Raw genomic sequence first — 53,515 nt, 5'->3', positions numbered from 1 at the left:
CGGCTGGTGCCGGGCCCAGCGCTCGATCTGGGCGCGGTCGGTCGTGGACTGGGTCTGCCAGGCGAACGACACCGGGTGCCGGGCCGGGGTGGGACAGCCCACGCGGTCGCAGGAGCACCGGTAGCCGGGGGCGGGGTGGGCGGCGGGCGCGAGCGGCAGGCCCGCCGCGGCGGCGGCCACCAGCAGGTCCTCACGGCCGCCGGGGTCGGCGGTCTCCTTCGCACGGCGTCCGAGCAGCCACTGGGAGAGTTTGCCCTGCCGACCGGACCGGCCGCCGAACGTCGCGCTCATCTATCCCCTCGGTTTGGTGGTCGCCAGGTGAGTGGTCGCCTCGCCGGCGTGCGGACAGCATGCCTTATCGTCCCATCTTCACGCGCTTCGGGGGTCCGCGATGCCGTGCAGGGCGTAGTCGACGAGGGTGTCCGTGTAGTCGTACGAGATCGGCCCGGTGCGCTGGAGCCAGCGCTGGGCGAGCGGCGAGACGAAGAGTTCCAGGGCGATCCGCGGGTCGATGCCGGCCCGCACCGCCCCGCTGCGCTGCGCCGAGCGGAGCCGGTCGACGTACAGCTGGAGCTGGGGTTCCAGGAGCCGGGTCACATAGGTGCGGCCGACCTGATCGTCCAGCAGGCCCTCGGCGGCCAGCGCCCGCGCCGGTGCCTCGAAGCGCGGGTCGCGGAGCGTGTCCACGGTGGCCCGGAGCACCGCCTTGAGGTCGGCGGCGAGATCACCGGTGTCCGGGATGGCGTACGGCTGCTGCCCCGCCTCCCGGGCGGTCTGCTCGCCGAGGGCGAGGAACGCCTCCAGCAGCACGTCCGCCTTGGACGACCACCAGCGGTAGATGGTCTGCTTGCCGACGCCGGCGCGCGCGGCGATGCCCTCGACCGTGGTCCTCGGGTAGCCGATCTCGCCGACCAGGGCGAGGGCGGCGGCGTGGATCGCCCGCCGGGACTTCTCGCTGCGGCGGCTGGTGTCGGGGGCGGGCTTCCTCTCCATGGCTCGAAGCTAACAAGCTACGCTTCGGCGTCCTCGGGCGGCCAGGCGTCGCCCCAGTCGGCGTCCCGGGCCGCCTTGTACAGATCGCCGTGGCGCTTGGTGACCGTGGTACGGCTCAGCCGCTCGTCCGCCTCGCACAGGTCGAGCAGCACCTGGCCCTTGCGGATCTGCGGGCGCCGGACGATCCGGGCGGGGGCCGGGGTGACGGGCAGCCGGGTCGCGGCGACGTAGGAGAACTTCTCGTCCTCGTGGCCGAGGGAGCCGCCCTTGACCTGGCGGTGCAGCGAGGAGCGGCCGACCCGGGCGGAGAAGTGGCACCAGTCCTGGCCGGACACGATCGGGCAGGCGGCGCTGTGCGGGCAGGGCGCGGCGATGTGGAATCCGGCGCGGACGAGCCGGTCGCGGGCCTCGATGACCCGGGCGTATCCGGCGGGGGTGCCGGCCTCCACGATCACCACGGCCCGGGCGGCGGCCGCGGCGGCGTCCACCAGGGCGGCCCGGTCGGCCTCGGCGAGTTCGTTGAGGACGTACGAGACGGTGACGAGGTCGGTGCTGTCGAGGGTGAGCGCCGAGCCGATCCGGGCGCGCTGCCAGCGGGCGCCGGCCAGGGCGGGGTTGGCGGCGGCCAGCTCCCGGCCGAGGGCGAGGGCGGGCTCGGCCCAGTCCAGCACGGTGATGCTGCGCCCGCCGGGCCAGGTGTCCGCGACGGCCCAGGTGGCGGCGCCGGTGCCGCCGCCCACGTCGACATGGCCGGCCGGGGTCCAGCCGGGCACGGCGTCGGCGAGGGCGGCGAGGGCCGAGCGGGCCGCCTCGAAGGTGGCCGGCATGCGGTAGGCCGCGTAGGCGGCGACGTCGGCGCGGTCACGCAGGATCGGGGCGTGGGTGGGGGTGTCGCCGCGGTAGTGGGCGATCAGTCGTTCCACGGCTCCGGCGGCCTGGGTGGGGGGCAGCTCGGCGAGCAGCTCCGCCAGTGCGCTGCGGAGGGTGTCGTTCACCCGGTGATTGTATGGCCGGGACGCAGCCGCCCCCGCCCGCCGCCCGGTCAGATCACCGCCCGGGCCAGCAGCGTGCCCAGGGTCGCCCGGGGCCGGCTGTCCGGTGGGCGGCGCCTCGGGTGGACCGTGTTGGCCAGCAGGACCAGGAAGGTGTCGGTGGCCGGGTCGAGGACCAGCGAGGTGCCGGTGAAGCCGGTGTGGCCGGCCGCGCCCCGGCCCGCCAGCTCTCCCATGAACCAGGGCTGGTCCACGGCGAAGCCCAGCCCGGGCGGGGTGAGCAGCAGCTCGGTGAAATCCGGGCCGAGGATGCGCGCGGTGCCGTAGGAGCCGCCCGCGAGCAGGGTCCGGCACAGGATCGCGAGGTCGCCCGCGGTGGAGAAGAGCCCGGCGTGCCCGGCGACCCCGCCCAGCGCCCAGGCGTTCTCGTCGTGCACCACGCCCCGCAGCATGCCCCGGTCGGCCTTGGCCCAGGGCCGCCGCTGGTCCTCGGTGGCCGCGGCGCCGGGGCAGGGCCCGAAGCGGGTCGCGGTCATGCCGAGCGGGCGGGTGATGCCGTCCCGGACCAGGAGGTCGAGGGTGCGGCCGGTGATCCGCTCCAGCACGAACTGGAGCAGCAGCATGTTGAGGTCGGAGTAGAGCGGGGTGCCGGGCGGCCCGGTGGGGGCCTCGGCGCGCAGCAGGTCGAGGCGGGCTGCGATGTCCGGGCAGTCGTACAGCGGGAGTTCGGGGCGCAGTCCGGAGGTGTGGGTGAGCAGCTGCCGCACGGTGATGCCGTGCTCGGCGGCCGCGCGGAAGTCGGGCAGATAGGCGCCGACCCGGGCGTCGATGCCGAGGGTGCCGCGTTCGATCTGCTGGACGGCGGCCACGGCGGTGCAGAGCTTGGTGAGGGAGGCCAGGTCGAAGGGGGTGCCGAGGGTCATCGGCACCCGGGCGGCGGGCGGGAGTTCGACAGCGTTGTCGGCGGCCGCGTCGTAGCCGGCGTAGCGGACGGCCCAGCCGGCGGCCTCGGCCACGGCGATCACCGGGCCGCGTCCGGCCAGCAGCACGGCGCCGGCCGCCCAGGGGCGGTCTCCGGCGGTGAGGGCGTGCAGCTCGTCGGTCATGTGCCGCAGGTGCGTGGGGTCGAGGCCGGCCCGCTCCGGGGTGTCGACGCGCAGTCGCGGTGCGCTCAGTTCCGGTCTCCCTCCGGCCCCACCTGTGTCGTCGGTGTCTTCCAGGGACGGCACATTGCCATGAAGCAGACCGTGGCGGCCAGTGCCGCCGTCAGTTGTACGACGGCCATGGGGACGGCGGTGCGCTCCCCGGCGATCCCGACCAGCGGGGAGGCGACCGCGCCGACCAGGAAGGAGGAGGTGCCGAGCAGGGCGGAGGCGGAGCCGGCGGCGCGCCGGGTGCGCAGCAGGGCGAGGGACTGGGTGTTGGGCAGGGTGATGCCCATCGCGGACATGAGGACGAAGAGGGCGGCGGCGACCGGGGCCAGGCCGGGCGTGCCGAGGACGCCGGTGGACATCAGCAGCAGGGCGGTGGCGGCGAGGACGATCACGGCCAGTCCGGTCGCGAGCACCTTGTCCAGGCGGACCCGGCCCACCAGCACCTTGCCGTTGATCTGCCCGGCGACGACGAGACCGACGGAGTTGAGGCCGAACAGCAGGCTGAAGGTCTGCGGGGAGGCGCCGTAGATCTCCTGGATCACGAACGGGGACGCCGATATGTAGGCGAACAGCGCGGCGAAGGCGAAGCCGCCGGCCAGCATGTAGCCGGTGAAGGGCAGGTCGGTGAGGAGGCCGCGCATGGCGCGCAGGGCCTCGGGCACCCCGCCGTCGTGCCGGTCGGCGGGCGGCAGGGTCTCGGGCAGCCGCAGCCAGACCAGTGCGGCGAGTCCGGCGCCGACCACGGTGAGGACGACGAACACGCCCCGCCAGTCGGTCACCCGGAGGATCTGTCCGCCGACCAGCGGGGCCACGATCGGGGCGGTCCCGGAGATCAGCATCAGGGTGGAGAAGAAGCGGGCCATGGCGACACCGTCGTACAGGTCGCGTACGACGGCCCGGGCGATGACGATCCCGGCGGCGCCCGCGAGGCCCTGGGCCAGCCGGAAGGCGACCAGGGTCTCGACGTTCGGGGCGACGGCGCACAGGGCGGTGGCGAGGAGGTAGACGGCGAGGCCGGTGAGGAGCGGGCGGCGGCGGCCCCAGCGGTCGCTCATGGGGCCGACGACCAGCTGTCCCAGGGCCATGCCCAGCAGGCAGGCGGTGAGCGTGAGCTGGACGGTGGCGGCGGGGGCGTGCAGGGACCGGGTGACCTCGGGCAGCGCCGGCAGATACATGTCCATGGCCAGCGGGGGTGTGGCGGTGAGGCCGCCGAGCACGAAGGTGACGAGCAGACCGGTGCGGCGCGCGGCGGCCGGCGGCGGGGTGGAGGCGGGGGTGGTGGTGTCGTGTTCCGTCTCCGGCGGCGGTGCCGCCGCGTGCTCGGACATCTGTCCCTCCCTGGTGGTGACCGGCCCCCATGCTCTCAGCTCGCACAGACTGCCGAGGCACACATGAGCGAGTGCGGCGGTGGGGGCGATGGCGGGCGGCTAACCGTATGGCGGACAGCGGATTCCGCATGACGGACCTGCCGCCTAGGCTGCGGAGCCATGACTGAGAGGCAATCGAAGATCGCGGTGGTGACCGGCGCGGGCTCCGGCATCGGGCGGGCCGTCGCCGTCGAGCTGCTGCGCGCCGGCTGGTCGGTGGCGCTGGCGGGCCGCCGCACCGGGACCCTTCAGGAGACGGCGGCGCTGGTGCCGGAGGGTGCCGCGCTCGCCGTGCGCACCGACGTGTCACGGCCCGAGGAGGTGGAGGCGCTGTTCGCGGCGGTGGTGGACCGGTTCGGGCGGGTGGACCTGCTGTTCAACAACGCGGGCACGTTCGGGCCCGGCGGGGTGCCGGTCGAGGACCTGCCGTACGACGCCTGGCGGCACGTGGTGGACACCAACCTCAACGGGGCGTTCCTGTGCGCACAGGCGGCGTACCGACGGATGAAGGAGCAGGATCCGCAGGGCGGCCGGATCATCAACAACGGCTCCATCTCGGCGCACACGCCCCGCCCGCACTCGGTGGCCTACACCGCGACCAAGCACGCGCTGACCGGGCTGACCAAGTCGCTGTCGCTGGACGGGCGGCCGTACGGGATCGCGGTCGGGCAGATCGACATCGGCAACGCGGCGACGGACATGACGGCCCGGATGCAGACGGGGGCGCTCCAGGCGAACGGGGTGGTAGCCCCGGAACCGGTGATGGATGTGGCCGATGTGGCGCGTACCGTCCGGCACATGGCCGAATTGCCGCTGGAGGCGAACGTGCAGTTCGCGACCGTCCTGGCGACGGCCATGCCGTACATCGGGCGGGGCTGAGGGGCCCTTCCGCCCGCACACAAGCGGAATTTGATAATCCGCACTATTGCGGCCGATCGAGGGCGTATGCTCAACTCTCCTCCACCAGAGCTTCACACTTGAGGCACCGGAGTTCCGCAAGCCATACCGAGGGGGGCGCGGCAGCCGTTCCACCGGCCGGAGTTGGGGGTGGGCCTCGCGATCGACGCGAGGCACGCACCGGTGGGTGGAACGGCTGCCGCACACATACGGCGGGGCGCTGCCGCACACATACGGCGAGCCACCGCCGCAGACACACGGCGGGGCACTGCCGCAAGCACGCGGCGGGGACACATGGCGCCGCTCAGCGGCGATGCCTGCCTCCGGCCTCCCCCGCTTCCCCCGCCTCCCCCGCCTCGCCGAACTCTCCCGCCGCTCCCCGCTCCCCGGCCACCGGGCTCCGCCGTACCGCGGCCCGCGCCTGCGCTCGGGCCTGTGCCCTGGCCTCCGCCCTGCGCACCGCGCGCCTGCGCAGCGCCCACACGCCGCCCCCCAGCAGCGCCAAGGTCCCCGCCGCACCCTCGGCGAGATGCCACGGCGAGTCCTTGCCGTCGGCCGGGTCCTGAGCGCCGGCGGCCGCACCGGAGGACGTGCGGGCGACGCCACCGGGGCCCGCGGCCGCGCCGCCCTCGCTCAGCGGATCGACCAGCATGCCCACGGCCCGCGCCGAACTGCCCTGCGCGAAGCCCCAGTCGAGCAGCGCGGCGGTCTGCTCGTAGACGGCGTTGCTGCCGGTCGCGGGGTGCATCACGGTCACCAGCAGGGTGCGCCCGCCGCGCGTGGCGGCGCCGGTGAAGGTGTTGCCCGCGTGACTGGTGTAGCCGTTCTTCACGCCGATGAGCCCGTCGTACGTCTTCAGGCCCCACGCCCCGGTCAGCAGGCGGTCGGTGTTCTGGATCTGGAAGGTCTTCCGGCCGCCCGCCGGGAAGTCGGCGGTGCGGGTGGAGCAGTAGCCCCGGAAGTCGGCGTCCTTCAGACCGTGCCGGGCGAACAGGGTGAGGTCGTACGCGGAGGACAGCTGGCCCGGGTGGTCGAAGCCGTCGGGGCTGACCACATGGGTGTCCAGGGCCTGGAGGTCCTCGGCCTTGGCCTGCATCTCGGCGACCGTCCGGGGCACACCGCCGTTCATGTGGGCGAGCACATGCACGGCGTCGTTGCCGGAGCGCAGGAACACCCCCTGCCACAGCTGCTCGACGGTGTAGGTGATGCCGGGCTTGATGCCGACCAGGCTGGAGCCGGCCGGGATGTCCGCGAGGTCGCTGTCCTTGACGGTGTACCGCTCGGTGCGGTCGAACTTCTTCAGCACGGTGTCCGCGAACAGCATCTTCAGCGTGGACGCGGGCGCGAGCCGCCGGTGCGCGTTGCACGAGGCGAGCACCTCACCGGTCTCCTGGTCGGCGACGAGCCAGGAGCGGGCGGTGAGTTTCGCGGGCAGTCCGGTGGCACCGTTCACCTGGACGCCGGGACGGGCCAGCCGCTCACCTCCGACGACCCTGGTGGCGGCGGAGGCTTCGGTGGCAGCGGAGAGGGGAAGGGCGGCGGCCGTCAGTCCGAGGACGGCACGCCGGCTGAGCCGGGAACATTCGCGCACTCCGGGACCGTACACCGCGCAGAGCTGGGGATTCCGGTACGCCGGGGCGGGAGGGAGCGGAATGTGCCGCCTTATGAAAATCGTACGAGCGGCTGGCTTTCCGAGCCCTTGTACATCTCTTACCGAGGGCGGCTTCTTATCCGCGGGCGGCTCGGAGCTGCTCGCTCAGGCCTGGCCGGTCTCGAACCGGAGGATCGATCCGTCGCCGTCGACGGTGAAGTGCCACCGGGTGCGCATCTCGCCCCAGGTGTCGTTGCGGTAGCCCGCGACCAGGGTCCGGCCGCCGTCGGACTCCCTCTCGACGTCCAGGTGGCCGTGGGAGGAGAAGATCTCCTGGTCGATCCACTCGGCGAGGTCGCGGTCGGTGCCGTCGTCGGACATGGTCGCGTCCGGGGCGAGGAGCTCCAGGAAGGCCTCGCGGTCATGGGAGTTGACGGCGGTGACGAAGGCGCGGACGGCCGGGTCGCTGAGTCGGGAGGGCTGAATCGTCATGGCGTCAGGCTCACACCGCTCCCTGGGCCCCGCCACCCGAACGCCCTCCAGGACGGGCCGCCCGGCGCCCCGGATGCGACGGTGGGAGGACAACAACCCCCCGTCCCCCTTGTCTGCCCGGGAGCCGCCATGACCTGTTACGACCGACGCGATCTGGGCCTGCTGCTGCTCCGGCTGGGGACCGGCGGGGTGCTGGTCGCCCACGGCGCGCAGAAGCTGTTCGGGTGGTTCGGCGGGCACGGCCTGGAGGGAACCGGCCAGTTCATGGAGTCCGTCGGCTACAAACCCGGCAAGGCGAGCGCCATGGCGGCGGGCCTCGCGGAGGCGGGCGGCGGCACGCTGCTCGCCCTGGGCCTGGCGACCCCGGCGGCGGGCGCGGCGGCGGCCGGCGCGATGACCGGCGCGGGGGCGGTGCACGCGCCCAACGGCTTCTTCGCCCAGGAGGGTGGCTACGAGCACGCGGCGACCGTGGGTCTCGCGGCGGCCGGTCTCGCGATCACCGGCCCCGGCCGCCTCTCCCTGGACCACGCCTTCGGCCACGTCTTCGACCGGGGCTGGATGGTCCCGGCGGCCCTCGGCGTGACCGCGGCGGCGACGGCCGTGGTGGTGGGCCTGCGCAACCAGCGGGTGCGGGCGCGGACGGAGGGCGAGCAGGAGCCGCTGTTCGAGGAGTAGGGATTCCAGGTGGTGGAGGGTGTTCCGGACCACCTGGTCACCCCCGCCGTGACCGGCCGCCTGCTGCACCGCCCGCCGCCCCGGCGTGGGGTGACGCACCTGACGGCGTGGGGAAGGACGTACCGTTCCCGACCCGCAGCCGGGGAGCCCGGGAGCCCGGGAGTCCTACTTGATCTTGTATTCGCAGCCCTTGGCCACCTTGCCCCCGTTGTTGTCGGCGACCTGCTTGCCGTCGACCTTGATCACGCAGCCACCCATCGTGAGGGTGCCGTCCGCGGCCTGGACCGAGCCGGGCACGACCGACACCAGGTAACCGACCTTCTGCTCCGCGTCGGTGAGCGTGACCTTCTCCGTCTTGGTCCAGGGCAGCTGGTGCTTCTCGAAGCCGCTGCTCGCCGCGTGGTACATGACCTGGGTGGTGCCGGTGCCGGTCACCTCCATCGTCACCTCGTGCACCGCACCGTCGGCACCGGCCGTCGGGGTGGCGGACTGCGACACGGCCACCTTGCCGTGGCCGCTGTCCGCGCCCTTGCCCTGGTCCGTGCCCTTCCCGCCGCCGCCACCGCCGCAGCCCGTCAGCAGCGCCGCCGCCGCGACGCCCACGATGGCACCCTGAAGCGTCCTGAACATGAGTCCCCGTTCCTGGTCCTGATACGAACCCCAAGATCCAATCACGACCCGCACAGGGACCCGCCCCGCCCCTCAGACCGCGGCCGGCTTCCACACCCTGACCGAGAGATCGATATAGGGAGCGTAGTTGTCCGGCGTATAGACCTTGACGACCTTGGCCGCGACCACGCGCCCTTCCTCGGTCACCGAGCAGAGCGTGGCCCCCTCGACGAGTCCCTCCTCTTTCGCATTGCCGTAATGATCCATACGGCTGCTGGTCCAGGGAGCAGACCCCGTCGCGTCCAGACACGAATCCGCCGTGGCGTCGACGCCGGGTTTGAGAATCCCGAACTGGCGCTCGTTCATCACGCTGAGAGCACCCTCGTCCGAGTTCATATAGGAAAGATCGAACTTGGTTTTGTCGCCCTCGGACATCACACCGAATGCGTCGTCGCTGATCGCCCGCGCCCAGCTGCGCGCGTCGAAGTCCACATAGAGCGGGGTCTCGGGCCGGTTCAGCCGGAGAGCACCGGTCCGCTCGACGGTGTAGACGGGGCTGGCGGACGGGCTCGACGACGGTTCGGGCCGGCCGGAGGAAGACTGGTCCTGAGCGGGCTGCACCGGGCTCGACGCCCCGCCCTTCTGCCCCGCGTCGCCGCCGTGCACCACCGCACTCTTCGACGGCGTGGGGCCCGTGCCCGCGTTCGCGTCCTGCGCGCCTCCCTGGAACGGCTTGAGGACGATCAACGCGGAAACCGCGCTGACCACGACGATTCCCGCGACGATAAAGATGATCGTTTTCGAGCCGCTGTCCCTGGCCGCCGCCGGCCCTTCGTACTCGCCTTCCAGCAGCCCTCTGCGCCACTTGAAGCGATGCCCCTGACCGGTCTCGGATTCCTCGCGATTCGATTGCTGCTCCATGGCTCCCGCCCCGTCCGCCTCATAGTCGCGCTGAGAGGCGGCAGCCTAGCGGAACAACGGACCGCGCATTGACCACCATTGACGCTGAGTAATATCTCAGGCCAATAATTCATTTTCCTTGCGGTATACAAGGCTTGCCATCGGCAGGTCAGACCGGCAGGTTCCAAGAGCGGCCATCGGGTGTTCCGAGCCACACGCGTTGGGTACCGTCCGAGTCCACGGTCAGGCCGAGGTCCGTGTGCGGGGGTGAGCCCGCGTCCTGCCAGACAGTGAGAGCGTCTTCCACCTGATCCCAGAGGCGAAGAGGGCCGTGCTGGTGCACGGTCCAGCCGCCTCCGGCCGGTTCGGTCCACGCCTGTGACCCGGTGGCGACGTCCACGAGGATCACGCCCGTGCCGGTGGTCATGAGTTCGGCCGACGGTGCGGCGAGCTGGGCGAGGAACTGCCCGGTCCAGTCTTCCAGGAGTGCAGGGTTCACCCGAGTGCGGCGGGTGCGGCCGGGATGCTGCTGGAAGGTGGGTCGGGGTGGGCGTTCGTGGGGGCGGGCGAGCATGTAGCTGATCCGGTCGGGGTGGAAGCGGCCGGTGGCGGTGCCGTCGTCCTGGACGGTGAGGCGGACGAGTCCGGAGGCGAGCATCCATCCGCTGATGGTGGTGGTGATGGTTCCACCGGCGCGTACTTGGGACAGCCAGGCCGGTGGGATGTGGCGGACGGCGCAGGTGGCCACGATGTGGTCGTATTCGGCGTCGTCCTTGTGCCCGGCGAGGCCGTCGCCGGTGATCAGGGTGGGGTGATATCCGGCAGCGTGGATGTGGTCGGCCGCCGCGACGGCCAGGCCCGGGTCGTACTCGATGGAGTACACGTTGTTGTCGCCGAGGCGGCTGCACAGGATGGCGGTGGAATAGCCGGTGCCGGTGCCGATCTCCAGCACCTTGTGACCCTCGCTGATCCCGGCGACGTCGAGCATGCGCACGATCAGGGAGGGCAGCGTGCTGGACGAGGTGGGGCGGCCGGTGACGGGCCCGGTGGCGTCGACGGCGGTGGTGCCTTCGACCTGGGTGACCCAGGTGGTGTCCTGGTAGACGAGCCCCAGCCACTCGCCGGGATCGGTCCGGTCGCGGTGCACGGGGGTCCACCGGCGGCCGTCGAACTGGAACAGGCCGTCGCTCACGAAGAGCTCGCGGGGCACCGTTTCGAGGGCTGTGCGCCACGCCGGGTCGCCCACCGGGACAGCGGCGGCAAGTTGGCGACGCAGATCTGCGGGGTCGGTCATGCAGGGGCTCCATGGTGTAGGCGGTCGGCGATGGCGTGCTTGATGGGAGCAGTGATGTGGTCGGGGAACCAGGCCCACTGACCGTTGGGGTTGCACTCGTACCAGTGCCAGACGCCGTCACGGTCGAGACCGAAGTCAAAGGCGCCGAAGCTGAGTCCGAAAGCGTCGAGGTAGGCGCGCACTCCTCTGACGATGACCGGGGGAACGGGCAGGGGGCTGTAGGTGAGCCGGTCGTAATGGCGTCGCCAGTCCACGCCAGGTGAGCCGTCGATACGGACGGCGGTGAGGTGGTCGCCGACGGCGGTGAGGCGGATGTCGGCGGACTTGCTGACGCGATGCTGAAACAGGTGTGCCGTGTGCCGTAGACGGCTGTCGATCTGGCATGGGGTGACGTCCTCGATCCACACGGTCAGCGCGCGGCCGGTGTCATCGGCGTACTCGGTTTCCCTGAGCGGCTTGTAGAGGACCGGCCCGTGTTCGGCGACGAAGGTGCGGGCGCGGTCGGGGTCGTTGGTGATGAGCGTGGGTGGCACAGTGAAGCCGCAGGCGGCGGCCGTGGCCAGTTGTGCCGGCTTGTACTCGGCGTCCCGGTTGCGCCATGGGTGGTTCAGGTAGTGCGCCCCGGGGAGAGCGGCGAGAATGCCGCCGAGCCCGTAGCGGGCTTCCTCGACGGCCCATCGGCCGGTCTGCTCATCCATGGCGAGGTCGGCGGTGTAGGGGGTGGGCCGCCGCCAGTACACCGAGCGGACGTTCCCCAGGTCGACGCTCCGGGACGCGGTGGCGAGAGTGCCGCCGGTCCCGATTCCGGCGAAGGTGCCGGACAGGGTCACCTCGCGGGGGAAGTCGCCGGGGTCCAGGCGGACCACAGGCACGCGACGCCGGTTCAGTTCGGTGATCACTTCATCCGCAGTCGCGTCGTCCAGGCGCGTGACGACGAGGACGGGCGGCCCACCCACAGCCATCAGTCAGAGTCCCCGTTCTGGTCGCTGCCCTGGTCCGGGGTGCCGTCCAGGCTGGTCTTCGTGCTCGTCTCCTGCGACGTCTCCGACCGCTTGTGCTTGGCCTCCGCCGTCAGCGGTGCGCCGTCGGGGCCGACCCACGCGGGGACCTGCGTGTGCGGGTCGAGGACGGGCCGGGCGGCGGGAAGGACGGCCGCAGTCGGGTAGGGCCGCATGCGTCCGAGTCCCCAGGGCTTGACCTGGGCCAGTGACGCCAAGGGCTGTTGCATGAGTTTCCTCTTCTCTCAGGTAATCCAACAGGCAGCGGTCGCCGCCCGGGCTTTCAGGACGGGCTGTGCGGGCGGTCTGATGTGGCGAGAGGTGCTGGGTGCGGCCCCTTGTCGGGAACGGAGTAGGCAGTCGGGGCAGACTCCGTGTGGACTTCGTCCAAGACCATGGACACCACCAGCCCGAGCCCGACGGCGACAGCTCCCAGGAGCACGGTGCCGGCGGTTACCCCGTCGGCTTGCAGCATGCGGTGTCGGCCGGTCATTGGTCGCCGACCTTGATCGCGATCTCAGCCCAGACGCGCTTGCCCCAGGGAAGGAGATCGGTTCCCCAGCGGTCGGAGAGGGCGTCGACCAGGAGGAGGCCACGGCCCCCGGTGGCGTCCGGACCAACGATGCGCAGCTCGGGCATGCGGCGGGACGTGTCGACCACGGCTACGCGGAGCCGGCCGGGGCGCGGCTGCTCGGCGATCACCCGAAAGCTGTGAGAGTGACCGTGGCGGACTGCATTGGTGACGATTTCGGAGATCAGGATCGTGCCGGTCTCTGCGGCGTCCTGGTCCATGCCCCACTCCGCGCACGCCTCCCGGACTATCCGACGCGCCACTGGAACACTGGCGGCCTCGCTCGCGAGGGTGGCGCTCTGGCGCGGGTACTGCCCTGGACTCACTCGCTCGTTGGTCATGGTCGTCGTCACGCCTTGGTCTGGGCGGCTGGAGGGAAGCCCCGCCCGCGTGCCTCGGGGAGAAGCCTGGGGACGGGGCCGCGCCGAGGTGCGTTCACGGGTGCGTCTCCCGGCAGCTGACAGCCAGTCAACGCGTGAAGAACGGGATCGGGAGACTCCAGAAGGTGACTCCAACACGGAGTCAGGCGAGCTGCGTTGGCCTTAGCATCGACTCCATTCGCCACTCTGGGGAGTTGCAGATGGACCGTCTGTCACCGGACCCGCGTGCGGTCGTCGCCGGTCTGCTCGGGGATGAGCGCCTGCTCCATGCGTGCGCCGAGCGGGACATGGGCGCGGTGTTCCGGATGGTCAATGCGCGCGGGGTCAGTACGCGGCGCATCGCTGCGGCCGTCGACATCACGCAGGGGCGGTTGTACGACTACATGAACGGCAAGAGCCGGGTGGAGAAGCTGACCCTGTTCGAGCAGATCGCCGACGCCTTCCACATCCCCGGCCATCTCCTGGGGCTGGCTCGACGCTCGTGGGAGCCGGCGCCGGCGACCGCCGAGCACGAGCGGATGGACCAGCCGCCGCCGAACGGTGACGACCTGGTGGCGATGGATCATTTCCGCAGCGCTGACCGGCAGACCGGCGGCGGCAGGTTGTACGGTGCTGTCGTCCGGCACCTGTCGGACCGGGTGGCGCCCCGGCTGGTCGACATCAGCAGCGGTCCTCAGGTGTTCGCCGCCGCAGCCGCGTTGACCGAGATGGCGGGCTGGATGGCTCACGACTCCGGTCATGACGACCGCGCGGCCCAGCACTTCGCCCGCGCTCTGCATCTGGCCCGCACCTCTGGTGACCTCCCGTTGGCCGCACACGTCGCAGCGAGCAGCAGCCACCTCGCCCTTGAGACCGGGGACGCGGCCGGGGCTGTCGGCTGGGCGCGGACCGGGCTCGACCTGGCCAGACAAGGGCCTCGGATTCCCGCGCTGACGGCACGGCTGCACACCATGCAAGCGCGTGCGCTGGCGGTCGCGGCTCAGCGCACCCCGGCCGCCCACGCGCTGGAGGCCGCGCACCGTGACCTGGAGGCCTCACCCACTGCTGATCACCCCTGGCTGAGCCCGTTCGACGCCGCCGCGCTGGCCAGCGAGTCAGCCCTGATCATGCGTGACCTGGAGCAGTACGACGAGGCGCTGTCGCACGCCGAACAAGCCGTTGCGCTGCGCGAGGCGGGGCGGGCGCGGTCGCTGGCTCTCAGCCGGATCAGCCTGGTGGACATCCACGTGCGCCGGAGTGACCTGGACTCCGCGGTGAGCGTCGGCCACGACCTGCTCGGTACGAGCCCGACCCTCGGATCGGTCCGGGTGGTGCAGCAGCTCGACGGGCTACGACGGCTGCTGGAGCCGCACCGGGGGTACCGGTCGGTCCGGGAGTACCTGGCGCGGTTCGATGATGCACGCCGCGCCAGAATGCTTCTGCTGGCCGATCTGATCCCGCCGTCCCCGGGAGGCACCACCGCATGAGGCCCACAGCACCCGATCCCGCCGACACCGACGCGTGGAACGCGTACCTCGCGGAGGGCAACGCCAAGCAGGCCCGCAAGCGCGTGGCGGCCGATGTGCTGCTGCGGGACCCGTCCGGCCGTGTGCTCCTGGTGAATCCCACGTACAAACCGGGCTGGGATCTGCCCGGCGGGATGGCAGAGGCCAACGAGCCGCCGGAGGACACCGTGCGCCGCGAGCTGATGGAGGAACTCGGCCTACGCGTCACGTTGCTCGGACTGCTGGTGGTGGACTGGGTGGCCCCGCACGGCCCCTGGGATGATCAGCTCGCGTTCATCTTCGACGGCGGCACCCTGGACGAGGAGCAGGCCGACCGGCTACGGCCACGAGACGACGAGCTGTCCGAAGCCGCCTTCGTCACGACCACCGAAGCCACCGATCGCCTCCGGGACCGCATCCTGCGCCGGTTCGAGCACGCCCTGAAGGCACTGGACGCGGGACGGCCGCTGTACCTCCGCGACGGCGCACCCCTCATGTGATCATGGCTCCGTACGCAGCCGCGCGGTTCCGTTCGAACCGGTGCGGACCGGGTTCCAGCGAGGCCCGGCAATACGCGAAAGAGAGCCCCTGACCTGCGTTCTCGCTGGTCGGAAGCCTTGAGGGGCAGACGAGTCGGGCTGTACGCCGGGTTCTGTTCTCCAGGGTCCTCGCGGGCCCTGGAGCGACGGCCATCCATCTAGGACCGACGTTGCCGTCGGCCTCGTGCGGTCTACCCGCGGACTCGGGCGGGCAGCCCTCGATCGTCCGCGCAGAGACACCGGGGTGTCTCCTCTTGACCTTGCTCCGGGTGGGGTTTACCTAGCTGCCCAGGTCACCCTGGGCACTGGTGGTCTCTTACACCACCGTTTCACCCTTACCGAGGACCGAGGTCCCCGGCGGTCTGCTTTCTGTGGCACTGTCCCGCGGGTCACCCCGGGTGGCCGTTAGCCACCACCCTGCCCTGTGGAGCCCGGACGTTCCTCGGGAAGCCCCCTAGGGGGACTCCACGCGGCCGCCCGCCCGGCTCGTCTGCCGTGCCGACCATGGTACCGGGCGGGAGCCGCGGCGCGGACCGGCGGCCGTCGCGAGGACCGAGCCCGCCAGGATCAGGGCGAACGCGGCCAGCACGGTGAGGGTCAGCGGCTCGTGCAGCAGCAGGGCACCCGCCGCCACCGCCACCGCCGGGTTCACATAGGTGATGACCGTCGCCCGGCTCGGGCCCGCCTCCTTGATCAGTTCCAGGAAGGCGACGAAGGCCACCGCCGTGCAGATCACGCCCAGGCCGGCCAGCGCCGCCAGGACGGACGGCGAGGGCAGGGAGGAGGGCCGGGTGAGGACCGCGGCGGGGGCGTAGACCAGGGCCGCCAGGGTCAGGCAGGCGGCCGTCAGATGCAGGGACGGGACGTTCTTCAGACTGCGCGCGGCTATCAGGGGGGCGGTCGCGTAGCCCAGGACCGTCAGCAGCACCTCGGCCAGGGAGAGCGTGTCGCCCCCGGTCAGGTGCGGGACGGTCAGGACCGTCACGCCCGCGAGGCCCAGGGCCAGGCCGGTGAGCCGCCGGGTTCCCAGGCGCTCCGCCTCGCCGAAGAACCGGCCCAGCAGCACACCGACGATCGGTACGCCCGCGATCAGCAGGCCGGCCGTGGAGCTGGACAGGTGCCGCTCCGCGTCGGTGAGGGTGAACCAGGGGCCCATGATCTCCAGGACCGCGAAGGCCAGCAGGGGGCGCCAGTGGGTGCGGACGGTGCCGGCGAGCCCGCCCTGGCGGAGGGCGAAGGGCAGCAGCAGGACCGCGCCGAGGGCGCAGCGCGTGAACACCACCACGGGCGGGGACACCGCGTCCACCGCCACCTTGATCATCAGATAGGGGATGCCCCAGACCACTCCCATCAGGGAGAACAGAAACCAGCCACGTGCAGTCATGGGACGAGTTTCGGCCGCCACCTCACCCCGCGTCTTGAACGCTGTTGCGGTACGCCGCCGGGGTCGCCCCGAGCACCCGGCGGAACCAGCGGGTCAGATGCGCCTGGTCGGCGAAGCCCACCAGCCCCGCCACCTCGGCCGGGCGCAGGCCCGCAGCCAGCAGCCCGCGGGCCCGGTTCACCCGGTACTGGGCCAGCCAGGCGTAGGGGGGTATCCCCATCGTCGTACGGAAGGCGCGCAGCAGCTGGTAGCGGGAGACGCCCAGGTCGGCGGCGAGCAGGGCGAGGGAGGGCGGGTCGGTGAGTTCGTCGGCCAGCCGGTCGCGGACGGTGCGGGCCAGGCCGGCCGCGCCGGGGACGCGGTCCAGGACCGGCCGGGCCGTGGAGTGGCGCTGGGCCAGGGCCGTCAGCAGCCAGGGCAGGCGGGACTCGGCCTCCAGCGGGTCGGGGCAGATGCTCAGGTCCGTGTGGGCGAGGCGGAGGGCGGCGACCAGTTCGGGGTCGTGCACGAGCGGTTCGCGGAAGTGCGGGAGGCCGCCGAGGGTGCCGTCGGACAGCAGCGACGGGTCGGCGTACAGGGCCCGGTACGCGTAGCCCTCGCCGGCGTTCCCCGGGCCGCCGGTGTGTGTCTCGTCCGGCTCCAGGACCACGATCGTGCCGGGCCCGGTGCGGATGTGGCCGCCCCGGTAGTCGATCACCTCGGAGCCGCCGACGCACACCCCGACGGTGTACTCGTCATGGGAGTGCGGGGCGTAGACATGGCGACGGAAACTGGCGGTCAGCAGGTCCAGCGGGGGCCCGCACCGGCCCAGCCGCGCCCGTGTCCACAACGCCTTCTCCACCATCGTGCCCCGCCCCCCGTTGCCGTACCGCGTGCGAAGGGTGCAACGCCTGCGGGGCCGTCCTGCTTCCATGCCGGGGGCCGCGCGGCCGGGGGCCACTCCGGCCCGGCGCCCCCGCGGTGACCGCCCGTACGATGAACTCCCTTACCAGGGAGGCGAGATGACGACACTGCGGCGGCTGTGCGGGCACGAGATGCGGCTCTACGCGAGCCTGGTGCTGTGGCTGGCCCGGCGCACCCAGGGCACCGCCGCCGGGCGGGCCTTCGGGTACGCGCGCGGGCAGGGTGCGACGATGGCGGGGCTCGCCTTCGTGTGCGTCGTCGAGGCGGTCGGCGTCGCGGTGATGCTGCGCGACTGGCCCGCCGCGCACGACGTCGTGCTGGTGCTGGACGTCTACACCGTGCTGCTCGTGGCCGGGGTGTACGCGGCCTGTGCGGTCCGCCCGCACGTGCTGACCGGGGAGGCGCTGCGGGTGCGGTACGGCGTCCATGTCGACCTGCGGATCCCGCTGGCCGCGATCACCGCCGTACGCCGTGAGACGCGGACCACCCACCGGCCGGACGACGACGCGCTCGACCTCGCCGTCGGGTCGCAGACGTCGGTGACGCTGGAGCTGGCCGAGCCGGTGCGCCATCTGTCGTTCCTCGGGCGGCGCCGGGACGTGCGTGTGGTGCGGCTGCACGCCGACGACCCCGGTGCCCTGGTCCAGGCGCTCACACGGGCGTGAACAGCACCTTCGCCGTGCCCGGGTCGGCCCGGACGAGCCGGACGCGCAGGCGCTCGCCGAGCGGCAGCCGTCCGCCCTCGACCCGGCCGACGACGGCGGGGGCCGCCAGCTGCACGGTCCCGGCCGTGGGGTGGGCCTCCTCCACGTCCACCACCAAGCCCTCGAACACCTCCCCGACCCGGTCCCGGAGCAGGGCCGCCTCCACGAGGTCGACGCACTCCCGCTCGACCGTGCCCGCGCGGCGCGCCCCCTCGGCCATCCGCCCGGGCAGCGCGTCCAGCGCGGCGAGCACCCAGTCGGGCGCGGGCCGGCCGGCGCCGGCGGCCAGGCAGATCTCGGCGGCGTAGCGGTCGGCGAGCCGACGCAGCGGGGCCGTGCAGTGGGTGTACGGGGCGGCGACGGCGGCGTGCGTGGTGATCGCGGGCAGGGCGCCGTCCCGGAAGACGGTGTAGCCGGCGCCCCGCAGCAGGGTCGTGCACTCCTGGAGGAAGGCCGCGTGGTGCGGGGCGTGCGGGTTGAGGGAGCGGATCAGGGCCGCGTACGACACATGGTGCGGCCAGTCGATGTGCAGGGCGACGGCGGTACGGCGGAGCCGGGCCACCGCGCCGTCCGGGGCGGCCGGGAGGGTGCGCAGGATGCCGGTGCCGTGGGTGAGCATCAGCTCGGCGGCGGCCATGCCGGTGAGCAGCGAGAGCTGGGCGTTCCAGGCCTCGGCGGGCAGGGGGGCGCGGTAGCGCAGGAGGTAGCTGTGGTCCTGCTCGGCGATCTCCTGTTCGGGCACGTTGAGCGAGATGCCGCCGCGCGCCACCTCCAGCCGTTCCCGGGCCTCGCCGATCTCCCTGAGCAGGGCGACCGGCTCCTCCGCCGTCCCTGCGTCGATGGCCCGCTGGACGCCCGCGTAGTCGAGCCGGGCGCGGCTGCGGACCAGCGCCCGGCGCACGTCGACCGCGCCGGTCCGGCCCTCGGCGTCCAGGTCGAGGGTCCACAGCACGGCCGGCCTGACCTGGTCCGGCAGCAGGCTGGCCGCGCCCTCGCCGACGACGGCCGGGTGCAGGGGGATCTCCTCGTCGGGGAAGTAGAGAGTGTTCACCCGGCGGTGCGCCTCGGCGTCCAGCGGCCCGCCGGGTACGACGAAGGCGGCGACGTCGGCGATGGCGTACCGGACCCGGTAGCCGGCGCCCTGCCGGGACAGGTGCATCGCCTGGTCGAGGTCGGTGGCGCCGGGCGGGTCGACGGTGAAGAAGGGGACGTCCGTCACGTCGTACGGCAGCGGGGCGGGGTTCTTCGCGGCGCGCTCGGCCTCCTCGCGGACCTCGGACGGGAAGTCGGACGGCACGCCGAGTTCGGTGCGCAGCGCGGCGAGGGCGGCCCGCAGCGGGGCCTCGGGCGCGCCGGTCACCCGGATCATGCGGCGGGTCATGCCCCGAGCCTAGGCCGGGGGCCGGGGGGCGGCACGCCGTACGCTGGCGCGGAGGTCTATCTGAAGGAGTACGTGGTGCTGGTCCTGCTGCCGCCGTCGGAAGGCAAGGCGAACTCGGGCGAGGGCGTCCCGCTGGAGCTCTCGTCGCTGGCCCTGCCGGGGCTGACCGATGCGCGGGAGGCCGTGCTGGGCGAGCTGGTCGAGCTGTGTGCCGCCGACGAGGAGAAGGCGCGCGAGGTGCTAGGGCTGAGCGAGGGGCTGCGCGGCGAGGTCGCGAAGAACGCCGGGCTGCGCACGGCCGGGGCCCGTCCCGCCGGGGAGATCTACACCGGTGTGCTCTACGACGCCCTCGGCCTGGCCACGCTGGACGCGGCCGCCCTGCGGCGCGCGGCCGAGTGGCTGCTCGTCTTCTCGGGGCTGTGGGGCGCCGTGCGGGTGACCGACCGGATCCCGTCCTACCGCTGCTCGATGGGGGTGAAGCTGCCGGGTCTCGGGGCGCTGGCGGCGCACTGGCGGACCCCGATGGCCGAGGTGCTGCCCGCCGCGGCCGGCGACGGACTGGTGCTGGACCTGCGCTCCTCCGCCTACACGGCCGCGTGGAAGCCGAAGGGCGAGGTCGCGGGGCGTACGGCGACGGTACGGGTGCTGCACGCGCCGACCCGGAAGGTCGTCAGCCACTTCAACAAGGCGACGAAGGGCCGGATCGTACGGAGCCTGCTGACGGCCGGGGCCGCGCCGGAGGACCCGGCCGGGCTGGTGGACGCGCTGCGCGGCCTGGGATACGTGGTGGAGGCGGAGGCACCGGGCCGGGCGGGCAGGCCGTGGTCGCTGGACGTGCTGGTGGACGAGGTCCACTGACCCTGCCATTGCGCTCTGCGCAACGCCCTTTGCGCAGGGTGAAGCACGTCGGCACGATGAGCGCATGACCGTCCCGGACTCCGTGCTGGACCTCGCGCCCGTCGTCCCCGTGCTGGCCGTGCCGGACGCCGCGACCGCCGTACCGCTGGCGCGGGCGCTGGTGGCCGGCGGGCTGCGCGCGATCGAGGTGACCCTGCGGACCCCGGCGGCGCTCGACGCGATCCGCGCGATCGGCGCCGAGGTGCCGGAGGCGGTGGTCGGGGCCGGGACCGTACTCACCCCGGAGCAGGTCTCCGCGTGCGCGGCGGCCGGGGCGCGGTTCCTGGTGAGCCCCGGCTGGACGGATGCGCTGCTGGCGGCGATGCAGGCGTCCGGGGTGCCGTTCCTGCCCGGGGTGTCGACCGCCTCGGAGGTCGTGGCGCTGCTGGAGCGCGGGGTGCGGGAGATGAAGTTCTTCCCGGCGCGGGCGGCCGGGGGTACGGCGTATCTGCGGTCCCTCGCCGGCCCGTTGCCGCAGGCCCGCTTCTGTCCGACGGGCGGCATCGGCCCGGCCGACGCGCCGGAGTATCTGTCCCTGCCCAACGTCGGTTGCGTGGGCGGCAGTTGGCTCGCCCCGGCGGACGCGGTGGCCACCGGGGACTGGACCCGGGTGGAGGCGCTGGCCCGGGCCGCGGCGGGGCTCGGCGCTCAGCGCAGGTGAGAGGTGTCGTTGAACAGCCGGACGCTCGCGTTGCCGTCCGCGTAGTACGCCACCGCCGAGAGGGAGGCCGCCGACAGCTCCATGCGGAACAGCGCCTCGGGCGGGGCGCCGAGGGCGAGCCGGACGAGGGTCTTGATCGGGGTGACGTGCGTGACCAGCAGCACCGTGCGGCCCGCGTGCGCCGCGACCAGCTTGTCCCGGGCGGCCGCGATCCGGGTGGCCGTCTCGGCGAAGCTCTCGCCGCCGCCGGTGGGGTGGGCCTCCGGGTCGGCGAGCCAGGCGTTCAGGTCGTCCGGGTAGCGCTCGCGGACCTCGCCGAAGGTGAGGCCCTCCCAGGCGCCGAAGTCCGTCTCGCGCAGGCCCTCGTCCACGGCGACCTCCAGGCCGAGGCGCGCGGCGACCACCCCGGCGGTCTCGCGGGTACGGGCGAGGGGGGAGGCGATGACGGCCTGGACGGTGCCGCGGCGGGCCAGGGCCTCGGCGACCCGGTGGGCCTGTTCGCGGCCGGCGGCGGAGAGGGAGGGGTCGGTACCGCCACTGCCCGAGAAACGCTTCTGCGGGGTCAGCGGGGTCTCACCGTGCCGGAGGAGGACGAGGGTGGCGGGGGCCCCGAGGTCGGGCGCACTGCTCCAGCCGGGAGCGGGGGTGGCGGCCGGGGCGGGAAGCTGCTCGGCGGGGGCCGGGGTGGCGGCCGGGGTGCGACCCGGCTCGCCGAGGGCGGGGGTGGCGGCCGGGGCAGCAGACTGCTCGCCGAGGGCAGGGGTCGCGGCCCAGGCAGCAGACTGCTCACCGGAAGCAGGGGTGACGGCCGGGGTGCGACCCGGCTCGCCGAGGGCGGGGGTGGCGGCCGGGGCAGCAGACTGCTCGGCGGGAGCGGAGGTGGCGGCAGAGGCGGGACGCCGCTCGGCGAGGTCTGCCGTCGAGCCGGACGGCGTCCACTGCTCGCCCCTCGCGCCCGCGTCCATCGCCTCGTTCGCCAGCCGGTCGGCGTGCTTGTTCTCGGCGCGGGGGATCCACTCGTAGCTGACCCGGTCGGCGGGGAAGAGGGACCGTGCCTCGGTGGCCAGCGGCTTCAGGTCCGGGTGCTTGATCTTCCAGCGGCCCGACATCTGCTCGACGACCAGCTTGGAGTCCATGCGGACATGGACCCGTGCCGTCGGGTCCAGGGTGCGGGCGGCGCGCAGGCCGGCCACCAGGCCCCGGTACTCGGCCACGTTGTTGGTGGCGACACCGAGGTACTCCGCGGCCTCGGCCAGGGTCTGGCCCGTCGCCGCGTCGCGCACCACGGCCCCGTAGCCGGCGGGCCCTGGGTTGCCCCGTGACCCGCCGTCGGCCTCGACGATGAACTCCCGCACCCCTTCAGCCCCTTACCGGCTCTACAGCCCCGACTCGGCCGTGCGCACCAGGATCCGGCGGCAGTTCTCGCAGCGCACCACGGTGTTCGGCGCGGCCGCGCGGATCTCGTTCAGCTCGGTGATCGCCAGCTCCTGCCGGCAGCCCTGGCAGGTGCGGGCGTACAGCTTGGCCGCGCCGATACCGCCCTGCTGCGCGCGCAGCTTGTCGTACAGACCCATGAGGTCGGCGGGGACGGAGGCCGCGACGACCTCGCGCTCCTTGGTGACCGAGGCGACCTCGCCGTCGATCTGCTCGAAGGCGGCGTCGCGGCGGGCGGCCGCCTCGTCGATCTTCGACTGCGCCGACGCGACCCGCTCGGTCAGCTCCCGCACCCGCTCCTGCGCGGCCTCGCGGCGCTCCATGACCTCCAGGACGACGTCCTCGAGGTCGCCCTGGCGCTTGGCGAGCGAGGCGATCTCGTGCTGGAGGCTGGACAGGTCCTTCGGCGAGGTGACCGCGCCGGAGTCCAGCCGCTGCTGGTCGCGGGCGGCGCGCTGGCGCACCTGGTCCACGTCCTGCTCCGCCTTCGTCTGCTCGCGGGCGCAGTCGCTCTCCTCGGTCTGCGCGGCGACCAGCAGGTCGCGCAGCTGCGTGAGGTCCTTGGTCAGCGACTCGATCTCGGCGTGCTCCGGCAGCGACCTGCGCTTGTGCGCGAGCTGCTGAAGGCGGACGTCGAGGTCCTGGACGTCGAGGAGTCGGATCTGGTCGGCGGGCGCGGCGTTCAGTTGGGGGCTCCCTTGGGGCTAGCGGTGGTGGTGGACGCCGCGTGGGCGGTCCAGGGGTCGGTGACCGTCTTGGAGACGTGGACGCGCAGGTCCCAGCCGTGGCGGTCGGAGATCTCGTCGAGCTGGCTCGCGGCCAGCTCGCACCAGGGCCACTCGGTGGCCCAGTGCGCCGCGTCGAGCAGCGCGAGGGGGCTCTGGGCGACCGCTTCGGACGCCGGGTGGTGGCGCAGGTCGGCGGTGAGGAAGGCGTCGACGCCGGCCGCGCGGACCTGCTCGAAGAGGCTGTCGCCGGAGCCGCCGCTGACCGCGACCGTGCGGACGACGGCCTCGGGGTCGCCGGCCACCCGGATGCCCTGGGCGGTGGCGGGCAGCCGCTCGGCGGCCCGGGCGGCCAGCTCGCGCACGGTGAGCGGGTGGTCGAGTTCGCAGACCCGGCCGAGGCCCCGGCAGCCTGCCGGGTCGGAGGGGTCCGGGACCAGGGGCCGTACGACGCGCAGGTCGAGCGCGCCGGCGAGGGCGTCCGAGACGCCCGGGTCCGCCGTGTCGGCGTTGGTGTGGGCGACGTGCAGCGCGATGTCGTTCTTGATCAGCGTGTGCACCACGCGGCCCTTGAAGTGGCCCGCCGCGACCGTGGTCGTCCCGCGCAGATAGAGCGGATGGTGGGTGACCAGCAGGTCGGCGCCGAGCTTCACCGCCTCGTCCACGATCTCCTGGACGGGGTCGACGGCGAACAGGACCCGGCTGATCTCCTGGTCGGGATCGCCCACGACCGTGCCGACCGCGTCCCAGGACTCGGCCCGCTCGGGGGGCCACAGGTTCTCCAGCGCGGCGATGACTTCAGACAGACGGGGCACGTAGGAAAGGCTACCTGGCCGTTCTGCGGGGCTGTACCCATCCGTGCGGATGGGCCCCGCTCTGCACAGAAGCCCCGGTTTCCTCAGAGGAATCGCTTCTGCACCACCCGTATGTGTGAAGCGGACGACGGCCGGTCCCACGCCCGTGCGTGCGAAAACTAGCTTCGTCGCCGGAGGTGACCGAACGATGACGGCCTGTGCGATCGAACCCCAGTCGACCGGTGCCGAGGACCCCTCGCCGACGGGCACGGAGGACTCCCCGGCGACCGGCGCGGAGGACTCCCCGTCGGCACCCGGCGCGGCGGGCCGCGCCCCGGACGGCGCGGAGACCGGCTGCACCCTCACGGCGGACGGCGCGTACGCCGCCCGGCTCGCCCGGGACGGCGACTGCTGGTTCCCGGAGCGCTGGACGCTGGACGGCCCGGAGCCGTACGCGGTGCCGCTCCCCGGCCACCAGCCGGAGGAGCCCGGCACCGAGGTGCAGCCCATGGGCGACGGCCGGGTGCTGATCCACCGGCTGGTGGCCGGGCAGCGGCACGACTTCGCGCTGCTCTACCCGACCGGGCCCGGCACCGGCGAGCTGCCGCTGGGCGCGGTCGACTGCCCGGGGCCCGGCATCCGGCTCCGGCTGCTGCCGCCGGCGCCGGACGGGGTGCGGGCGTACGCGCTCGCCGTCGGGCCGCGCTCCAGCGTGGTGTGGCTGGTGGCGGGTGGCGCGTTCGGTCCGGAGCGGCTCGCCGAGGTGCCGGGGCGCTGCTCGGGCGGGGTCTGGCTGGACGGCGGCGGCCGGCTGCTGGCGCTCGACCGGGAGCTGGGCGGTCGTACCAAGACGGTCGTGGTGGATCTGGAGCGCGCGGAGGTCTCGCCGCTGTTGCAGATCGCGGAGGACAGCGACGACCGGCTGCTGCTGGCCGACCTGGACAGCGGGCTGCTGCTGATCTCCTCCGACGCGGCCTCGCCCGGGCGGCAGCGGCTGGGCTGGGGGGTGCTCGGCAGCACCCTGCCGGTGCGCTTCCCGGAGTGTCTGCGGATGCCGGAGTGCGCGGTGACGCCGTTCGCGATCCAGCCGGGGCAGGTGCTGACGCCGGAGGGCTGCGCGGTGGCCCTGCGCATCGACGGTCCGTTCGGCACCTGGGTGGGCGTCTGGCGGCCGGCCGAGCGGCGGGTACGGCATCTCGCGGCACCGGCGGGCTGGCTGCCGGGAGCCGGGCTGTGGACGCCGGCGGGGGTGCTGCGGCTGCCGTACTCCACCCAGGAGACCGCGTGCGCGGTGGCGGAGCTGACGGTGCCCGGGGCGGAGCCGGTGGAGGCGGCGGGGCCGGTGGCGCCCGTGGCGCCGGTGGAACCCGAGCGTCCGGAGCCGGCGGCGGAGACCACCGCGGGATGCGTGCAAGAACGCCTGGTGGAACGCGTGGTGGAACCGGTGATGGCCCGTCCGGTGCCGTTGCAGCAAGCGCCCCTGGGACGTCTTGTAACGAAGTAGTGCCGGTTGGCGTGTGCGCCTGGATTCGGCCCGTGGTGTGCCGGTTACACTCGCCCGGCTGTACGAAAGATGATGTTGACGGGGTGAATTCTTCCGATGAGCGACACCAGCACGACGGGGCAGCTGTCCGCCGACTCGCAGAAGGACGCCGGCCACGGCCGGCACCGCGGCCCGATCGCGGTCCAGGAGACGGATGCGGCGCCGCACGGCCGGCACCGCAAGCCGGTCCAGGAGAAGGCCGAGGCAGCCGCCTGACGGCAGTGGAGATGAGGGGGGCCTTCCGTCACCGGACGGAAGGCCCCTCTTCTGTTCAGCCCCGCTTGAGCCCCAGTACCTCGGTCGCCGCGAAGGTCTCCCCGGCCGGGCGGTCCGCGTAGTGCGGGGTGAGCAGCGCGTCGAGTTCGTCGTAGGTGAACGCCTCCTGCTTGCTGTCGAACTTGGTCCGCACCCGGGGCCGTTCCATGACCGCGACCATGCCGCCGTGGACGACGAGCAGCTGGCCGTTGATCCGGGCGGCGGCGGGCGAGGCCAGATAGCCGACGAGCGGGGCGACATGCTCGGGGGCCAGCGGGTCGAGGCCCTCCTCGGGCCGGGTGAACCCCGCGAAGACGTCCTCGGTCATCCGGGTCCGGGCGCGCGGGCAGATGGCGTTGGCCGTGACGCCGTACCGGGCGAGGGCGAGCGCGGTGGAGGTGGTGAGGCCGACGATGCCGCCCTTCGCGGCCGCGTAGTTGGGCTGTCCGGCGGATCCGACGAGGAACGCCTCCGAGGAGGTGTTCACGATCCGCCCGTGCACCTTCTCTCCCCCGGCCGCCTTGGACCGCTCCCGCCAGTGCGCGGCGGCGAACCGGGTGGTGTTGAAGTGGCCCTTGAGATGGACCCGCAGCACCGAGTCCCACTCGTCCTCGGTCATGGAGAAGACCATGCGGTCGCGCAGGATGCCGGCGTTGTTGACGAGGATGTCGAGCTTGCCATACTCCTCGATCGCCGACCGCACGAGCGCTTCGGCCTGCCGGTGGTCGGAGACGTCCCCGGTGTGCGCGACGGCCGTGCCGCCGGCCGCGCGGATCTCGGCGACGACCTCCTCGGCCGGTCCCGCCGAGGCTTCGCCCGCCCCGTCCCTGCCGGGTCGGCCGTAGTCGTTGACGACGACGGCCGCGCCGAGCCGGGCGAGTTCCAGGGCCTCGGCGCGGCCGAGCCCGCGTCCGGCGCCGGTGACGATCGCCGACAGTCCGGCGAGCGGCTGTGACATGGGCAGTGACATGGGCCGCGTCCTCAGATCTCGATGCACGTACGCAGGGCCGTCCCGGTACGCATCTGGTCCAGTGCCTCGTTGATCTCCGCCAGGCGCACCCGGTGGGTGATCAGGCCGGCGAGGTCGATCCGCCCGGCCCGCCACAGGGCGATGGTGCGTGCGTAGGAGCGCAGCACGTCCCCGCCGCCGTACAGGGAGGGCAGGATGCGCTTCTCGTCGAAGAACAGCTCGAACATGTTGAGCTGGAGGAAGTCGTCCAGGGCGCCGGCCCCGACCACGACCAGGGTGCCGCCGCGCCGGGTGTTCTCGTAGGCGGTGCGGGCGGTGGCGGACCTGCCGACGACCTCGAAGACGTAGTCGAAGCCCTCGCCGCCGGTGATCTGCTGCCTGGCGTCGGGCAGTTCGTCCGGTGCCACGGCCCTGGTGGCCCCGAAGCCGAGGGCCGCCTCGCGCCGGGCGGCGACCGGGTCCACGGCGACGATCTCGGCGGCGCCCTTCAGCCGGGCCCCCTGGACGGCCGAGATGCCGACGCCGCCGCAGCCGATCACCGCGACCGACGAACCGGCCGCCACCTCAGCCGTGTTGAGGGCGGCGCCGAGACCGGTGGTGACCCCGCAGCCGATCAGCGCGGCGATGTCGTAGGGCACGTCCTCGGGGATCGGGACGGCGCACCGGGCGTCGACCACGACCTCCTCGGCGAAGGTGCCGGTGCCCGCGAAGCCGAAGACGTCACCGCCGGGGCGCCGGAAGTTGGGGGCGCCCGCGTTCAGGAACCCGGCCAGGCACAGCTGGGTCTGGCCGCGCCGGCAGGCGGGGCAGGCACCGCAGGCGGGCAGCCAGCACAGCACGACCCGGTCGCCGGGCTTCAGGTGCGCCACGCCCTCCCCGGCCTCGAGGATCTCGCCCGCGCCCTCGTGGCCGGGCACGAAGGGCGCCGGCTGGGGCAGCACCCCGCTCATCGCGGACAGGTCGGAGTGGCACAGCCCGGTGGCCCGCACCCGGACCCGGACCCGGCCGGGGCCGAAGCCCACCGCCTCGACGTCCTCGCGGACCTCCAGCTTCTCCTGGCCGATCTCGTGCAGTACGGCTGCGCGCATGGTGCGGCTCCCCTCGCTCGGGCGGTAGGGCGGCGGTACGGGTGCTGCGGGTGGTACGGCGTCGCGGGTGCCGGTCGCGGGTGCCGGTCGCGGGTGCCGGTCGCGGGTGCCGGTCGCGGGTGCCGGTCGCGGGTGCCGGTCGCGGGTGCCGGTCGCGGGTGTCGGTCGCGGGTGTCAGGAGTGCTCGACGACCGTGTCCGTGAGGACCGGCGCGTCGTCCCGGTCCGCCGCGCCGACGGCCACCCGCACCGTGCCCTCGCCCTGCCACATGCGGATGCGCAGGGTCTCGCCCGGGTACACCGCCCCGGCGAACCGGGTGGTGTAGGAGCGCACCCGGGCGACGTCGCCGCCGAGCAGCGTGTCCACGACCGCCTTGAGGGTGATGCCGTAGGTGCACAGGCCGTGCAGGATGGGCCGGTCGAAACCGGCGCGCCGGGCGAACTCGGGGTCGGCGTGCAGGGGGTTGTAGTCGCCGCAGAGGCGGTAGAGCAGGGCCTGGTCCTCGCGCACGGGCCGCTCGACGGTCCGGTCCGGCTCGCCCGTGGGCGCATCGGGGCGGGCGCCGGGGCCGCGGTCGCCGCCCCAGCCGCCCTCGCCGCGTACGAAGATCTGGGCGTCGGCCGTCCACAGCGGGCCGTCGGTGTCGGCGACGTCGGTGCGCAGGACGAGGAGGGCCGCCTTGCCCTTGTCGTACACGGCGGCGATGCGGGAGGTGGCGGTGGCGGTGCCGCGCACCGGGAGGGGCCGGTGGACCGTGAGCGACTGGCCGCCGTGCAGCACCCGGGCGAGGTCGACGTCGATGCCCGGCATGGACAGCCCGCTGATCACGCCGGGGGATCCGGCGCCCGCGACGGTGGCGAAGCTCGGCAGGACGTGCAGCCGGGACTCCAGGGTGTAGCGCAGTTCGTCGGGGTCGGTGGCGGGGTGGGGCCGGTCGGGGTTGGCGGCCGCGCCGATGCCGAGGTGGTAGAGCTGGACGTCCTTGGCGGTCCAGGTGATCTCGCCGGAGCGGGGTTCGGCGGCGAGGGCCTTGGCGGCGTCGATGGGCATGGGGCTCCTGACGGGTCTTCGAGACCTCGGCGCGGACGTCCGCACCGTCGGCCGCACCGAGGTCGTCCACGGGCGGGATCTAGAACGCGTTCCAGTCCGGCGGCCCCCTGTATAGCCGAGCGCTCCGCAGTTGTGAAGCCTCCTGACGTGGCGTCAGACACCGGGTTCTCTTCGTACGCTGTTTGCGACCATGCACTTCTTTCGGGGGAAACGGGGAACACGGACATGACGACGCGCGCACGGAGAATCCGGTGCCGCCTTCAGGACCTGCACGCCGAGCGGCTGAGATGGCAGGCCGAACACGAGCGCTTCAAGGCCGCGCAGCGGGCCGCCCGGAAGGAGGGCAGGACCCCGGACGTCGACCACCCGGGCCCGCCACCCACCGGCTTCGCCCTGCTGCCCTGGCTGCTGATGGGGACGGGATCCCTCTCGGACCTGCTCCGCGGCGAGACCCCGAACCCGTGGTGGGGCGCCCTGGGCCTGGTCGCCTTCGACTGCATGTACGTCTACGTCGCCTTCCGCTCCTTCGAACGGGACCGGCGGGAGGCGGTCCCCACCCGGGTGGCGCTGGCGCTGATGGGCCTGGTGGCGACGGGCCTGGCGCTCGGCTACGGCGGCGACTGGCTGGTCTTCCTCCCGCTGCTGGGGCTCGCGGCGGGCGCCGCCCTGCGCGGTCCGTGGCTGGGCCGTACGGGCCTGCTGCTGTCGGGGTACGCGGGCGCCGTCTCCTCCGTCCGCGGCGACTGGGGGGACGCGTCCGGCATCGGCTACGCCACCTTCCTCTCCACCATGGTGACCGCCGCCATCCTCGGTCTGTCCGAGGCCGTGCGGGAGCTGCGCGCCGCCCGGGAGGAGCTGGCCCGGCAGGCGGTGGAGCAGGAGCGGCTGCGGTTCTCCCGGGATCTGCACGACCTGCTCGGGCACACCCTGTCGGTGATCGTGGTGAAGTCGGAGGCGGCCCGCCGGCTGGCCCCGCGCGACATGGGCGCGGCGCTGGCGCAGATCACGGACATCGAGTCGGTGGGGCGGCAGGCGCTCACCGAGATCCGCGAGGCGGTGACCGGCTACCGCGAGGGCAGCCTCGCCACCGAGCTGACCCGGGCCCGGTCGGCGCTGTCCGCGGCGAGCGTGGTGCCGGTGGTGCAGCAGTCGGGGACGCCGCTCGCGCCGCAGACCGAGGCGCTGCTCGGCTGGGTGGTGCGCGAGGCGGTGACCAACGTGGTGCGGCACAGCGACGCCACCCGGTGCGAGATCACCGTCGAGGGCACCACCGAGCTGGTGCGGCTCACCGTCACCGACAACGGCGGCGGTGCGCCCGCGTCCCGGCCCGAGCCGGGCATCGGCGGCACGGGCCTGAAGGGGCTGACCGAGCGCCTGGCGGCGGCGGGCGGCTCGCTCACGGCCGGCCCGTCGCCGCGCGGCGGCTTCACGGTGACCGCCGAACTCCCCGTCAACTCCGGTGAGTTGGCGGCCCTCGGCGTGCCTGCGGGGCCCACGGGGAGCTGACCGCCCAGCTGACGTCGTCGGTCCAGGACGTGCAGCTGCCGAGGAAGAGTCTTCGACCGGACCGCGGCTCGATGCGCGGCGCGCCGGCCCTGCACCGGCGCGTCAGATCACTCGAACACCTCCGCGTTCGCATAACTGGTCCCCTCCGGGGCTGTGCACACGAACCAGTTCACCGGGGAACCGGCCGCCCGCACCGGCCGGGTCAGGGTGCTGGTGCCGTCCTTCCAGACGCACTTGACCTGCGGGGCGGTGGTGGAGACCTCGCCCACCACGAGCCGCTCCGGGCCGTCGGAGTTCCCCTCGGCCAGCGGCAGCGCCGCCGACATGGAGTCCGTGGCGGTCATGGACGCCCACTTCACGGCCGAGTCGAACATGATCACCCTGAGGTGGTTGCCGCCGTAGTACAGGCCCGCGTAGTGCGAGGTCTTGCCGATCAGGTGCAGGCGGTCGGGCAGCGCGCCCTCGTCGATGCCGTACTTCCGCATCGCGGCCAGCTGACCGGTCACCTCGGTGTGGTCCCGCGGCGGTCCCCACACGGAGAGCACGACACGCCACCTCTTGCCGTGGTCCGTGCCCCGCGCCAGCTCGGTGAGCTGCGGGGTGTACACATGCCGGGGGTCCTGCGGGGCGGGCGGCGCGGTGGCCACGTCCGACTGAGTGCCGGTGTGGCCGCCGCCGGGCAGCCCCGTCACGGCCAGCGTCGCCCCCGTGGAACCCGCCAGCACCAGGGCGGTGGCCGCGGCCACCGCCCAGCGGCGCGCCCTGCGGCGGCGGCCGCCCCGGATGACCGCCTGGACGGGGGCTATGCCGATCTCGACCTCGTCCGCGGCGTCCGCGAGAAGGAAGGAGATGTCGGTCCGGCTCATGTCGTTGTTCTCCGCGCTCATCACTTCCGCCCTCCGTGGGTCACCGTCTCCGCCAGTCCCGGTATGGCCCGCAGCTTCGCGATGCCCTTGGCCGCGTTGCTCTTGACCGTGCCGACCGAACAGCCCATCGCCTCGGCCGCCTGACTCTCGGTCAGGTCCTCCCAGTAGCGCAGGACCACCGCCTCGCGCTGCCGCACGGGCAGCTGGGCGAGCGCCTTGAGGAGGGTCCTGCGGTCGTCGGCCTGCGCGATCCGGTCCCCTGTGTCGGCCACCTCGGGCACCAGCCCCGAGTCGTCCTTCGGCGCCAGGTACTCCTTCAGCCTCCTGCGGTGCTTGCGCGCATGCAGATTGATCATCACGCGCCGTACGTACGCGTCGGGTTCGTCGGCCCTGCCGACCCGGCTCCAGGCCACGAAGACCCGCTCCAGCGTCGACTGCACCAGATCCTCGGCCGCGTGCTGCTCCCCCGTGAGAAGAAATGCCGTACGCATCAGCCGCGGCCAGCGGCCGACCATGAAGCTCTGGAACTCCTCGGCCCCTGTCTGCTTCCCGTCCCCCATGGGCACCTCCTAGACATTCAAAGGAGTCCATGAGCGGCCCGAACCGTTGCCCCCTCCCACGGAAAATCCCGGAAGCCGGTGCACCCGGCCCCCGGGCGGCGCCTCGGCGTCCTTCACTGTGCCCGCTTCGTGCGCACCGGCACCCCCCGCAGTGCCCGCTTCATGCGCACCGGCGCCCTCCGCAATACCCGCGTCAGCGCCCCGGCGGGCCCTCCGCAGCTCCCGCTTCAGCGCCCCGGCGCCGGCGCGCTCACTTCCGCGGCAGCCACAGCCGTACCAGCACCGCGCCGCACAGCAGGACCACCGTGCTCGCCCGGAAGGCCAGGGCGTAGCCGTCGGTCAGGGCCGCGGGGCCGGTGCCGCCGTCCGTGCCGGAGGCGGCGACCGTGGACATCACCGCGAGCCCCAGCGAGCCGCCCATCGTCCGGGAGGTGTTGATCAGGCCGGAGACCACCCCGGCCTCGCCCGGAGCCGCCCCGGAGGTGGCCAGCGAGGCGAGCGGGGTCGCGGCCAGGCCCGCGCCGAGCATCATCAGGACGCCCGGGATCATGATCGCGGTGACGTACTGCCCGTGCGCGCTCATCATCGACTGCCAGCCGAAGCCGGCCGCGGCCACCAGCGTGCCCAGCACCGCCACCGACCGGGCGCCCGCCGTCCGCATCAGCCGCGGCGCCAGCTTGGAGCCGACGACCACGGACAGCGAGCTGGGCACCAGGGCGACACCGGCCTCCAGCGGCGAGTAGTGGAGCACGTTCTGCGCGTACAGGGTCATGAAGTACCACATGCAGAACATGGCCGAGCCGGAGACGAACATCGCCGCGTTCGCCGAGGCCACCGAGCGCAGCCGGAGCAGCCCGAGCGGCATCAGCGGGGCCGCCGTACGCGCCTCGACCAGCAGGAAGCCGCCGATCAGCAGCAGACCGGCGAGCAGCGGCAGCAGCGTGGCCGGCGCCGCCCAGCCCTCGGCCTCGGTCTGCGAGATGCCGTAGGCCAGGGTGCCGAGGCCCGCCGTCACCAGCAGCGCGCCCGGCAGGTCCAGGCGCCGTCCGTCCCCGATGCGGCTCTCGGTGAGCCACAGCACCGAGCCGGCCAGCACCACCGCGCCCACCGGCACGTTGATCAGCAGCACCCAGCGCCAGGACAGCGCGTCCACGAGCAGCCCGCCGACCAGTCCGCCCGCGGCGCCGCCGCCCGCGCCCACCGCGGTCCAGGTCGCGATCGCGCGGGCCCGGGCCGGCCCCTCGGGCACGGCGGAGGTGAGCAGGGTCAGGGTGGAGGGGGCGAGCACCGCCGCGCCGAGCCCCTGCACGGCCCGCGCCAGCAGCAGCTGCCAGCCCTCCTGGGCCAGGCCGCCGCCCAGCGAGGCCAGCGTGAACAGGCCGAGCCCGACGAGGAACATCCGCTTGCGGCCGTACAGGTCGCCGGCCCGGCCGCCGAGCAGCATGAACCCGGCGAAGGCGATGGCGTAGGCGTTCACCACCCACTGGAGCCCGGAGGCGCTGAGCCCGAGGTCGGTGCGCATCGACGGAAGGGCGACGTTCACCACCGACACGTCCAGGACGACCAGGAACTGGCCGGCGCAGGCCAGCGCCACCACCAGCCAGGTGGGCGGCTTCGTCCGACGGGATATGACGGGCGGGGTCTCGGTGGCTTCCAGCATGGGTGTCATGTTCTCAACCCCATGACGGTCCTTGCATCGGCATTTCGGACCACCGGGCCCTAGGCCGCTGGGCCTACGCGGGGAGCCCTGGGACCCCCGCCGGCCCTTGACGCCATCTCAGAAACCCATGGAACGGTCAAGAATTCATTAGGAGCTCGAAGCAACGGAATAGTTGCCTGCGCATACGAGGTTTACCCAGCACTTATGTACACGGGAGGCCTCACTCAATGACGCAGACGACGACCGACCAGCCCACCCGGGCGGTGAGCGGGGCCGTGGTCCCGGTGCTCGCCTTCGCGGGCATCGTGGTCGCGGTGATGCAGACCCTGCTCGTGCCGGTCATCAAGGACCTGCCGCAGCTGCTGGACACCGCCCCCAGCAACGCCACCTGGGTCCTCACCTCGACCCTCCTGTCCGGCGCCGTGGCCACCCCGATCATGGGCCGGCTCGGCGACCTCTACGGCAAGCGGCGCATGCTGATCCTCAGCCTCGCCGTGATGGTGGTCGGCGCCCTGGTCAGCGCGCTCACCAGCCAGCTGCTCACCATGATCGTCGGTCGCACCCTCCAGGGCTTCGCCATGGGCGCGATCCCGCTCGGCATCGGCCTGATGCGGGACATGCTGCCGCGCGAGAAGCTCGGCTCGGCCATGGCCCTGATGAGCTCCTCCATCGGCGTCGGCGGCGGCCTCGCACTGCCCGCCGCCGCCCTGGTCGCGCAGCACGCCGACTGGCACGCCCTGTTCTACGGCGCCGCCGGCCTCGGCGTGCTGTCCATCGCGCTGACGCTCCTCGTCGTCCCCGAGTCCCCGATGCGGGCCGAGGGCACCTTCGACCTGGCCGGCGCGATAGGCCTGTCCACCGGTCTGGTGCTGCTCCTGCTGCCGATCACCAAGGGCAGCGACTGGGGCTGGTCCTCCGGCACCACGCTGGGCCTGTTCGCCGCGTCCGTCGTCGTGCTCCTCCTGTGGGGCCTGTTCGAGCTGCGCGCCGCGGCTCCCCTGGTCGACCTGCGCACCACCGCCCGCCCGGCGGTGCTCTTCACCAACCTGGCCTCGATCATGGTCGGTGTCGCGTTCTACGTCGTCTCGCTGGTCCTGCCCCAGCTGCTCCAGCTGCCGAAGGCGACCGGCTACGGCCTCGGCCAGTCCATGGTCGTCGCCGGTCTGTGCGTGGCGCCGCTGGGCCTGACCATGATGTTCACCGCCCCGGTCTACGCCCGCCTCTCCGCCCGCTTCGGCCCCAAGGTCACCCTCATCATCGGCCTGCTGATCATCGCCCTCGGCTACGGCGGCGGCCTCGGCCTGATGGACGCGGCCTGGCAGACGATCGTCACGTCCGTGGTCCTCGGCGCGGGCATCGGTCTGGCCTACTCCTCCCTGCCCGCGCTGATCGTCGGCGCCGTCCCGGCCTCCGAGACGGGCGCCGCGAACGGCCTGAACACCCTGATGCGGTCCATCGGCACCTCGGTGTCGAGCGCCGTCATCGGCATGGTCCTGGCCAACACGGCGAACGACGTCGGCGGCATCGAGATCCCGACCATGCACGGCTTCCGGGTCTCCTTCCTGATCGCCACGGCCGCCGTCGCCGCGGGTCTGGTGCTGGCGCTGTTCCTGCCGAAGGCCGGCCGCCCGGCCCCGCAGGAGCACCCGCAGCTGCGGGCCAGCAGCGAGGAGGACGCCGTGCTGGAGCGCGCCGAGGAGGTGCTGCGCGGCTTCCGCGGGCGGGTCCTGGGCGCCGACGGGGTACCGGTCGCCCGGGCCAAGGTCACGCTGATCGACCGCCGGGGACGGCAGGCCGGGGCGACCGTCTCCGACGAGGACGGCGGGTATGTGCTGGCCGTGCCGGAGCGGGGAGCGTATGTGCTGGCCGCGAAGGCCTCCGGCCATGGGCCGCTGGCTTCTGCCGCGACGCATTCCGGTGAGGAGCGGACTGTGGAGCTGGATCTGGCGTTGCCGGTGGAGGTGGTGAGCGCGTAGCGCTCTGCGCGTGGAGCTCGGGGGGTTCTGTTCGTCTTGCGGGTGACGCGCCGTCGTGGCTTGTCGCGCCCGCGCGGCGGAGCCGCATATCGATACGGCCCCGCGCCCCTTTGGGGCGTTGCCGCACCCCCGGTCACCTGAGTGACCGGGGGTGCGGCAGCATGGGCGGCCGGAACAGTCGTACGACCGGAAGGCTTCCCATGCCCGGCAGCGCCCCCAAGCCCGAAGTTCTGGCCGCGTTCGAAGCGGCCAAGGGTTTCATGCCCGTGGACGAGGGGCTGGCGTTGTACGAGGCCGCCGTCGAGGCCGGTGCGCTCGGGTTGCCGTTGCTGGAGGTCGGTACCTACTGCGGGCGGTCCACCATCCTGCTCGCCGACGCCGCCCGGGCGGCCGGGGTGACGGCGCTGACCGTCGACCACCACCGGGGCAGCGAGGAGCAGCAGCCCGGCTGGGACTACCACGACCCGGAGACCGTCGATCCGGAGGTAGGGCTCATGGACACGCTGCCGACCTTCCGGCGGACGCTGTTCCGGGCCGGGCTGGAGGAGCACGTGGTCGCCCTCGTCGGGCGCTCCCCGCAGATCGCCGCCTTCTGGAACTCCCCGCTCGGTCTCGTGTTCGTGGACGGCGGCCACACCGACGAGCACGCCACCGCCGACTACGAGGGCTGGGCGCCGCACCTCGCCGAGGGCGGACTGCTCGTCATCCACGACGTGTTCCCGCACCCCGAGGACGAGTTCACCGGCCAGGCGCCGTACCGGGTGTATCTGCGGGCGCTGGAGTCCGGGGCGTTCACGGAGGTCTCCGCCACCGGTTCGCTGCGTGTCCTGCGGCGAACCGGCGCCGGGATCGGAACGGCCGGTTAGAGTCGCAGACGTGTCGTACGCAGGACCGGAATTCGAACCCCCGCAGGTACGCCGGCTCCGGCGTGGCCCGCTGACCGTGGCGCTGGCCGCGCTGGTGCCCGGGGCGCTGGCCGGCTGGGCGGTGTACGCGGCGGTGGGCGGCGGCGGCGCGGACGGCCCGGACCGTGCGCAGGCCGGCGCCTCGCACACGAACCCCTCGGCGGCCTCGTCCGCACCGTCTCCTGGACGACCCTCCCCCGACGACGGGAAGTCGTCCGCCACCCCGCTCGCCGGGAAGGTCATCGTCATCGACCCGGGCCACAACCCGGGCAACTTCCGGCACACGACGGAGATCAACCGCCCGGTGGACATCGGCACGAACCGCAAGGAGTGCGACACCACCGGGACGTCCACGAACGCCGGTTACACGGAGGCCGAGTTCACCCTCGACGTGGCACACCGGGTGCGCACCCTGCTGGAGAAGCAGGGCGCCACCGTGAAGTTCACCCATGACGGGAACAGCCCGGCGTGGGGGCCGTGCGTGGACCAGCGGGCCCGGATCGGGAACACCGCGCACGCCGACGCGGCCGTCTCCATCCATGCCGACGGCGCCACGGAGGGCGACCGGGGCTTCCATGTCATCCTGCCCGGGCCGGTGCACTCCGGTGCCGCCGACACCCGCCCGATCGTCGGCCCCTCGCGCGACCTGGGCACCCGGATCGTGGGCCGCTTCCTGCGCGACACCGGGGAGCCGCCCTCCAACTACCTCGGAAAAGGTACCGGTCTCGTCACACGTACGGACCTGGGCGGTCTCAATCTGTCAACAGTTCCCAAGGTGTTCATCGAGTGCGGCAACATGCGCGATAGCAAGGACGCGGCACTCCTGACCAGCGGGACGTGGCGGCAGCGTGCGGCGCGAGGGATCTCTGAGGGAATCGTGAGTTTCCTGCGTCGGTCGTGACCGCCGGGTGGATTCGGCCGTACGGCCGAATCCCGCGGCAGGTAGTGTCTACCGACGACGAGACGACCGACGAAGGACCTGAAGTGAATATCCGCTCCCTCACCAGGGGCGACGGCGCGGTGATCGTGGCAGCGTTGGTGCTGTTCATCGCGTCGTTCCTCGACAACTACTCGTACAACGTCGACGGCGCAGACAGCCTCGACATGCCGAACCTCTGGGCGAGCGGACCGGTCTTCCTCGGCGTGGTGCTCACGGGGATCATCGGCGCCGCGCTCGTCGTCGTGAACCGCGGGCTGCCGCAGCCCCGCAAGGTGGCCGGGCTCGACCTCGGCCAGGCCGGCGTCGCGTTCACCGTGGCCGCCGCGCTCTCGGCGCTCGGCAATGTCATCGACCCGGCCGGCGGCGGCAACAACTTCGGCGGCTCCAGCAGCGACGGTCCGGACGCGGGCACGGGGCTGATCCTCGCCCTGGTCGCCACGCTGGTCATGGCCGCGGCCGCCGTCGCCACCCCGCTGGTCCCGGCGCTCCAGGCCGCGCTGCTCCCGGCCAACAAGCCGGCCGCCCCGCTGCCCTACGGCGGTCAGCCGTCCGGTGGTTACGGCTACCCGGGTGCCCCGGCCGCCGCGCAGACGCCGTACGGCGCCCAGCCGCAGCCGGGCCAGCCGTTCGGCCAGCAGCAGCCGGCGGCCCCGCAGGGGGCCGCGGCCCCGGCTCCGGAGGCGCAGCCGGCCGGGGACTTCTCGCCGTTCTGGTTCGCGGTGCCGGTGGCCCGTCCGCTGTTCGGTGAGGACGGTGCGCCGACCCCGATCGCCGAACTGGCGCCCGGCACCTGGTACCTGGCGGTCGAGCAGCGCGGTGCCGCGCTGGTCGCGCAGACCCAGGACGGCCGCCGTGGCGTCCTCCAGGACACCTCCGGCATCCAGCGCGGCTGACCCGCCGGAACCGTCGCACACGGCCCCTCGCCCTTCCGGGCGGGGGGCCGTTGCCGTACAGTCACGCGACCGGCAGGGAATTGACGGACCGTCAGGAGGATCCGGTATGCGGCTGGGTCTGGCACTCGGATACTGGGGGCGCGGTCCCGATCCCCGGCACGTGGCGCTCGCGCGGGAGGCGGAGCGGCTCGGGTACGCCTCGGTGTGGACGGCGGAGTCCTGGGGCTCGGACGCCTTCACCCCGCTGACCTGGATCGCCGCGCACACCTCGACGATCGGGCTGGGTACGGCGGTTGCCCAGATGGCCGCCCGCTCACCGGCCGCCACCGCGATGCACGCCCTCACCCTGGACCACCTCTCCGGCGGGCGGGTGCTGCTCGGGCTCGGACTGTCCGGGCCGCAGGTGGTGGAGGGCTGGTACGGCCGTCCGTTCCCGGCGTCGCCGCTCGCCGCGACCCGGGAGTACGTGGAGGTCGTACGGCAGGTGCTGCGGCGGGAGGCGCCCGTGGAGGCGGCCGGACGGTTCCATCCGCTGCCCTACCGGGGACCGGACGGCACCGGACTCGGCAGGCCCCTGAAGTCCATCACGCATCCGCTGCGCCGGGACCTGCCGGTGCTGCTGGGCGCCGAGGGCCCGAAGAACGTCGCCCAGACCGTGCGGATCGCCGACGGCTGGCTGCCGCTGTACTGGGCGCCGAGCCGGCCCGAGGTGTACGGCGAGGCGGTGCGGGAGCTGCCCCAGGGGTTCATGGTGGCGCCGATGGCGCGGGTGAAGGTCTGCGACGACGTGGCGGAGGGGCTGCTGGCCGTCAAGGCCATGCTGGGCTTCTACATCGGCGGCATGGGGCACGCGGCCCGGAACTTCCACGCCGATCTGATGGCCCGTATGGGGTACGAGGAGGCGGCGCGGCGGATCCGGGAACTGTTCCTCGCCGGGCGGCGGCAGGAGGCGGTGCTGGCCGTGCCGGACGCCTTCGCCGACGAGATCTCCCTGGTCGGCCCGCGCGAACGCATCGCCGAGCGGCTGGCGGCCTGGCGGGCGGGACCGGTGACGGACCTGCTGGCCCTGTCCCCGGACCCGCACACGCTCCGGGTGCTCGCGGAGCTGAACTCCTGAGCGGCGGCTAGCCCTTGGAGAGCTGGGAGGCCGAGGGGACCTGGTCCTTGACCGTGGCGCCGGCGCTGGCGCCCGCCTCCTTCACCTTGGCGATGACGTCGTCGAAGGAGTTGGCCGCGTTCGAGTCACCGCTGCGCAGCTTGGCCGGCAGGCTCTTCAGGGCCGCGATGCTCGCGCTGAGCGGGGCGAGCGCCTTGGACAGCGCCGGATCGCCCTGGGCGTTGCGGACGGCCGCCTTGAGCCGGTTGTAGGTGAACGCGCCCGCCAGCCCGGCCTTCACCAGGGCCAGCTTGCGGCCGTGCGCGCCCTTCTTGAACTTGCCGGCCTTCCAGGGCTTCACGATCCACTGGTAGGTGGCGCCGGCGGCGAGGCCCGCGTTCGCCACGAAGCGGGTCTTGGCGAACTTCTGCCGTTCGGCGGAGGTGCTGGGGCTCGGGCTGTCGGCGGCGGGCATGGCCTGCACCGCCACGCTGTCCTTCGTACGGGTCTGGCCGGTTCCGCAGGCGGTGGCACCGGCCAGCATGGCACAGCACAGGGTGAGCGCCACGACAAGGCGCCGCATCGGCACGGACATCGGTACGGGCACGGGGTCCTCCGGACACGTCCTCCCCGAGTGGTCTGCTTCCTCGGGCAGCCTCCCCCGGGGCGGCCGCACGCGCCACTTGGCGTCCGCCGTCCGGGTTTCACCGCCCGTCGCCCGGCAATCCGGAAGGTATGTCCCCTCGATATCGCAACCCTGCGAATCAGGCCGGGACGGTCGTCGCGATCGTCGCCGACGTCATGGCCGTGATCCTCGGCCTGTGGATCCTGATGTATCTGCTGGAGGCGAACCGGGCCAACAGCCTGGTCCAGTTCGTCCATGACACAGCCAGGTGGCTGGCGGGCTGGTCCCACGACCTCTTCACGTTCAACGAGGCGTGGGCCCGGGTCGTCGCAGGCTATGGCCTGGCCGCCGTGGTCTATCTGTTCGTCGGCCACGCCATCGCCCACCGCCTGCACCGGCACTGACACCGGGCCCCGGCTCGCTGTCGGCTAGCCGCAGCAGTCGGGGTCCAGGCCGCTCGGGAGGTGTTCGGCGCCGAAGACCGCGCACGTCGCGTCGTGCCCGCCCAGCGCCGCCACCGCGAGCAGCAGCGACCCCGCCGTCCACGAGGTGAGTTCGCGCGGCCAGATCGCGTCGTCCTCGAAGACGTAGCCCGTCCAGTACAGGCCGGTCTCCGGGTCGCGCAGATGCTGGATGGACTGGAGGATCTCCAGCGCGCGGTCCGACTCGCCCATCGCCCACAGGGCCAGGGCGAGTTCGCTGGACTCGCCGCCGGTCACCCAGGGGTTGGGGACCACGCAGCGCACCCCGAGGCCGGGGACGACGAAGCGGTCCCAGGACTCCTCGATGCGGGCCTTGGCCTCGGCTCCGGTGAGGGCGCCGCCGAGGACCGGGTAGTACCAGTCCATCGAGTAGCGGTCCTTGTCGAGGAACCGCTCCGGGTGCCGGCGGATGGCGTGCCGCAGCGCCCCGGCCGCCAGCTCCCAGTCCGGCTGCGGCTCCTCGCGCTGCTCGGCGATGGCCAGCGCGCAGCGCAGCGCGTGGTGGATCGAGGAACTGCCGGTCAGCAGGGCGTCCGTGGCCGCTGTACCGTCGTCGTCGCGGCGCCAGCCGATCTGCCCGCCGGGCTGCTGGAGCCGCAGCACCCACTCCACGGCCGCGTAGACACAGGGCCACATGCGGTCCAGGAACGTGTCGTCGCCGGTGGAGAGGTAGTGGTGCCAGACGCCTACGGCTATGTAGGCGACGAAGTTCGACTCGCGGGCGCGGTCGGTGACGTCGTCGTGGGCGCCGTCGGCGTAGGCCGCGTACCAGGAGCCGTCCTCGTTCTGGTGCCGGGCCAGCCAGAGGTAGGCCCGCTCGGCGGCCTCGTGCTCGCCGGCCGCGTCCAGGGCCATGGCGGCCTCGGTGTGGTCCCACGGGTCGAGGTGGTGGCCGCGGAACCAGGGGATCGCGCCGTCCTCCCGCTGCACCGCGAGGATGCCGCGCACGGTCGCGGCGGCCTGCTCGGCGGTGAGGACCCCGGGCAGGACGAGGTGTTCTGTCCGGGGAGTGGTCACCGGGCGGCCGCCTCGTCGGAGAGCCGGGGCAGGTGCGGCTTGGTCGCGTAGACGACGAAGCTCTTGCCGATCAGCGGGTTGAGCGCCTGCTCGGCGACCCGGGTGGCGAGCGGCTTCTTCATGATGTCCCAGACCAGCAGCTTGTGGTACGCCTTCACCGGCAGCGCCTTGTCGTTGTCGACGCCGAAGGCGCACTTCAGCCACCAGTACGGCGAGTGCAGGGCGTGCGCGTGGTGGGTGCCGTACGGCTTCAGGCCCGCCTCGCGGACCTTGGCGAGCAGTTCGTCCGCCTTGTAGATGCGGATGTGGCCGCCCTCGACCTCGTGGTAGGCGTCGGACAGCGCCCAGCAGACCTTCTCGGGGCCGTAGCGCGGCACGGTGATCGCGATGCGGCCGCCCGGCCGGAGGACCCGGACCATCTCCGCGAGGACGCCCTTGTCGTCGGGGATGTGCTCCATCACCTCGGAGATGATGACGACGTCGAAGGACTCGTCCGGGAAGGGCAGGGCGAGGGCGTCGCCCTCCATCGCGGTGGCGGTGGCCCCGGCCGGCGCCTCCCCGGCCTCCTTCATCGCCGCGAACCACTTGGCGACCTCGCGGATCTCCTCGGCGTTCTGGTCGAGGGCCACCACCTGGGCGCCGCGCCGGTAGCACTCGAAGGCGTGCCGGCCGGCCCCGCAGCCGAGGTCCAGGACTCGGTCGCCCGGGGCGAGCGGGAACCGGGAGAAGTCGACGGTCAGCACGTGGCCCTGCTTTCGGAGGAGACGCCTGCAACGGTTACCGGGTCCGCGAAGCGGCCGGGGGTCTGGGCCGCCGAGCGGCCGGGGCCCGGGGTGCGGGGGGTGCCCGCGGAGCGGGCGATGGCCTCGCGGTAGTGGGCGACGGTGCCCTCCGCGGCGCGCGCCCAGGTGAAGTGCCGCAGCACCCTGTCCCGGCCCGCCGAGCCGAGCCGGGCCCGCAGCTCCGGGTCCCCGAGCAGCCGGCCGAGCCCGGCGGCCAGCGCCCCCGCGTCCCCGGGCGGTACGGCCAGACAGGTCTCGCCGTCGCGGCCGGCGACCTCGGGGATCGCGCCGCCGGTGGTGGCGAGCAGCGGGGTGCCGGTGGCCATGGCCTCGGCGGCGGGCAGCGAGAACCCCTCGTACAGCGAGGGCACACAGGCGATCTCGGCCGAGCGGATCAGGTCGACCAGTTCGGCGTCGGAGATGCCCTTGACGAAGTCGACGGCGCCGTCGAGGCCGTACCGCTCGATGGCCGCCGCGACCGGCCCCTTGGTGGGCCGCTTGCCGACGACGACGAGATGGGCGGCCGGGTGCTCGGTGCGCACCTTGGCCAGCGCCTCCACCAGGAACACCAGGCCCTTGAGGGGCACGTCCGCGCTGGAGGTGGTGACGATCCGGCCCGGCACCTCGGCCACGGACGGATCCGGCGCGAACAGATCGGTGTCGGCGCCGATGTGGACGACGTGCAGCCGGTCGTCGCGGACGCCGAGGTGGTCCACGATCTCCTGCTTGGAGGTGCCGGAGACGGTGAGCACCGAGGGCAGCCGGCGGGCGACACGCTTCTGCATCCGGGTGAAGGCGTACCAGCGGCGCACCGCGTAGCGGCGCTGCCGGCTGTCGGCCGCGTCCAGTTCGAGCTGCCGGTCGACGGTGATGGGGTGGTGGATGGTGGTGACCAGCGGGGCGCCGATGTCACCGAGGAGGCCGTAGCCGAGGGTCTGGTTGTCGTGGACGACGTCGAACTCGCCGCGCCGGGCGCGCAGATGGCGGCGGGCCCGCAGCGAGAAGGTCAGCGGCTCGGGAAAGCCGCCGGTCCACATCGTCGCCACTTCGAGGGCGTCGATCCAGTCCCGGTACTCGCCCCGCCCGGGGGTGCGGAAGGGGTCGGGCTGGCGGTAGAGGTCGAGGCTCGGCAGCTCGGTGAGGGTGAGGCCGGGGTATCCCTCGTCGAGGACGGGGTACGGCTGCGATCCGATGACCTCGACCCGGTGCCCGAGCCGGGCCAGCTCCCGCGAGAGGTGACGTACGTACACCCCTTGGCCGCCGCAGAACGGGTTCCCTTTATAGGTGAGGAGAGCGATGTCGAGCGGTCGCCCGCCGTCGGCAGCGGGGCCTTCTTCGGCGCCTGCCGTCCGGGCCTCAGCGGTCACTCCGTGCCCCCTTCTGCCTGCACTGTCCCGCGAGACTACGACGGGACGCTAATCTAGAACAAGTTACAGACTTGATCGTTCAGGAGGCTCTGAATCTACCGGCAGGTAGGGGTGCTGTGAGCAGTGGATCAGGTGATTCGCGCCACGGCGCGCCGCCCTGTCGTGCAGGGTGATCACGAGCCCTGGAGATGCTCCTCACCGACTGTCACGGAACGGGACCCATGCCTGCGGAAGCCAGTACCACGCGGCCGGCGGCGCCGGCCCTGACCGAGCGGCAGGAAGCCCGCCGCCGCAGGATCCTGCACGCGAGCGCCCAGCTGGCCAGCCGGGGCGGCTTCGACGCCGTCCAGATGCGCGAGGTCGCCGAGTCCTCGCAGGTGGCCCTCGGCACCCTGTACCGCTACTTCCCGTCCAAGGTGCATCTGCTGGTCGCCACCATGCAGGACCAGCTGGAGCGCATGCACGGCACCCTGCGCAAGAAGCCCCCGGCCGGCGACACCGCCGCCGAGCGGGTCGCGGAGACCCTGATGCGCGCCTTCCGCGCCCTCCAGCGCGAGCCGCAGCTGGCCGACGCGATGGTCCGCGCCCTGACCTTCGCCGACCGCAGCGTGTCGCCCGAGGTGGACCAGGTCTCCCGGCAGACGACGGCGATCATCCTCGACGCGATGGGGCTGGACCACCCCACCCCGGAGCAGCTCTCCGCCGTCCGCGTCATCGAGCACACCTGGCACTCGGCCCTGATCACGTGGCTCTCCGGGCGTGCGTCGATCGCCCAGGTGAAGATAGACATCGAAACGGTGTGCCGGCTGATCGACCTGACCTCGGACTGATCCGGGGCAGCGAAAGACCTACGAGACGGTTCCCTTCGCCGGCATGGTCCGGATCAGGTGATGGGGGTCGCCGTCGGGCCCGACTGCTGCCCTCCGGCCTCTCAGCCCTACCGTCGCTGTCGGCCCGGGCGGATGCGTGTGCGTCTCGCCTGAGTCGGCTACCTCGGTCGGGCTCCCTCACTCGCCTCGTAGGCTGCTTCCAGGATAATCCCGACTCCGTCGGATGGAACCCCCCAATTACGACTATTTCCCGTCGGGGGGCTCCATGGCACCGGGGCTACTCCTCGGGCGGGAAGACCGCTTCCCCGCTGCCCAGCAGGGTGATCAGGATGGCCTCCACCGGGCATTGCTCGGCCGCCGCCAGGACCGGTTCGCTCGCGTCGGCGTCCGGGGCCACCGGGTGGGACTGGCGGGCGGAGTCCAGGCGGAAGGCGTCGGGGGCGTGGTGCAGGCACTGGGCGGAGCCGATGCACACCGACCGGTCGACCTCGATGTGCCAGCGGTCGCCCATCGTCAGGCCCCCGCCGGGAGGTGGATCATCTTGTGCTCGAGGTAGGCGCCGTAGCCCTCGGGCCCGAACTCCCGCCCGAGGCCGGAGTTCTTGTAGCCGCCGAACGGGCCGAGCATGTCCAGGCTGAAGGTGTTGACGGAGTAGGTGCCGGTGCGGACCTGCCGCGCCACCTCGATGCCGCGCTCGACGTCCGCGGTCCAGACGCTGCCGGACAGGCCGTACTCGGAGTCGTCGGCGATCCGTACGGCCTCGGTCTCGTCGCCGTACGGCAGCAGGCAGATCACCGGGCCGAAGATCTCCTCGCGGGCGATCCGCATGGTGTTGTCGACGTCGCCGAAGAGGGTCGGCTCGACGTACCAGCCCTTCTCCAGGCCCGCCGGGCGGCCGCCGCCGGTGAGTATCTTGGCGCCCTCCTCCTGGCCGATGCGGATGTAGTCGAGGCTCCGCTGCTGCTGGCGCCGGGCGACCAGCGGGCCGACCTGGGTGGCCGGGTCGAGCGGGTCGCCGACCCGGAGCGCGCTCGCGGCCTGGGCGAAGGCGTCGGCGAACTCGGCGTAGCGGGCGCGCGGGACCAGGATCCGGGTCTGCGCCACGCACGCCTGGCCGTTGTTCATCCAGGCCGCCGGGACGATGCCGGACACGGCCGTCTCCAGGTCGGCGTCCGGGAGCACGATCGCCGCGGACTTGCCGCCCAGCTCCAGGGTGACCCGGGTGAGGTTGCGGGCGGCGACCTCCATCACCCGCCGGCCGGCCGGGACCGAGCCGGTGAAGGAGACCTTGTCGACGCCGGGGTGGCCGACCAGGTACTCGCTGACCTCGCGGTCGGCGGGCAGCACGGAGAGGACGCCTTCGGGGAGACCGGCGTCCCGGGCGATGTCCGCCAGCAGATACGCGTCCAGCGGGGACTCCGGGGACGGCTTGAGTACGGCCGTGCAGCCGGCCAGCAGCGCGGGCGCGAGCTTGGCGGCGGCGACGAACTGGGGCACGTTCCAGGGGACGACCGCGGCGACCACCCCGACCGGTTCGCGCCGGACCAGGATCGGGCCGAGGACCCCGGCGCGCCGCTCCTCGTACGGGTACGCGCGCGCGACCCCGATCGCCGCGTCCCACACCATCATCGCGCCGAGCGCCTGGGCGAGGACGCTCCAGGAGTACGGGGAGCCGTTCTCGGCGGAGATCACCCGGGCGATCTCCTCGTGCCGGGCGGCGATGCCGTCCTTGATACGGCTGACGACCTCGATCCGCTCCTCCAGGCCGGCGCGCGGCCACGGCCCGGCGTCGAAGGCCCGGCGCGCGACCGCCACGGCCCGGTCGACATCGGCCCGGGAGGCGTGCGGGACGCGACCGATGACCTCCTCGGTGTGCGGGGAGATCACCTCGATGACGCCCTGCCCCAGGGGATCGGTCAACTCCCCGCCGATGAACAGCTGTCCGTGTTCCACGACCTCGGCCATACCCGACCGCCTCCCGCCGCACCGCAGGTTTCTGACGCTGTTTCAGAACTGATATCAGTTCTAGTTCCAGTAGTCCACGGAGAGGACGAGAATGCGCCTGACCAGGGGTTTCCCGGAGATCAGGGGCGGGTGCGGAAGCCGTGGGCCCTCAGGGGGCCGCCGGATCCTCGCGGGCCGTGCAGTACATCGCGTCGACGGCGTTCCCTCGTACGCGTCTCGCTGCTCGGCATGAGGTGGGTGTAGGTACGGAGCGTGAAGCGGGCGTCGGCGTGGCTGAGGTAGGCGCTGAGGGCCTTGATGCTCTCCCCGGAGTCGAGGAGCACCGAGGCGTAGAAGTGCCGGAGCGCGTGCATGCCGGCGAGCATGCGTCGCCCGAGTGGTTCGACTGGTTCAGTCCCGTCCGCCTGGCCGCGTTCAAGGGGAACACCCAGCTCCGCGCCGGTCATCTCCCGCAGGCCCGGACCACGCTCCTCGAAGTCCTGGACGCGCTCGGCCCGGCCGACGAGAAGCAGAGCACGGTCGTCCTCGGCGATCTCGCCGCAGTCGAAGCAGCCGCAGGCGACCCGGAAGCCGCGTGCGGGTACGCGGTCCGGGCACTGGATCAGCTGGAGCGAACCTGGTACGCGACGGGCATGGACCGCGTGCGGGAGGTGCGGCGCGCCCTGGCGCCGCACCAGCACGAGCGGTGCGTCCGCGACCTCGACGATCGCCTGTACGGATGGTCGACGACCGTCAGTGCCCTTGCTCGTTGAACTGCTTGATCAGCGGCGACAGTTCCAGGAGGCTCTCGACCCGGAAGGTCGGGAGCCTCTCCGCCTCTTCGCTCCGCCACTGAATCGTCGCCCACGGCCCGCGGTGCACCAGCGCGGTGTGCATGCCCGCAGCGGCGGCCGGCCTGATGTCGTTGTCGACGCGGTCACCGACATACAGCATCTCGTCCACCTCGGCCGGCACCACCTCGGCGACCCGGTCGAAGAACGCGCGGTCCGGCTTGCTGGCGCCCCAGTCGTCACTGGTACCGATCAGGTCGACGTCCGGGGTGAACAACTCCCGGAGGATCCGGCCGGCGCGCACGGTCTGGTTCCCGGCGATGCCGAGCCACAGCCCGTCCGCACGGAGCGCGGCGAGCGCGTCGCGGACGTCGGGGTAGAGATCCTCTTCACCGAAGTGCTCGGGCTTCCCGGCAGCGGCCCGCTTCTCCCGCTCCTCGTACAGGTCGAAGCCCGGCCGGAAGGCCTGAAACACCTCGCGGTAGTCGCGGCCCTGGGCGATGACGGCGCCGAACATCGCCGCGAAGGTGTGGCGGGGGACGCCGAGCCAGTCGGCCCAGGTGCCGTACTCGGTGGTCTCGTCTACGAGGCACTCGCCCACGTCGAAGATCACAGCGCGAATCATGCGCTCAGCCTACGGCGCCAAGGGCTCCGCCCTCAGGGCTGGGCCGTCCCTGGACCGTCCGGGGGTGGTCGACGTCGGCAAGCGGCGGCGGACAGCGGAGACATCAGCACAGGTCAGCTCAACGCCGCGTCGGATCAGCCTAGTTGGGCATCCGCTGAAACCCGTTCTAGTTATAGTGGGCCATGGCCGTGGGGTGGGCGGGGTGGAGGAGCTGATGGGGAAGGTGTTCGAGCACGGCGGGGGTGTGTGGTCGGTTCGGGTGCCTATTCCGGACAATCCCCTTGGGTACACACTGGTGTACGTGGTGGACACCGACCGGGGGCCGGTGCTGGTCGACACCGGGTGGGACGATCCCGGCTCCTGGGACACGCTCACGGCGGGGCTGGAGGGCTGTGGTACGTCGGTGCGGGAGGTGTACGGGGTCGTCATCACGCATCACCACCCGGACCACCACGGGCTGTCGGCGCGGGTGCGCGAGGTCTCCGGTGCGTGGCTGGCGCTGCACGCGGCGGACGCGGCGATCGTGCGGCGGACGCGGGAGACCCGGCCCGAGCGCTGGTTCGCGTACATGGCCGCCAAGCTGACCGCCGCCGGGGCGCCCGCGGAGCATGTGGCTCCGCTGCACCGGCCGCGTCGGGGCGCGCTGCCCGCTCTCGCCCCCGCCCTGCCGGACCGGGAGATCGTCCCCGGCGAGCTGCTCGATCTGCCCGGCCGCCGGCTGCGCGCGATCTGGACCCCGGGGCACACCCCCGGCCATGTCTGTCTGCACCTGGAGGAGGAGCACCCGGCAGGACTGGCCGGGTACGGGCGGCTGTTCAGCGGTGACCATGTGCTCCCGGGGATCAGCCCGCACATCGGCCTGTACGAGGATCCCGACGACGCGACCTTGACCGATCCCCTCGGCGACTACCTCGACTCCCTGGAGCGCGTCGGCCGCCTCGCCCCCGCCGAGGTGCTCCCCGCGCACCAGCACGCCTTCACCGACGCGGCCGGGCGGGTACGGGAGCTGCTGCGCCACCACGAGGAGCGGCTGGCCGGTCTGCTCGCCCTGCTCGCCGAGCCGCTCACGCCCTGGCAGCTGGCCGAGCGCATGGAGTGGAACCGGCCCTGGGCCGAGATCCCGTACTCCTCCCGGAACATCGCGGTGTCGGAGGCCGAGGCCCATGTGCGGCGGCTGGTGAAGCAGGGGCGGGCGGAGCCGGTCGCGGGGAGCGCGCCGGTGGCGTACACGGCCGTGTGAGCCGGGTGCGGGCAGCGGGCCGGTGGCGTACGTGGCCGTGTGATCCGGGTGCGGGCAGCGGACCGGTGGCGTACACGGCCGTGTGATCCGGTCGCCCACGCAGGGCCGGCGCTGCTATACAGCCGCCATGGACACGATCGAGCAGCTCCTCGCCCGGCACGCCTGCGAGCGCGTCATCCTGGACTTCGTCCACCGCCTCGACCTCGGCGAACCGGCCACCGTGGCCGAGCTGTTCACCGAGGACGGTGTGTGGGAGTGGCCCGCGCCGGGGGACGGCCGGCGCAGCGAGGGCCGGGCGGCGCTGCGCGCCTACTTCGGCTCCCGGCCCGCCGACCGGCTCTCGCGCCGCTTCATGTCCAATGTCCTCGTCACCCTGACCGGCCCGGACACCGCCACCGCGGTCTCGTACTTCGCCACCTACCGCGTCGACGGCTACCACGGCGAGATGATCCCCGCGGGGCCGCCCGTGCAGATCGGCCACTACGAGGACACCTTCCGCCGCGTCGACGGAGAGTGGCTGCTGGCACACCGGGCACTCCACCTCCCCTTCGGCGGCCCCACGCCGAAGGCCGGCTGAGCAGACAGCCGTGTCACGCGGGTGAGGGGAGGCCTTCGGCGGCTGCCGCCTGGCGGCGGAACCTGTCGATCGCCGGGCCGTGCAGCCGCAGCGCCTGGGCGATGCACTCCAGTTCGCTGTCCGGGATGTCGGCGGCATCCGTGGGTGCTTCGGCGAGGCTGTCGGGAACCGGGGCGGGGGCCCGGTCGAGCGGCGCGGCCAGGATCTCCACCGCGGTCAGGACGTCCACCGCGCCGGCGATGCCCCGCGCGGTGCGGACCGGATAGCCCACCTCCGTCGCCGCCCGGCGCACCCGTTCGCGGCGGGCGCAGCTGAGGTGCGGGGCGAGCTTGAGCAGGCCGTCGTTGATGGTGGCCCGGCGCAGTTCCAGGCGGAGGGCGGCGCCGCTGACCCGGCCGGTGGCGGGGGCGGCCGGTGCCGCGACGGTCAGCATGGTCTGCCAGAGCGGCTTCAGGCGCCGGTGCGTGCGCACCAGCCGTCTCCGCTCCTCGACCACCGGACCCGCCTGGCCCGCGATGAAGCCCACCCCGACCAGGCCCGCCTCGGCGATGGCGAACGGCGGGGCGACATACGTGGACAGCCAGTCCCAGTCCCGGCCGCTCCAGCGGGCCCCGATCGCGGCGAGCTTGGAGGCGTCGAAGATGAGCCCGAGGGCGTAGGCGGTCTGGAGGAATATCACGCCCCGGCGCAGCCAGGTGTCCTCGACCTCCTGGAACCAGGCCCACAGCATCCCCGCGGCGACCAGCGCGGACACCAGGTGCGCCACGAGGTACAGCACCCCGAACTCGCGCATCCACGGCGTGTTGGCGTAGTAGGTGTCGAGGTCGCGGAGCCGCTCCACATGGTGGTCGCCGAGCAGGAACGTCGTCCACAGTCCGGCGACGATGGCGCCGTACGCGATCCAGACCAGGCGGGTGCGCCGGCGCCGTACGGCGGACGGCGGTTCGCGCCAGGTGATGATGAGCCACAGACAGGCGCCGCAGTAGGCGGTCAGCAGCGAGTACACCCACAGCCCGGCGAAGTTGGGGACGCCGCTGATCCGGTTGATGCGGTGCAGATTGGCGGGCGGCAGCGAGGCGAACACGATCGCGCCGATGCCGAGCAGCACCGCGGTGGCCCGCAGGATCGGGTCCTGCCAGGCCCGGCGCAGCAGCGGCAGCTTGATCACGAAGGCCACGGCGAACAGCGCGGACGGCACGGCGTACGCGGCGAAGGTGCCGGCGATGTCCCAGTCCATCACGGCCCGCCGATGTTGCCGAGCGAGGAGGACAGCCGGTCGGTGAGGGTGTCCTGGGTCAGCCGGCCCGCCGCCGCGCCCGGCCCGACCACCTTGGAGAACTTCGCCGCGAGCCGCAGCCCGCACTCCTCGGCCTCCCACTCGGCCGCGGCGGACCGGCCCGCGGGCGCCCGGGTGGCCATGGCGACGACCTCGTCCCAGGGGATGTCCTCCTCGGCCCGGGACAGCAGCCGGCGCGCGGCGGCGGGCAGCCCGTCCGGGTAGTGGACATCGAGGGTGCCGTAGTGGATGTGGCCGATCTCGTGCCCGGCGATGACGAACTTGTGCGGGTCCGGGGCGCGGTCCTCGACGACCACGATGTACCGCTCCTCGGTGGCGAGGGTGACCCCGGACACGTCCAGGTCGGACGGGAAGGCGACGAACTTCAGCCCGACCGGGCGGTCCAGCTGCGGGCTGAGCGTGGCGCACAGCGCGTGCAGGAACGCCTTGGCGGTGGTGGGCGGGGTGAGCGTGCGGGCGGTGTCGCGCACCAGCCGGTCGAGGAAGCGCTTGGGGGACCTGTCGGGCTTGGGCTTGCCGAGGTGTCGGGCCAAAGGGGCTCTCCAGGACGTCGGTTCAGGCACTCCCGGCGTCCCCCGCCCGGCCGGCCGACGCCCCCGCGGCGGTCGCCCGCGGGGCGGTCGCGCGCCCGGCCGGCGCGCCCGCGGCGGTCGCTCCCGCGGTCGCTCCCGCCGTCGCTCCCGTGGCGGCGCGCTCGGGGGCCCGCTCGGAGGAGATGATCATCTCGGCCAGATCGGCGAGGGTGGCGAGCTGGCGGGCGTTCATCTGCGGGGCCCGCGCGGCGAGCCGGACCAGTCCGCTCTCGCGCAGCCGCAGCAGCGGGTCCGCCTCGGCCTCCAGGCTCTGCACCACCGGCTGCAACGCCTCGTGCAGCGCCTCGGGTTCGTCGGCGGTGAAGTAGCCGGCGGGCAGGCCGAAGAAGCGGCGCAGCCGGTCGGTGTGCTCCAGGCTCGGCATGCCGCTCTTGCGCCACTCGCTCAGCCACTGCCGGCTGGTCCCGGCGATCCGGGCCAGCTCGTCCAGTGAGTACCGCTTGCCGTCCGGCCGGCGCCGGGTCTCGCGTATGAAGTCCAGCCGCTGGCGCACCCGCTCGGCCAGCCCCGTCTCCGGTGCCCGGCCGCCGGAGAGGAGCTCCACGACGGTGGCGACGGGAATGCCGGTGCGATGGGACAGGTCGGCCACGTCGAGGACCTCCGGCAGCCGCCCCGGCGGCCGTCCGGTCAACTCGCCGAGCCGGTGCAGGGCTTCGGCCAGCTCGGCATAGGCGTCACTCACCGGAATCCCCCCTGGGCCTGTCGTGGTGTCGTGCTCGGTGACTGGCCCGACGAGGTTACCGGGTCGTCGGTTCCCCGGCCAGATGTGACAAGAGCCCCTGCGGAATTAGGCAGCAATCGTTGACAGTCCGGGGTGCGATGGGTGAGGATCACGGCACAGAGAGCAAGATCCGACAGACCCGTCCCGGGTGCCGCCTATGGGGGAGCGGCATCCGGGGCGCCCTGTTCGCCTCGCACGAGAAGCCTGACCCCCTTCTCCACGCGACTGCCATGGACTCCCTTACGCCTGGCCGTCGTGCACACGTTTGGTGAACCTCTCTCTGCATGAAGGTGAGGCGTCGATGACGCAGCCCGTCCTTCTGCTCGGGGCCGGCCGGGCCGCGTACGGCGAGTTCCCGCTGGCCCGGATCGCCGCCGGCCGCCCGGTGGTGCTGGTCGCGCCCGCGCCGCCCGCCTGGGCGCGGCCGTACCTGGCCGGCCATGTCGCCGCCGATCCGGGCCGGGAGGCGGAGACGGCCGAGGCGGTCCTGCGGTACACGGCCCGGCACCGGGTCGGCGGCGTCCTGACCTGGTCCGGGCGGTACGTCCGCAGCACCGCGCGGATCGCCGCCTGGCTCGGACTGCCGGGCCTGCCGTACACGACGGCCGCGACCTGCGCCGATCCCTCGGCGGTACGGACCCTGCTCGCCCGGCACCGGGTGGTACCGGCAGCCGTGGAGGACGCGGAGGACGCAGAAGGGCCGCTGGTGTCCGCCGTGGCCGTGGTCCTCGACGACGAGGTCCGCATCACCGCACTCGTCCGTACGACCCCGGCGCCGCCGCCCGCCGAGGGCGCGCTGCGGCACTCGGTGCACGCCCATGACCCGCTGCTGCACAACCGGTTCCTCCGCCAGACCGTCGAACGCGCCGCCCGCGCCCTCCGGCTGGCCCACACCGTCGCCCATGTCGGCCTGCGGCTGACCTCCCGCGGTCCGCGGGTCACCGGGGTCACTCCCTGTCTGCCGGGGGACCTGGTACCGCTGCTGGTGGAGGAGGCCACCGGGGTCGACCTCGCGGGCGCCGCGGCGACGCTGGCCACCGGCGGCCTCCCGGACGTGTCGCCGACCCGCCAGCGGGCCGCCGCCGTCCAGTTCGCCCGCCCCGCCCCGCCCGCCGGCCGGCCCGCGCACTGGGTGGTCACGGGCGAGGACACCACGGAGTGCGAGCGCGCCCTCGACCACCTGACCCGCTCCCACCCGCGACCGGCCCTGTCCGACGCACCGTGGGAGCCGCGCGCGGCCTGAGCCGGTACGGGGCACGGCCGCCCCTCGGCGTGTGGCCTGAGCCGGTACGGGGCACGGCCGCCCCTCGGCGCGCGGCCTAACCCGGTACGGGGCACGGCCGCCCCTCGGCGCGCGGCCTAACCCGGCACGGGGCACGGCCGCCCCTCGGCGCGCGGCCCGACCCGGCACGGGGCACGGCCGCCCCTCGGCGCGCGGCCCGACCCGGCACGGGGCACGGCCGCCCCTCGGCGCGCGGCCCGACCCGGCACGGGGCA

At 73.1% G+C, this 53,515-nt stretch carries 54 protein-coding genes, 1 other RNA gene and 3 pseudogenes (1 of these 58 cut by a window edge); 21 read left to right on the top strand and 37 right to left on the bottom strand.

The features are described from left to right. The 5 genes from ACZ5CZ_RS37155 to ACZ5CZ_RS37135 all read right to left on the bottom strand — a co-directional run. A protein-coding gene (locus ACZ5CZ_RS37155) for a bifunctional DNA primase/polymerase (RefSeq protein WP_467542880.1) crosses the window boundary here: on the bottom strand, positions 1–291 show its start. 432 nt of this gene lie to the left of the window's left edge; only the first 291 of its 723 coding nucleotides appear in the window; the start codon lies at positions 289–291; its stop codon lies beyond the left edge, outside the window. A gap of 78 nt (positions 292–369) precedes the next feature. Then, complete coding sequence (locus ACZ5CZ_RS37150) at positions 370–993, bottom strand: TetR/AcrR family transcriptional regulator (RefSeq protein ID WP_468949188.1); 624 nt, start codon at positions 991–993, stop codon at positions 370–372. 17 nt (positions 994–1,010) lie between these two features. Further along, a complete protein-coding gene (locus ACZ5CZ_RS37145) occupies positions 1,011–1,988 on the bottom strand; it encodes a small ribosomal subunit Rsm22 family protein (protein WP_468949186.1) in 978 nt (325 codons plus the stop codon). A 47-nt stretch (positions 1,989–2,035) separates the two neighbouring features. Beyond that, the gene (locus ACZ5CZ_RS37140; RefSeq protein ID WP_468949184.1) at positions 2,036–3,214 is read right to left on the bottom strand and encodes a serine hydrolase domain-containing protein; all 1,179 of its coding nucleotides are present in this window, start codon (positions 3,212–3,214) and stop codon (positions 2,036–2,038) included. Beyond that, positions 3,157–4,467, bottom strand: a complete 1,311-nt coding sequence (locus tag ACZ5CZ_RS37135) for a multidrug effflux MFS transporter (protein ID WP_468949182.1) — start codon at positions 4,465–4,467, stop codon at positions 3,157–3,159. The genes ACZ5CZ_RS37140 and ACZ5CZ_RS37135 overlap by 58 nt, the downstream gene beginning before the upstream one ends. Before the next feature lie 159 nt (positions 4,468–4,626). Between ACZ5CZ_RS37135 and ACZ5CZ_RS37130 the strand changes: the two genes are divergently transcribed. Beyond that, positions 4,627–5,385 (top strand): SDR family oxidoreductase, encoded by a 759-nt coding sequence (locus tag ACZ5CZ_RS37130; RefSeq protein WP_385845171.1) that lies wholly within the window; start codon positions 4,627–4,629, stop codon positions 5,383–5,385. Positions 5,386–5,707: 322 nt separating this feature from the next. Here the strand turns inward: ACZ5CZ_RS37130 and ACZ5CZ_RS37125 are convergent, their stop codons facing one another. Further along, positions 5,708–6,994 (bottom strand): D-alanyl-D-alanine carboxypeptidase family protein, encoded by a 1,287-nt coding sequence (locus tag ACZ5CZ_RS37125; protein WP_468949180.1) that lies wholly within the window; start codon positions 6,992–6,994, stop codon positions 5,708–5,710. A gap of 165 nt (positions 6,995–7,159) precedes the next feature. Further along, positions 7,160–7,486 (bottom strand): nuclear transport factor 2 family protein, encoded by a 327-nt coding sequence (locus tag ACZ5CZ_RS37120; protein ID WP_385845173.1) that lies wholly within the window; start codon positions 7,484–7,486, stop codon positions 7,160–7,162. 129 nt (positions 7,487–7,615) lie between these two features. On the opposite strand from ACZ5CZ_RS37120, the gene ACZ5CZ_RS37115 reads away from it, so the two are divergent. Beyond that, positions 7,616–8,161, top strand: coding sequence for a DoxX family protein (locus ACZ5CZ_RS37115; RefSeq protein ID WP_385845174.1), 546 nt, complete (start codon positions 7,616–7,618; stop codon positions 8,159–8,161). A 165-nt stretch (positions 8,162–8,326) separates the two neighbouring features. Here ACZ5CZ_RS37115 and ACZ5CZ_RS37110 read toward each other — a convergent pair whose 3' ends face one another. From ACZ5CZ_RS37110 to ACZ5CZ_RS37085, 6 genes are all read right to left on the bottom strand, one after another. Further along, positions 8,327–8,791 (bottom strand): hypothetical protein, encoded by a 465-nt coding sequence (locus tag ACZ5CZ_RS37110; RefSeq protein ID WP_468949177.1) that lies wholly within the window; start codon positions 8,789–8,791, stop codon positions 8,327–8,329. Between the two features lie 72 nt (positions 8,792–8,863). After that, positions 8,864–9,691, bottom strand: a complete 828-nt coding sequence (locus tag ACZ5CZ_RS37105) for a hypothetical protein (RefSeq protein ID WP_468949176.1) — start codon at positions 9,689–9,691, stop codon at positions 8,864–8,866. A 148-nt stretch (positions 9,692–9,839) separates the two neighbouring features. Continuing rightward, positions 9,840–10,964 (bottom strand): ATP-grasp peptide maturase system methyltransferase, encoded by a 1,125-nt coding sequence (gene tgmC / locus ACZ5CZ_RS37100; RefSeq protein WP_468949174.1) that lies wholly within the window; start codon positions 10,962–10,964, stop codon positions 9,840–9,842. After that, positions 10,961–11,926: an ATP-grasp ribosomal peptide maturase gene (gene tgmB / locus ACZ5CZ_RS37095; protein ID WP_468949172.1), complete on the bottom strand. Its 966-nt coding sequence runs from the start codon at positions 11,924–11,926 to the stop codon at positions 10,961–10,963. Before tgmB ends, tgmC begins: the two co-directional genes overlap by 4 nt. After that, positions 11,926–12,192, bottom strand: coding sequence for a putative ATP-grasp-modified RiPP (gene tgmA / locus ACZ5CZ_RS37090; RefSeq protein ID WP_468949170.1), 267 nt, complete (start codon positions 12,190–12,192; stop codon positions 11,926–11,928). The genes tgmB and tgmA overlap by 1 nt, the downstream gene beginning before the upstream one ends. Positions 12,193–12,451: 259 nt before the next feature. Further along, positions 12,452–12,874: an ATP-binding protein gene (locus ACZ5CZ_RS37085; RefSeq protein ID WP_468949169.1), complete on the bottom strand. Its 423-nt coding sequence runs from the start codon at positions 12,872–12,874 to the stop codon at positions 12,452–12,454. Between the two features lie 239 nt (positions 12,875–13,113). Here ACZ5CZ_RS37085 and ACZ5CZ_RS37080 point away from each other — a divergent pair, with 239 nt between their 5' ends. Both ACZ5CZ_RS37080 and ACZ5CZ_RS37075 read left to right on the top strand, forming a co-directional pair. Next, positions 13,114–14,379 (top strand): XRE family transcriptional regulator, encoded by a 1,266-nt coding sequence (locus tag ACZ5CZ_RS37080; protein WP_468949167.1) that lies wholly within the window; start codon positions 13,114–13,116, stop codon positions 14,377–14,379. Continuing rightward, positions 14,376–14,897, top strand: coding sequence for an NUDIX domain-containing protein (locus ACZ5CZ_RS37075; RefSeq protein ID WP_468949165.1), 522 nt, complete (start codon positions 14,376–14,378; stop codon positions 14,895–14,897). The genes ACZ5CZ_RS37080 and ACZ5CZ_RS37075 overlap by 4 nt, the downstream gene beginning before the upstream one ends. 125 nt (positions 14,898–15,022) lie before the next feature. On the opposite strand, the gene rnpB is transcribed toward ACZ5CZ_RS37075, so the two are convergent. From rnpB to ACZ5CZ_RS37060, 3 genes and pseudogenes are all read right to left on the bottom strand, one after another. Then, an RNA gene (gene rnpB / locus ACZ5CZ_RS37070) (RNase P RNA component class A) lies at positions 15,023–15,425 on the bottom strand. A gap of 115 nt (positions 15,426–15,540) precedes the next feature. Then, positions 15,541–16,257, bottom strand: a pseudogene (locus tag ACZ5CZ_RS37065) (DMT family transporter); the annotation flags it as partial. 85 nt (positions 16,258–16,342) lie between these two features. Continuing rightward, a complete protein-coding gene (locus tag ACZ5CZ_RS37060; protein WP_468949164.1) occupies positions 16,343–17,164 on the bottom strand; it encodes a helix-turn-helix domain-containing protein in 822 nt (273 codons plus the stop codon). A 157-nt stretch (positions 17,165–17,321) separates the two neighbouring features. Here ACZ5CZ_RS37060 and ACZ5CZ_RS37055 point away from each other — a divergent pair, with 157 nt between their 5' ends. Then, the gene (locus ACZ5CZ_RS37055; RefSeq protein ID WP_385845178.1) at positions 17,322–17,888 is read left to right on the top strand and encodes a hypothetical protein; all 567 of its coding nucleotides are present in this window, start codon (positions 17,322–17,324) and stop codon (positions 17,886–17,888) included. Here ACZ5CZ_RS37055 and ACZ5CZ_RS37050 read toward each other — a convergent pair. Then, on the bottom strand, positions 17,875–19,308 hold the full coding sequence (locus ACZ5CZ_RS37050) for an RNB domain-containing ribonuclease (protein ID WP_468949161.1): 1,434 nt from the start codon (positions 19,306–19,308) through the stop codon (positions 17,875–17,877). The genes ACZ5CZ_RS37055 and ACZ5CZ_RS37050 overlap by 14 nt on opposite strands. Before the next feature lie 75 nt (positions 19,309–19,383). Here ACZ5CZ_RS37050 and yaaA point away from each other — a divergent pair, with 75 nt between their 5' ends. Both yaaA and eda read left to right on the top strand, forming a co-directional pair. Then, on the top strand, positions 19,384–20,166 hold the full coding sequence (yaaA, locus tag ACZ5CZ_RS37045) for a peroxide stress protein YaaA (RefSeq protein WP_468949228.1): 783 nt from the start codon (positions 19,384–19,386) through the stop codon (positions 20,164–20,166). A gap of 64 nt (positions 20,167–20,230) precedes the next feature. Further along, positions 20,231–20,866: a bifunctional 4-hydroxy-2-oxoglutarate aldolase/2-dehydro-3-deoxy-phosphogluconate aldolase gene (eda, locus tag ACZ5CZ_RS37040; RefSeq protein WP_385845180.1), complete on the top strand. Its 636-nt coding sequence runs from the start codon at positions 20,231–20,233 to the stop codon at positions 20,864–20,866. On the opposite strand, the gene ACZ5CZ_RS37035 is transcribed toward eda, so the two are convergent. Genes ACZ5CZ_RS37035 through ACZ5CZ_RS37025 form a run of 3 tightly spaced genes read right to left on the bottom strand, consistent with a single transcriptional unit; the run spans position 20,854 to position 23,840 of the window. Beyond that, entirely contained in the window at positions 20,854–22,221 is a 1,368-nt protein-coding gene (locus ACZ5CZ_RS37035) for a bifunctional RNase H/acid phosphatase (RefSeq protein WP_468949159.1), read from the bottom strand. The genes eda and ACZ5CZ_RS37035 overlap by 13 nt on opposite strands. Positions 22,222–22,242: 21 nt before the next feature. After that, entirely contained in the window at positions 22,243–22,986 is a 744-nt protein-coding gene (locus ACZ5CZ_RS37030; RefSeq protein WP_385845287.1) for a zinc ribbon domain-containing protein, read from the bottom strand. Beyond that, complete coding sequence (locus ACZ5CZ_RS37025) at positions 22,983–23,840, bottom strand: Nif3-like dinuclear metal center hexameric protein (RefSeq protein WP_385845182.1); 858 nt, start codon at positions 23,838–23,840, stop codon at positions 22,983–22,985. The genes ACZ5CZ_RS37030 and ACZ5CZ_RS37025 overlap by 4 nt, the downstream gene beginning before the upstream one ends. Before the next feature lie 187 nt (positions 23,841–24,027). Between ACZ5CZ_RS37025 and ACZ5CZ_RS37020 the strand changes: the two genes are divergently transcribed. Both ACZ5CZ_RS37020 and ACZ5CZ_RS37015 read left to right on the top strand, forming a co-directional pair. Further along, a complete protein-coding gene (locus tag ACZ5CZ_RS37020) occupies positions 24,028–25,323 on the top strand; it encodes a hypothetical protein (RefSeq protein WP_468949156.1) in 1,296 nt (431 codons plus the stop codon). A 96-nt stretch (positions 25,324–25,419) separates the two neighbouring features. After that, complete coding sequence (locus ACZ5CZ_RS37015) at positions 25,420–25,578, top strand: hypothetical protein (protein WP_385845184.1); 159 nt, start codon at positions 25,420–25,422, stop codon at positions 25,576–25,578. Positions 25,579–25,633: 55 nt separating this feature from the next. Here ACZ5CZ_RS37015 and ACZ5CZ_RS37010 read toward each other — a convergent pair whose 3' ends face one another. From ACZ5CZ_RS37010 to ACZ5CZ_RS37000, 3 genes are all read right to left on the bottom strand, one after another. Then, on the bottom strand, positions 25,634–26,575 hold the full coding sequence (locus ACZ5CZ_RS37010) for a 3-oxoacyl-ACP reductase (RefSeq protein ID WP_468949225.1): 942 nt from the start codon (positions 26,573–26,575) through the stop codon (positions 25,634–25,636). A gap of 23 nt (positions 26,576–26,598) precedes the next feature. Continuing rightward, entirely contained in the window at positions 26,599–27,675 is a 1,077-nt protein-coding gene (locus tag ACZ5CZ_RS37005) for a Zn-dependent alcohol dehydrogenase (protein WP_468949154.1), read from the bottom strand. A 174-nt stretch (positions 27,676–27,849) separates the two neighbouring features. Continuing rightward, the gene (locus ACZ5CZ_RS37000) at positions 27,850–28,725 is read right to left on the bottom strand and encodes a MaoC/PaaZ C-terminal domain-containing protein (RefSeq protein WP_468949152.1); all 876 of its coding nucleotides are present in this window, start codon (positions 28,723–28,725) and stop codon (positions 27,850–27,852) included. A gap of 225 nt (positions 28,726–28,950) precedes the next feature. Between ACZ5CZ_RS37000 and ACZ5CZ_RS36995 the strand changes: the two genes are divergently transcribed. Next, on the top strand, positions 28,951–30,231 hold the full coding sequence (locus ACZ5CZ_RS36995) for a sensor histidine kinase (protein ID WP_468949150.1): 1,281 nt from the start codon (positions 28,951–28,953) through the stop codon (positions 30,229–30,231). Positions 30,232–30,338: 107 nt separating this feature from the next. On the opposite strand, the gene ACZ5CZ_RS36990 is transcribed toward ACZ5CZ_RS36995, so the two are convergent. From ACZ5CZ_RS36990 to ACZ5CZ_RS36980, 3 genes are all read right to left on the bottom strand, one after another. Next, on the bottom strand, positions 30,339–31,118 hold the full coding sequence (locus ACZ5CZ_RS36990; protein WP_468949148.1) for a hypothetical protein: 780 nt from the start codon (positions 31,116–31,118) through the stop codon (positions 30,339–30,341). After that, complete coding sequence (locus tag ACZ5CZ_RS36985; RefSeq protein ID WP_385845189.1) at positions 31,118–31,657, bottom strand: SigE family RNA polymerase sigma factor; 540 nt, start codon at positions 31,655–31,657, stop codon at positions 31,118–31,120. Before ACZ5CZ_RS36985 ends, ACZ5CZ_RS36990 begins: the two co-directional genes overlap by 1 nt. Before the next feature lie 250 nt (positions 31,658–31,907). Next, positions 31,908–33,317, bottom strand: a complete 1,410-nt coding sequence (locus ACZ5CZ_RS36980) for an MFS transporter (RefSeq protein ID WP_468949146.1) — start codon at positions 33,315–33,317, stop codon at positions 31,908–31,910. Positions 33,318–33,544: 227 nt separating this feature from the next. On the opposite strand from ACZ5CZ_RS36980, the gene ACZ5CZ_RS36975 reads away from it, so the two are divergent. The 5 genes from ACZ5CZ_RS36975 to ACZ5CZ_RS36955 all read left to right on the top strand — a co-directional run bounded on the left by ACZ5CZ_RS36975 (position 33,545) and on the right by ACZ5CZ_RS36955 (position 39,148). Further along, positions 33,545–35,293 carry an MFS transporter gene (locus tag ACZ5CZ_RS36975; protein ID WP_468949144.1) on the top strand — a complete coding sequence of 583 codons (1,749 nt, stop codon included), beginning with the start codon at positions 33,545–33,547 and terminating at the stop codon, positions 35,291–35,293. A 200-nt stretch (positions 35,294–35,493) separates the two neighbouring features. Beyond that, positions 35,494–36,159, top strand: coding sequence for a class I SAM-dependent methyltransferase (locus ACZ5CZ_RS36970; RefSeq protein ID WP_385845192.1), 666 nt, complete (start codon positions 35,494–35,496; stop codon positions 36,157–36,159). A gap of 10 nt (positions 36,160–36,169) precedes the next feature. Next, positions 36,170–37,099: an N-acetylmuramoyl-L-alanine amidase gene (locus ACZ5CZ_RS36965; protein ID WP_385845193.1), complete on the top strand. Its 930-nt coding sequence runs from the start codon at positions 36,170–36,172 to the stop codon at positions 37,097–37,099. A gap of 83 nt (positions 37,100–37,182) precedes the next feature. Continuing rightward, positions 37,183–38,031: a hypothetical protein gene (locus tag ACZ5CZ_RS36960; RefSeq protein WP_468949141.1), complete on the top strand. Its 849-nt coding sequence runs from the start codon at positions 37,183–37,185 to the stop codon at positions 38,029–38,031. A gap of 106 nt (positions 38,032–38,137) precedes the next feature. Further along, on the top strand, positions 38,138–39,148 hold the full coding sequence (locus tag ACZ5CZ_RS36955) for an LLM class F420-dependent oxidoreductase (RefSeq protein WP_468949139.1): 1,011 nt from the start codon (positions 38,138–38,140) through the stop codon (positions 39,146–39,148). A gap of 7 nt (positions 39,149–39,155) precedes the next feature. On the opposite strand, the gene ACZ5CZ_RS36950 is transcribed toward ACZ5CZ_RS36955, so the two are convergent. Further along, positions 39,156–39,722 carry a hypothetical protein gene (locus ACZ5CZ_RS36950; protein ID WP_385845290.1) on the bottom strand — a complete coding sequence of 189 codons (567 nt, stop codon included), beginning with the start codon at positions 39,720–39,722 and terminating at the stop codon, positions 39,156–39,158. Positions 39,723–39,862: 140 nt separating this feature from the next. On the opposite strand from ACZ5CZ_RS36950, the gene ACZ5CZ_RS36945 reads away from it, so the two are divergent. Next, positions 39,863–40,156, top strand: a complete 294-nt coding sequence (locus ACZ5CZ_RS36945; RefSeq protein WP_385845196.1) for a hypothetical protein — start codon at positions 39,863–39,865, stop codon at positions 40,154–40,156. 24 nt (positions 40,157–40,180) lie between these two features. Here ACZ5CZ_RS36945 and ACZ5CZ_RS36940 read toward each other — a convergent pair whose 3' ends face one another. The 3 genes from ACZ5CZ_RS36940 to ACZ5CZ_RS36930 are packed head-to-tail and all read right to left on the bottom strand — an operon-like array spanning position 40,181 to position 43,400. Then, positions 40,181–41,251 carry a prenyltransferase/squalene oxidase repeat-containing protein gene (locus ACZ5CZ_RS36940; protein WP_468949136.1) on the bottom strand — a complete coding sequence of 357 codons (1,071 nt, stop codon included), beginning with the start codon at positions 41,249–41,251 and terminating at the stop codon, positions 40,181–40,183. Continuing rightward, positions 41,248–41,994 carry a class I SAM-dependent methyltransferase gene (locus ACZ5CZ_RS36935; RefSeq protein WP_385845198.1) on the bottom strand — a complete coding sequence of 249 codons (747 nt, stop codon included), beginning with the start codon at positions 41,992–41,994 and terminating at the stop codon, positions 41,248–41,250. The genes ACZ5CZ_RS36940 and ACZ5CZ_RS36935 overlap by 4 nt, the downstream gene beginning before the upstream one ends. Continuing rightward, positions 41,988–43,400 (bottom strand): glycosyltransferase family 4 protein, encoded by a 1,413-nt coding sequence (locus tag ACZ5CZ_RS36930; protein WP_468949134.1) that lies wholly within the window; start codon positions 43,398–43,400, stop codon positions 41,988–41,990. Before ACZ5CZ_RS36930 ends, ACZ5CZ_RS36935 begins: the two co-directional genes overlap by 7 nt. A 221-nt stretch (positions 43,401–43,621) precedes the next feature. Here ACZ5CZ_RS36930 and ACZ5CZ_RS36925 point away from each other — a divergent pair, with 221 nt between their 5' ends. Next, complete coding sequence (locus ACZ5CZ_RS36925; protein ID WP_385845200.1) at positions 43,622–44,230, top strand: TetR family transcriptional regulator; 609 nt, start codon at positions 43,622–43,624, stop codon at positions 44,228–44,230. Between the two features lie 277 nt (positions 44,231–44,507). Here the strand turns inward: ACZ5CZ_RS36925 and ACZ5CZ_RS36920 are convergent, their stop codons facing one another. The 3 genes and pseudogenes from ACZ5CZ_RS36920 to ACZ5CZ_RS36910 all read right to left on the bottom strand — a co-directional run. Beyond that, positions 44,508–44,741 (bottom strand): ferredoxin, encoded by a 234-nt coding sequence (locus tag ACZ5CZ_RS36920; RefSeq protein ID WP_385845201.1) that lies wholly within the window; start codon positions 44,739–44,741, stop codon positions 44,508–44,510. A 2-nt stretch (positions 44,742–44,743) separates the two neighbouring features. Continuing rightward, complete coding sequence (locus ACZ5CZ_RS36915) at positions 44,744–46,195, bottom strand: aldehyde dehydrogenase (protein ID WP_468949131.1); 1,452 nt, start codon at positions 46,193–46,195, stop codon at positions 44,744–44,746. 119 nt (positions 46,196–46,314) lie between these two features. Next, a pseudogene (locus ACZ5CZ_RS36910) lies at positions 46,315–46,551 on the bottom strand (site-specific integrase); the annotation flags it as partial. Between the two features lie 3 nt (positions 46,552–46,554). Between ACZ5CZ_RS36910 and ACZ5CZ_RS36905 the strand changes: the two are divergent. Further along, positions 46,555–46,947 (top strand): annotated as a pseudogene (locus tag ACZ5CZ_RS36905) (transcriptional regulator); the annotation flags it as partial. Here ACZ5CZ_RS36905 and ACZ5CZ_RS36900 read toward each other — a convergent pair. Further along, the gene (locus ACZ5CZ_RS36900) at positions 46,928–47,590 is read right to left on the bottom strand and encodes an HAD family hydrolase (RefSeq protein WP_468949129.1); all 663 of its coding nucleotides are present in this window, start codon (positions 47,588–47,590) and stop codon (positions 46,928–46,930) included. The pseudogene ACZ5CZ_RS36905 and the gene ACZ5CZ_RS36900 sit on opposite strands and share 20 nt — an antisense overlap. A gap of 214 nt (positions 47,591–47,804) precedes the next feature. On the opposite strand from ACZ5CZ_RS36900, the gene ACZ5CZ_RS36895 reads away from it, so the two are divergent. Next, positions 47,805–48,830, top strand: coding sequence for an MBL fold metallo-hydrolase (locus tag ACZ5CZ_RS36895; protein ID WP_468949223.1), 1,026 nt, complete (start codon positions 47,805–47,807; stop codon positions 48,828–48,830). Positions 48,831–48,957: 127 nt separating this feature from the next. Next, entirely contained in the window at positions 48,958–49,407 is a 450-nt protein-coding gene (locus ACZ5CZ_RS36890) for a nuclear transport factor 2 family protein (protein ID WP_468949127.1), read from the top strand. Between the two features lie 13 nt (positions 49,408–49,420). Here the strand turns inward: ACZ5CZ_RS36890 and ACZ5CZ_RS36885 are convergent, their stop codons facing one another. From ACZ5CZ_RS36885 to ACZ5CZ_RS36875, 3 genes are read right to left on the bottom strand one after another with little or no spacing between them, the layout of a single operon-like run. After that, positions 49,421–50,644 carry an MAB_1171c family putative transporter gene (locus ACZ5CZ_RS36885; RefSeq protein ID WP_385845291.1) on the bottom strand — a complete coding sequence of 408 codons (1,224 nt, stop codon included), beginning with the start codon at positions 50,642–50,644 and terminating at the stop codon, positions 49,421–49,423. Beyond that, positions 50,644–51,237 (bottom strand): hypothetical protein, encoded by a 594-nt coding sequence (locus tag ACZ5CZ_RS36880; RefSeq protein ID WP_385845207.1) that lies wholly within the window; start codon positions 51,235–51,237, stop codon positions 50,644–50,646. The genes ACZ5CZ_RS36885 and ACZ5CZ_RS36880 overlap by 1 nt, the downstream gene beginning before the upstream one ends. Positions 51,238–51,259: 22 nt before the next feature. Continuing rightward, positions 51,260–51,979 (bottom strand): helix-turn-helix domain-containing protein, encoded by a 720-nt coding sequence (locus ACZ5CZ_RS36875; RefSeq protein WP_385845208.1) that lies wholly within the window; start codon positions 51,977–51,979, stop codon positions 51,260–51,262. A gap of 340 nt (positions 51,980–52,319) precedes the next feature. On the opposite strand from ACZ5CZ_RS36875, the gene ACZ5CZ_RS36870 reads away from it, so the two are divergent. Beyond that, the gene (locus ACZ5CZ_RS36870) at positions 52,320–53,261 is read left to right on the top strand and encodes an ATP-grasp domain-containing protein (RefSeq protein WP_385845209.1); all 942 of its coding nucleotides are present in this window, start codon (positions 52,320–52,322) and stop codon (positions 53,259–53,261) included. The last annotated feature ends 254 nt before the right edge of the window (positions 53,262–53,515 follow it).

The organism is Streptomyces sp. NPDC031418 (genome assembly GCF_055581605.1).
This window is presented reverse-complemented; position numbering and strand designations above follow the sequence as displayed.

What these genes read in the sequence shown, in the direction of transcription:
- ACZ5CZ_RS36870 (WP_385845209.1), top strand. Translation starts at nt 52,320, where the DNA reads ATGACGCAGCCCGTCCTTCTGCTCGGGGCCGGCCGGGCCGCGTACGGC.
- tgmA (WP_468949170.1), bottom strand. Translation starts at nt 12,192, where the DNA reads ATGCAACAGCCCTTGGCGTCACTGGCCCAGGTCAAGCCCTGGGGACTC.
- ACZ5CZ_RS36950 (WP_385845290.1), bottom strand. Translation starts at nt 39,722, where the DNA reads ATGTCCGTGCCGATGCGGCGCCTTGTCGTGGCGCTCACCCTGTGCTGT.
- ACZ5CZ_RS36985 (WP_385845189.1), bottom strand. Translation starts at nt 31,657, where the DNA reads ATGGGGGACGGGAAGCAGACAGGGGCCGAGGAGTTCCAGAGCTTCATG.
- ACZ5CZ_RS36915 (WP_468949131.1), bottom strand. Translation starts at nt 46,195, where the DNA reads ATGGCCGAGGTCGTGGAACACGGACAGCTGTTCATCGGCGGGGAGTTG.
- ACZ5CZ_RS36990 (WP_468949148.1), bottom strand. Translation starts at nt 31,118, where the DNA reads ATGAGCGCGGAGAACAACGACATGAGCCGGACCGACATCTCCTTCCTT.
- ACZ5CZ_RS36945 (WP_385845196.1), top strand. Translation starts at nt 39,863, where the DNA reads ATGTCCCCTCGATATCGCAACCCTGCGAATCAGGCCGGGACGGTCGTC.
- ACZ5CZ_RS37005 (WP_468949154.1), bottom strand. Translation starts at nt 27,675, where the DNA reads ATGCGCGCAGCCGTACTGCACGAGATCGGCCAGGAGAAGCTGGAGGTC.
- ACZ5CZ_RS37080 (WP_468949167.1), top strand. Translation starts at nt 13,114, where the DNA reads ATGGACCGTCTGTCACCGGACCCGCGTGCGGTCGTCGCCGGTCTGCTC.
- ACZ5CZ_RS36885 (WP_385845291.1), bottom strand. Translation starts at nt 50,644, where the DNA reads ATGGACTGGGACATCGCCGGCACCTTCGCCGCGTACGCCGTGCCGTCC.
- ACZ5CZ_RS36895 (WP_468949223.1), top strand. Translation starts at nt 47,805, where the DNA reads ATGGGGAAGGTGTTCGAGCACGGCGGGGGTGTGTGGTCGGTTCGGGTG.
- ACZ5CZ_RS37060 (WP_468949164.1), bottom strand. Translation starts at nt 17,164, where the DNA reads ATGGTGGAGAAGGCGTTGTGGACACGGGCGCGGCTGGGCCGGTGCGGG.
- ACZ5CZ_RS37120 (WP_385845173.1), bottom strand. Translation starts at nt 7,486, where the DNA reads ATGACGATTCAGCCCTCCCGACTCAGCGACCCGGCCGTCCGCGCCTTC.
- ACZ5CZ_RS36925 (WP_385845200.1), top strand. Translation starts at nt 43,622, where the DNA reads ATGCCTGCGGAAGCCAGTACCACGCGGCCGGCGGCGCCGGCCCTGACC.
- ACZ5CZ_RS37055 (WP_385845178.1), top strand. Translation starts at nt 17,322, where the DNA reads ATGACGACACTGCGGCGGCTGTGCGGGCACGAGATGCGGCTCTACGCG.
- ACZ5CZ_RS37050 (WP_468949161.1), bottom strand. Translation starts at nt 19,308, where the DNA reads ATGACCCGCCGCATGATCCGGGTGACCGGCGCGCCCGAGGCCCCGCTG.
- ACZ5CZ_RS37010 (WP_468949225.1), bottom strand. Translation starts at nt 26,575, where the DNA reads ATGTCACAGCCGCTCGCCGGACTGTCGGCGATCGTCACCGGCGCCGGA.
- ACZ5CZ_RS36890 (WP_468949127.1), top strand. Translation starts at nt 48,958, where the DNA reads ATGGACACGATCGAGCAGCTCCTCGCCCGGCACGCCTGCGAGCGCGTC.
- ACZ5CZ_RS37105 (WP_468949176.1), bottom strand. Translation starts at nt 9,691, where the DNA reads ATGGAGCAGCAATCGAATCGCGAGGAATCCGAGACCGGTCAGGGGCAT.
- tgmC (WP_468949174.1), bottom strand. Translation starts at nt 10,964, where the DNA reads ATGACCGACCCCGCAGATCTGCGTCGCCAACTTGCCGCCGCTGTCCCG.
- ACZ5CZ_RS36900 (WP_468949129.1), bottom strand. Translation starts at nt 47,590, where the DNA reads ATGATTCGCGCTGTGATCTTCGACGTGGGCGAGTGCCTCGTAGACGAG.
- ACZ5CZ_RS37130 (WP_385845171.1), top strand. Translation starts at nt 4,627, where the DNA reads ATGACTGAGAGGCAATCGAAGATCGCGGTGGTGACCGGCGCGGGCTCC.
- ACZ5CZ_RS36970 (WP_385845192.1), top strand. Translation starts at nt 35,494, where the DNA reads ATGCCCGGCAGCGCCCCCAAGCCCGAAGTTCTGGCCGCGTTCGAAGCG.
- ACZ5CZ_RS37115 (WP_385845174.1), top strand. Translation starts at nt 7,616, where the DNA reads ATGACCTGTTACGACCGACGCGATCTGGGCCTGCTGCTGCTCCGGCTG.
- ACZ5CZ_RS36995 (WP_468949150.1), top strand. Translation starts at nt 28,951, where the DNA reads ATGACGACGCGCGCACGGAGAATCCGGTGCCGCCTTCAGGACCTGCAC.
- ACZ5CZ_RS37075 (WP_468949165.1), top strand. Translation starts at nt 14,376, where the DNA reads ATGAGGCCCACAGCACCCGATCCCGCCGACACCGACGCGTGGAACGCG.
- ACZ5CZ_RS36955 (WP_468949139.1), top strand. Translation starts at nt 38,138, where the DNA reads ATGCGGCTGGGTCTGGCACTCGGATACTGGGGGCGCGGTCCCGATCCC.
- ACZ5CZ_RS37015 (WP_385845184.1), top strand. Translation starts at nt 25,420, where the DNA reads ATGAGCGACACCAGCACGACGGGGCAGCTGTCCGCCGACTCGCAGAAG.
- ACZ5CZ_RS37110 (WP_468949177.1), bottom strand. Translation starts at nt 8,791, where the DNA reads ATGTTCAGGACGCTTCAGGGTGCCATCGTGGGCGTCGCGGCGGCGGCG.
- ACZ5CZ_RS36920 (WP_385845201.1), bottom strand. Translation starts at nt 44,741, where the DNA reads ATGGGCGACCGCTGGCACATCGAGGTCGACCGGTCGGTGTGCATCGGC.
- ACZ5CZ_RS36980 (WP_468949146.1), bottom strand. Translation starts at nt 33,317, where the DNA reads ATGCTGGAAGCCACCGAGACCCCGCCCGTCATATCCCGTCGGACGAAG.
- ACZ5CZ_RS36975 (WP_468949144.1), top strand. Translation starts at nt 33,545, where the DNA reads ATGACGCAGACGACGACCGACCAGCCCACCCGGGCGGTGAGCGGGGCC.
- eda (WP_385845180.1), top strand. Translation starts at nt 20,231, where the DNA reads ATGACCGTCCCGGACTCCGTGCTGGACCTCGCGCCCGTCGTCCCCGTG.
- ACZ5CZ_RS37085 (WP_468949169.1), bottom strand. Translation starts at nt 12,874, where the DNA reads ATGACCAACGAGCGAGTGAGTCCAGGGCAGTACCCGCGCCAGAGCGCC.
- tgmB (WP_468949172.1), bottom strand. Translation starts at nt 11,926, where the DNA reads ATGGCTGTGGGTGGGCCGCCCGTCCTCGTCGTCACGCGCCTGGACGAC.
- ACZ5CZ_RS37020 (WP_468949156.1), top strand. Translation starts at nt 24,028, where the DNA reads ATGACGGCCTGTGCGATCGAACCCCAGTCGACCGGTGCCGAGGACCCC.
- ACZ5CZ_RS37135 (WP_468949182.1), bottom strand. Translation starts at nt 4,467, where the DNA reads ATGTCCGAGCACGCGGCGGCACCGCCGCCGGAGACGGAACACGACACC.
- ACZ5CZ_RS37000 (WP_468949152.1), bottom strand. Translation starts at nt 28,725, where the DNA reads ATGCCCATCGACGCCGCCAAGGCCCTCGCCGCCGAACCCCGCTCCGGC.
- ACZ5CZ_RS37150 (WP_468949188.1), bottom strand. Translation starts at nt 993, where the DNA reads ATGGAGAGGAAGCCCGCCCCCGACACCAGCCGCCGCAGCGAGAAGTCC.